The sequence below is a fragment of the Kordiimonas aestuarii genome (assembly GCF_025574465.1).
GTDB classification, from domain to species: Bacteria; Pseudomonadota; Alphaproteobacteria; order Sphingomonadales; family Kordiimonadaceae; genus Kordiimonas; species Kordiimonas aestuarii.
Map to the genome: position 1 here is coordinate 916,503 of NZ_JAOBPP010000021.1, position 57,671 is coordinate 974,173.

Annotated in this window: 46 protein-coding genes (1 of these 46 only partly in view); 30 read left to right on the top strand and 16 right to left on the bottom strand. The window is 57.0% G+C overall.

Features of this window, described 5'->3' with window-relative positions:
* The first annotated feature begins 13 nt into the window (after window positions 1-13).
* The 5 genes from kduI to OEU85_RS16825 are packed head-to-tail and all read left to right on the top strand — an operon-like array spanning window position 14 to window position 5,283.
* Window positions 14-856 carry a 5-dehydro-4-deoxy-D-glucuronate isomerase gene (gene kduI / locus OEU85_RS16805; protein ID WP_262692686.1) on the top strand — a complete coding sequence of 281 codons (843 nt, stop codon included), beginning with the start codon at window positions 14-16 and terminating at the stop codon, window positions 854-856.
* An 11-nt stretch (window positions 857-867) separates the two neighbouring features.
* Window positions 868-1,626, top strand: coding sequence for a 2-dehydro-3-deoxy-D-gluconate 5-dehydrogenase KduD (gene kduD, locus OEU85_RS16810; protein WP_262692687.1), 759 nt, complete (start codon window positions 868-870; stop codon window positions 1,624-1,626).
* A gap of 11 nt (window positions 1,627-1,637) precedes the next feature.
* On the top strand, window positions 1,638-2,648 hold the full coding sequence (locus OEU85_RS16815) for a sugar kinase (protein WP_262692688.1): 1,011 nt from the start codon (window positions 1,638-1,640) through the stop codon (window positions 2,646-2,648).
* A 44-nt stretch (window positions 2,649-2,692) separates the two neighbouring features.
* Window positions 2,693-4,258 (top strand): carboxylesterase/lipase family protein, encoded by a 1,566-nt coding sequence (locus OEU85_RS16820; RefSeq protein WP_262692689.1) that lies wholly within the window; start codon window positions 2,693-2,695, stop codon window positions 4,256-4,258.
* A gap of 11 nt (window positions 4,259-4,269) precedes the next feature.
* On the top strand, window positions 4,270-5,283 hold the full coding sequence (locus OEU85_RS16825) for an alpha/beta hydrolase (protein ID WP_262692690.1): 1,014 nt from the start codon (window positions 4,270-4,272) through the stop codon (window positions 5,281-5,283).
* 1 nt (window position 5,284) lies between these two features.
* On the opposite strand, the gene OEU85_RS16830 is transcribed toward OEU85_RS16825, so the two are convergent.
* The 6 genes from OEU85_RS16830 to OEU85_RS16855 all read right to left on the bottom strand — a co-directional run bounded on the left by OEU85_RS16830 (window position 5,285) and on the right by OEU85_RS16855 (window position 9,726).
* Window positions 5,285-5,797, bottom strand: a complete 513-nt coding sequence (locus tag OEU85_RS16830; protein ID WP_262692691.1) for a hypothetical protein — start codon at window positions 5,795-5,797, stop codon at window positions 5,285-5,287.
* An 11-nt stretch (window positions 5,798-5,808) separates the two neighbouring features.
* Complete coding sequence (locus tag OEU85_RS16835) at window positions 5,809-6,294, bottom strand: hypothetical protein (RefSeq protein WP_262692692.1); 486 nt, start codon at window positions 6,292-6,294, stop codon at window positions 5,809-5,811.
* Window positions 6,295-6,305: 11 nt separating this feature from the next.
* The gene (locus OEU85_RS16840) at window positions 6,306-6,803 is read right to left on the bottom strand and encodes a hypothetical protein (RefSeq protein ID WP_262692693.1); all 498 of its coding nucleotides are present in this window, start codon (window positions 6,801-6,803) and stop codon (window positions 6,306-6,308) included.
* A gap of 48 nt (window positions 6,804-6,851) precedes the next feature.
* Window positions 6,852-7,274 (bottom strand): hypothetical protein, encoded by a 423-nt coding sequence (locus OEU85_RS16845; protein WP_262692694.1) that lies wholly within the window; start codon window positions 7,272-7,274, stop codon window positions 6,852-6,854.
* Window positions 7,275-7,371: 97 nt separating this feature from the next.
* Entirely contained in the window at window positions 7,372-7,758 is a 387-nt protein-coding gene (locus tag OEU85_RS16850; RefSeq protein WP_262692695.1) for a hypothetical protein, read from the bottom strand.
* A 165-nt stretch (window positions 7,759-7,923) separates the two neighbouring features.
* A complete protein-coding gene (locus OEU85_RS16855; protein ID WP_262692696.1) occupies window positions 7,924-9,726 on the bottom strand; it encodes a tetratricopeptide repeat protein in 1,803 nt (600 codons plus the stop codon).
* 287 nt (window positions 9,727-10,013) lie between these two features.
* Here OEU85_RS16855 and OEU85_RS16860 point away from each other — a divergent pair, with 287 nt between their 5' ends.
* The 12 genes from OEU85_RS16860 to OEU85_RS16915 all read left to right on the top strand — a co-directional run bounded on the left by OEU85_RS16860 (window position 10,014) and on the right by OEU85_RS16915 (window position 24,088).
* Window positions 10,014-10,823, top strand: a complete 810-nt coding sequence (locus OEU85_RS16860; RefSeq protein ID WP_262692697.1) for a ferredoxin--NADP reductase — start codon at window positions 10,014-10,016, stop codon at window positions 10,821-10,823.
* Window positions 10,824-11,034: 211 nt separating this feature from the next.
* Window positions 11,035-11,661, top strand: a complete 627-nt coding sequence (locus OEU85_RS16865; RefSeq protein WP_262692698.1) for a TetR/AcrR family transcriptional regulator — start codon at window positions 11,035-11,037, stop codon at window positions 11,659-11,661.
* Between the two features lie 103 nt (window positions 11,662-11,764).
* The gene (locus tag OEU85_RS16870) at window positions 11,765-14,128 is read left to right on the top strand and encodes a TonB-dependent receptor (protein WP_262692699.1); all 2,364 of its coding nucleotides are present in this window, start codon (window positions 11,765-11,767) and stop codon (window positions 14,126-14,128) included.
* A gap of 122 nt (window positions 14,129-14,250) precedes the next feature.
* The gene (locus tag OEU85_RS16875) at window positions 14,251-15,666 is read left to right on the top strand and encodes a tetratricopeptide repeat-containing sulfotransferase family protein (protein ID WP_262692700.1); all 1,416 of its coding nucleotides are present in this window, start codon (window positions 14,251-14,253) and stop codon (window positions 15,664-15,666) included.
* Entirely contained in the window at window positions 15,663-17,348 is a 1,686-nt protein-coding gene (locus tag OEU85_RS16880; protein ID WP_262692701.1) for a serine hydrolase domain-containing protein, read from the top strand. The genes OEU85_RS16875 and OEU85_RS16880 overlap by 4 nt, the downstream gene beginning before the upstream one ends.
* Window positions 17,345-18,598 carry an MFS transporter gene (locus OEU85_RS16885; RefSeq protein ID WP_262692702.1) on the top strand — a complete coding sequence of 418 codons (1,254 nt, stop codon included), beginning with the start codon at window positions 17,345-17,347 and terminating at the stop codon, window positions 18,596-18,598. The genes OEU85_RS16880 and OEU85_RS16885 overlap by 4 nt, the downstream gene beginning before the upstream one ends.
* 14 nt (window positions 18,599-18,612) lie before the next feature.
* Window positions 18,613-19,464, top strand: coding sequence for a carbon-nitrogen hydrolase family protein (locus OEU85_RS16890; RefSeq protein WP_262692703.1), 852 nt, complete (start codon window positions 18,613-18,615; stop codon window positions 19,462-19,464).
* Window positions 19,465-19,498: 34 nt separating this feature from the next.
* Window positions 19,499-20,926, top strand: a complete 1,428-nt coding sequence (locus tag OEU85_RS16895; RefSeq protein WP_262692704.1) for an NAD-dependent succinate-semialdehyde dehydrogenase — start codon at window positions 19,499-19,501, stop codon at window positions 20,924-20,926.
* Window positions 20,926-22,233 carry a 4-aminobutyrate--2-oxoglutarate transaminase gene (gene gabT, locus OEU85_RS16900; protein WP_262692705.1) on the top strand — a complete coding sequence of 436 codons (1,308 nt, stop codon included), beginning with the start codon at window positions 20,926-20,928 and terminating at the stop codon, window positions 22,231-22,233. The genes OEU85_RS16895 and gabT overlap by 1 nt, the downstream gene beginning before the upstream one ends.
* A 194-nt stretch (window positions 22,234-22,427) precedes the next feature.
* On the top strand, window positions 22,428-23,216 hold the full coding sequence (locus OEU85_RS16905; protein ID WP_262692706.1) for a hypothetical protein: 789 nt from the start codon (window positions 22,428-22,430) through the stop codon (window positions 23,214-23,216).
* Window positions 23,217-23,273: 57 nt separating this feature from the next.
* Complete coding sequence (locus OEU85_RS16910) at window positions 23,274-23,879, top strand: hypothetical protein (RefSeq protein WP_262692707.1); 606 nt, start codon at window positions 23,274-23,276, stop codon at window positions 23,877-23,879.
* The gene (locus OEU85_RS16915; protein ID WP_262692708.1) at window positions 23,876-24,088 is read left to right on the top strand and encodes a hypothetical protein; all 213 of its coding nucleotides are present in this window, start codon (window positions 23,876-23,878) and stop codon (window positions 24,086-24,088) included. The genes OEU85_RS16910 and OEU85_RS16915 overlap by 4 nt, the downstream gene beginning before the upstream one ends.
* Before the next feature lie 43 nt (window positions 24,089-24,131).
* Here the strand turns inward: OEU85_RS16915 and OEU85_RS16920 are convergent, their stop codons facing one another.
* The 7 genes from OEU85_RS16920 to OEU85_RS16950 all read right to left on the bottom strand — a co-directional run bounded on the left by OEU85_RS16920 (window position 24,132) and on the right by OEU85_RS16950 (window position 32,527).
* Window positions 24,132-25,031: an RDD family protein gene (locus OEU85_RS16920; protein ID WP_262692709.1), complete on the bottom strand. Its 900-nt coding sequence runs from the start codon at window positions 25,029-25,031 to the stop codon at window positions 24,132-24,134.
* On the bottom strand, window positions 25,028-26,047 hold the full coding sequence (locus OEU85_RS16925; RefSeq protein WP_262692710.1) for a stage II sporulation protein M: 1,020 nt from the start codon (window positions 26,045-26,047) through the stop codon (window positions 25,028-25,030). The genes OEU85_RS16920 and OEU85_RS16925 overlap by 4 nt, the downstream gene beginning before the upstream one ends.
* The gene (locus OEU85_RS16930) at window positions 26,048-27,358 is read right to left on the bottom strand and encodes a DUF58 domain-containing protein (protein WP_262692711.1); all 1,311 of its coding nucleotides are present in this window, start codon (window positions 27,356-27,358) and stop codon (window positions 26,048-26,050) included. It lies immediately after the preceding gene.
* On the bottom strand, window positions 27,358-28,314 hold the full coding sequence (locus OEU85_RS16935; RefSeq protein WP_262692712.1) for an AAA family ATPase: 957 nt from the start codon (window positions 28,312-28,314) through the stop codon (window positions 27,358-27,360). Before OEU85_RS16935 ends, OEU85_RS16930 begins: the two co-directional genes overlap by 1 nt.
* Entirely contained in the window at window positions 28,301-29,554 is a 1,254-nt protein-coding gene (locus OEU85_RS16940) for a hypothetical protein (RefSeq protein ID WP_262692713.1), read from the bottom strand. Before OEU85_RS16940 ends, OEU85_RS16935 begins: the two co-directional genes overlap by 14 nt.
* Window positions 29,554-30,309: a hypothetical protein gene (locus OEU85_RS16945; RefSeq protein WP_262692714.1), complete on the bottom strand. Its 756-nt coding sequence runs from the start codon at window positions 30,307-30,309 to the stop codon at window positions 29,554-29,556. Before OEU85_RS16945 ends, OEU85_RS16940 begins: the two co-directional genes overlap by 1 nt.
* A 145-nt stretch (window positions 30,310-30,454) precedes the next feature.
* A complete protein-coding gene (locus tag OEU85_RS16950) occupies window positions 30,455-32,527 on the bottom strand; it encodes a phytase (protein ID WP_262692715.1) in 2,073 nt (690 codons plus the stop codon).
* A gap of 270 nt (window positions 32,528-32,797) precedes the next feature.
* Between OEU85_RS16950 and OEU85_RS16955 the strand changes: the two genes are divergently transcribed.
* A complete protein-coding gene (locus OEU85_RS16955) occupies window positions 32,798-35,074 on the top strand; it encodes a TonB-dependent receptor plug domain-containing protein (RefSeq protein WP_262692716.1) in 2,277 nt (758 codons plus the stop codon).
* A 158-nt stretch (window positions 35,075-35,232) separates the two neighbouring features.
* Here the strand turns inward: OEU85_RS16955 and iolG are convergent, their stop codons facing one another.
* A complete protein-coding gene (gene iolG, locus OEU85_RS16960; protein ID WP_262692717.1) occupies window positions 35,233-36,225 on the bottom strand; it encodes an inositol 2-dehydrogenase in 993 nt (330 codons plus the stop codon).
* A 149-nt stretch (window positions 36,226-36,374) separates the two neighbouring features.
* Between iolG and OEU85_RS16965 the strand changes: the two genes are divergently transcribed.
* The 4 genes from OEU85_RS16965 to iolE are packed head-to-tail and all read left to right on the top strand — an operon-like array spanning window position 36,375 to window position 41,857.
* Window positions 36,375-37,187, top strand: a complete 813-nt coding sequence (locus OEU85_RS16965) for a 5-deoxy-glucuronate isomerase (RefSeq protein WP_262692718.1) — start codon at window positions 36,375-36,377, stop codon at window positions 37,185-37,187.
* Window positions 37,184-39,127, top strand: a complete 1,944-nt coding sequence (locus tag OEU85_RS16970) for a bifunctional 5-dehydro-2-deoxygluconokinase/5-dehydro-2-deoxyphosphogluconate aldolase (RefSeq protein ID WP_262692719.1) — start codon at window positions 37,184-37,186, stop codon at window positions 39,125-39,127. Before OEU85_RS16965 ends, OEU85_RS16970 begins: the two co-directional genes overlap by 4 nt.
* A complete protein-coding gene (gene iolD / locus OEU85_RS16975) occupies window positions 39,124-40,968 on the top strand; it encodes a 3D-(3,5/4)-trihydroxycyclohexane-1,2-dione acylhydrolase (decyclizing) (protein WP_262692720.1) in 1,845 nt (614 codons plus the stop codon). The genes OEU85_RS16970 and iolD overlap by 4 nt, the downstream gene beginning before the upstream one ends.
* Entirely contained in the window at window positions 40,961-41,857 is an 897-nt protein-coding gene (gene iolE, locus OEU85_RS16980) for a myo-inosose-2 dehydratase (RefSeq protein WP_262692721.1), read from the top strand. Before iolD ends, iolE begins: the two co-directional genes overlap by 8 nt.
* Before the next feature lie 20 nt (window positions 41,858-41,877).
* Here iolE and OEU85_RS16985 read toward each other — a convergent pair whose 3' ends face one another.
* A complete protein-coding gene (locus OEU85_RS16985; RefSeq protein WP_262692722.1) occupies window positions 41,878-43,014 on the bottom strand; it encodes a Gfo/Idh/MocA family protein in 1,137 nt (378 codons plus the stop codon).
* Window positions 43,015-43,176: 162 nt separating this feature from the next.
* Between OEU85_RS16985 and OEU85_RS16990 the strand changes: the two genes are divergently transcribed.
* The 4 genes from OEU85_RS16990 (at window position 43,177) to OEU85_RS17005 (ending at window position 48,991) form a co-directional block, all read left to right on the top strand.
* Complete coding sequence (locus OEU85_RS16990; RefSeq protein ID WP_262692723.1) at window positions 43,177-44,037, top strand: MurR/RpiR family transcriptional regulator; 861 nt, start codon at window positions 43,177-43,179, stop codon at window positions 44,035-44,037.
* A 157-nt stretch (window positions 44,038-44,194) separates the two neighbouring features.
* Entirely contained in the window at window positions 44,195-45,814 is a 1,620-nt protein-coding gene (locus OEU85_RS16995; RefSeq protein WP_262692724.1) for a solute:sodium symporter family transporter, read from the top strand.
* Window positions 45,815-45,831: 17 nt separating this feature from the next.
* Complete coding sequence (locus OEU85_RS17000; protein WP_262692725.1) at window positions 45,832-47,094, top strand: metallophosphoesterase; 1,263 nt, start codon at window positions 45,832-45,834, stop codon at window positions 47,092-47,094.
* 199 nt (window positions 47,095-47,293) lie between these two features.
* On the top strand, window positions 47,294-48,991 hold the full coding sequence (locus OEU85_RS17005; RefSeq protein WP_262692726.1) for an MFS transporter: 1,698 nt from the start codon (window positions 47,294-47,296) through the stop codon (window positions 48,989-48,991).
* Window positions 48,992-49,026: 35 nt separating this feature from the next.
* Here OEU85_RS17005 and OEU85_RS17010 read toward each other — a convergent pair whose 3' ends face one another.
* Complete coding sequence (locus OEU85_RS17010; RefSeq protein ID WP_262692727.1) at window positions 49,027-50,352, bottom strand: PA domain-containing protein; 1,326 nt, start codon at window positions 50,350-50,352, stop codon at window positions 49,027-49,029.
* Window positions 50,353-50,518: 166 nt separating this feature from the next.
* Here OEU85_RS17010 and OEU85_RS17015 point away from each other — a divergent pair, with 166 nt between their 5' ends.
* The 4 genes from OEU85_RS17015 to OEU85_RS17030 all read left to right on the top strand — a co-directional run.
* The gene (locus tag OEU85_RS17015; RefSeq protein ID WP_262692728.1) at window positions 50,519-52,156 is read left to right on the top strand and encodes a carboxylesterase/lipase family protein; all 1,638 of its coding nucleotides are present in this window, start codon (window positions 50,519-50,521) and stop codon (window positions 52,154-52,156) included.
* Between the two features lie 199 nt (window positions 52,157-52,355).
* Complete coding sequence (locus OEU85_RS17020) at window positions 52,356-54,638, top strand: TonB-dependent receptor (protein WP_262692729.1); 2,283 nt, start codon at window positions 52,356-52,358, stop codon at window positions 54,636-54,638.
* 176 nt (window positions 54,639-54,814) lie between these two features.
* Window positions 54,815-56,431 carry a carboxylesterase/lipase family protein gene (locus OEU85_RS17025; protein WP_394805444.1) on the top strand — a complete coding sequence of 539 codons (1,617 nt, stop codon included), beginning with the start codon at window positions 54,815-54,817 and terminating at the stop codon, window positions 56,429-56,431.
* On the top strand, window positions 56,428-57,671 hold the 5' portion of the coding sequence (locus tag OEU85_RS17030; RefSeq protein ID WP_262692731.1) for an AMP-binding protein. Its footprint extends 349 nt past the window's final position; 1,244 of the gene's 1,593 nt are visible here — the first part of the coding sequence; its start codon is at window positions 56,428-56,430; the stop codon falls past the right edge of the window. Before OEU85_RS17025 ends, OEU85_RS17030 begins: the two co-directional genes overlap by 4 nt.

Consider the following 57,671-nt stretch of genomic DNA (forward strand, 5'->3'; position numbering starts at 1 on the left):
AAAGGAGAAGAGCATGTTTGAAAAGACGTATCAGGCGACCCATCCGGTGATGATGGACGGCGCCAGCAATGATGAACTCAGGGAACGCTACCTTGTGACCGGCATGTTCAAGGCGGATGAGGTCAGCCTCAATTATTCGCACAATGAGCGATTTGTCATCGGTGGTGCGGCACCTGTTTCGAAAGCAGTGAAGCTGCCTGAGCAAACCGAGCCGGTTGCGGGCAAGCCCTTCCTTGAGCGCCGTGAACTGGGCGCTGTCAATGTGGGCGGCGGCGCGGGCCGCATCACCGTTGACGGTAAAGCCTATGACATGGCGCCGCGTGACGGGCTTTATATTCCGATGGGGTCGAAGGATGTAGTGTTTGAAAGCACCGACAAAAGCAACCCGGCAAAATTCTATCTCGCATCCACCCCTGCGCACACCCGTTTTGATATCGTGAAAATCTCTATCGACAAGGCGGTCCCGCTTGAGCGTGGCTCCCTGGAGACGTCGAACGAGCGCACGATCTACCAGTATATCGTGCCAGACACCTGCAAATCCTGCCAGTTGCTTCTTGGTCTCACCATCCTCAATACCGGCAGTGTGTGGAACACCATGCCGCCGCACCTGCATGACCGCCGGTCGGAGATTTATTTTTACTTCGATCTTTCGGGCGAGGACCGTGTATTCCACTTTATGGGCGAGCCTGACAAGGCACGTCATATCGTGGTGGAGAATGAGGAAGCTGTTATCTCCCCGCCTTGGTCGATCCATATGGGGTCGGGCACGCAGAACTATGCTTTTATCTGGGCGATGGGCGGTGAAAACCTCGATTACACCGACATGCATGTACTTGACATCTGCCAGCTGAAATAGGGGCGATGACCATGAGCACATTGTTTGATCTGACGGGTAAGGTGGCGCTGGTAACCGGCGCCAACACCGGCCTTGGACAGGCGCTCGCGGTGGGGCTTGCGCAGGCCGGTGCTGACATTGCCGCCGTGGGTCGTAGCACGCCGGATGACACCAAAGCCGACGTTGAAGCGCTGGGCCGCAAGTTCCATTTCATCAAGGCTGACCTAGGGAACGCCGGTGTCTCTGGCGATGTGGTGGACGCCGCCGTCAAGGAATTCGGCACCGTCGATATCCTGGTGAACAACGCGGGCACCATCATGCGTAATGACGCGCTTGACTTCACGGAAGCTGAGTGGGACACGGTGATGAACGTCAACCTCAAAACCGCGTTTTTCCTCTCCCAGGCCTTCGCGCGCCACGTAACCGGCGTGGGCAAGGGCGGCAGCATCATCAATATCGCCTCCATGCTCTCCTTCCAGGGCGGAATACGTGTGGCGTCCTACACCGCATCCAAAAGCGGTGTCGCGGGGCTGACGAAACTGCTGGCGAACGAATGGGCGGCGAAGGGCATCAATGTGAACGCCATCGCACCCGGTTATTTTGCCACCAATAACACCAAAGCCCTGCGGGCGGACGAAAAACGCAACGCGGAAATCCTTGGCCGCATCCCGGCGGGCCGCTGGGGCAAGCCATCTGATCTGGCGGGCGCTGCGGTGTTCCTGTCGTCTGAAGCCGGTGCCTATGTGCACGGCGCTGTCATCCCGGTTGATGGCGGATGGCTTGCACGCTAGGAGCATTAGCCATGGCCGGTCGTATCGCATTTTTTGGTGAACTGCTCATGCGCCTCTCCACGCCGGGGCGGCAGCTTCTGCTGCAGTCCCCGTCCCTGGACGCTTTCGTGGGCGGCGCGGAAGCCAATGTCGCGATCGGTCTTGCGCATCTTGGGCACAAAACCCGCATGATCAGCGCGGTGCCGGGCAGTTCGCTCGGCCGCGCCGTGGTTGGTGAGGTCCAGAAACACGGCACTGACTGTTCGACCGTGCTCGGCCTGCCTGGCCGTATGGGCCTCTACTTTCTTACCCCCGGGGCGGGCCTGCGCGCTTCTGAGGTCATTTACGACCGCGCAGGCTCAAGCTTCGCGGCCGCGGCGCCCGAGAGCTGGGATTGGCCCGCACTTCTTGACGGTTGCAGCCATTTGCACCTCTCCGGCATCACACCGGCCCTCGGATCCGGTGCCGCCAAGGCCGCGATTGCAGCCGCGGAATATGCGCGCGCAAACGGCATCAAGATTTCCTTTGACGGCAACTACCGCGCCCGGCTTTGGGAAGCGTGGGACAGTAACCCGCGCGAAGTGCTGAATGTGCTGGTGGGATTGACCGATATTTTCATCGGTAATCACCGCGATATGTCATTGCTGCTGGACCGCGAATTCTCCGGCGAAGGCCCGGCGCTCCGCCGCGCGGCGGCGGAAGCCGCTTTTGACGCTTTCCCGAACCTGAGCTTGATGGCATCAACCGCACGCCATATTGACGATGCCGACCATCACCGTATCGCCGCCCGCGTTGACCTGCCTGATCATTTTGCCCAGACGGATGAGGTCGTCGTCTCCGGCATTGTGGACCGTATCGGCACCGGCGACGCTTTTGCCGCCGGCGTGCTGCACGGTGTGCTGATAGGCGCGTCACTTGAAGATACGGCAGAGATGGGCCTCGCGCTTGCCTGCCTCAAACACAGCCTGCCGGGGGACGCGGGCATGTTCACCACCGGTGACATTGAAGCATTCAAGGAAGGTATCTCTGACGTTCGCCGCTAGAGCGTCACAGTTTTGAATTCACCGCATTTTGGGAGGGATGCACCATGATCAACCGCCGCACCATGCTGGCTGGCACCGCCGCTACACTCGCACTGGCCGCCGCACCCGTGAGTGCCAAAAGCGACCCCATTGTTGCGACCACTGAAGGTCGTCTGCGGGGTACGCTCGAGGGCGGTCTATCCGTTTTTCGGGGCATTCGCTACGGCGAGGATACGCAGAGCACGCGCTTTCAGGCCCCTATGCCTGCAAAGGCATGGCCTGGGGTGCGTGACGCGCTCTCATTCGGTTCTGTATGCCCGCAGCGTGGGGATCGTTACGCAGCTGAAACAGAAGATTGCCTGTTCCTCAATGTCTGGACACCGGGCTTGGACGCCAAGGCCAAGCGCCCGGTCATGGTCTATTTCCATGGCGGGGCTTATTCCACCGGTAGTGTAACCGACCCTTTGAATGACGGTCGCCATCTTGCCGCCCGTGGCGACGTGGTGGTCGTGACCGTCAATCACCGCCTCAATGCTTTTGGCTATCTATATCTTGCGGGTCTGGATGCACGTTTTGCTGACAGCGGCAATGTGGGGCAGCTTGATCTTATCCTCGCGCTTCAGTGGATCAAACGCAACATCGCAGCCTTTGGTGGCGACGCTTCGCGCGTGATGGTGTTCGGCCAGTCGGGTGGTGGTGCCAAGATTGCGACGCTTATGGGCATGCCCGCCGCCAAAGGGCTGTTCCACTCTGCCGCGACCATGAGCGGCCAGCAGGTCACGGCCCAGGGTGCCATGAACGGCACCACCCGCACCCGCGCTTATATGGCCGCGCTGGGCCTTGGTGATGGCGATGTGGAAAAGCTCCTGACCTTGCCGACCGATGCGCTCGTTGAAGCCCTGCACGCCACTGACCCGATCCTCGGCAAGAGTGTATATTTTGGCCCGACCCTCGACATGAAATGGCTCGTGCGCCACCCCTTTTGGCCGGACGCAAACCCGCAATCGACCGCTATTCCCATGATCCTTGGCAACACGCACGATGAAACCCGCGCCTTCATCAGGCCGGACGGCGACAAGGTGCGTGGCCTCAACTGGGATAATATCGCCGCGCGGTTAGGGCCTGAACTGAAGATCGACCTGCCGCCTGACTGGGTGGTGGCGCAGTATCGCGACCATTTCCCGGGCTATAGCGCCGAGCAGGTTTTTTATGCTGCGACAACAGCAGGTCGCAGTTGGCCGGGGCAGGTGATTGAAGCAGACGCCCGTGCGGCAGCGGGTGCCAAAGATACATGGGTTTACCAGCTTGATTTCCCATCACCCCTTGAGCCGCGCCGGGGTGCCTTCCACACCCATGATATCCCGCTTGTGTTCGGCACACTTGGGGCCGAAGGGTCGCGGACCGGCACGGGCGCAGATGCGCGCGCGGTGAGCGAGAAGATGATGGACGCCTTCATTGCGCTCGCGCGTGACGGCAACCCCAATCATGCGGGCATGACCGAGTGGCCCAGCTATAGGCTGCCCGCCCGCGCCACCATGGTGTTTGATGCCCACACCCGCGCGGTCAATGACCCGCGCAAGTGGCAGCGCGAGCTGTTTGCCCGCGCGCCCTATATCCAGCCCGGCAGTTAGGAGCCTTAGTCATGAACGCCGATCGCAGATCAATCCTGATGGGCAGCCTTGCAGTCGTTCTCGCTCCCCTTGCCGCCGCACATGCCCAAACCCTGCCGCCCCATGTGAAGGACGGCGACCTGCCACCGGGCCTGCCGCAACCCGACGAGACGATTGACCTGTGGCCAAATGGCCTGCCGGGGGGCGAAAGCCCGGGCATCACCGAAACAGTGATCGAGCGCAGCAAGGACCGGCTGGTGACCGATCGTGCGGTCTACGGCATCACCCGCCCCCGAATGGCGGTATTCCGGCCACGTAAGCCCAACGGTGCCGCAGTGATGATCACCCCGGGTGGCGGTTACAAATGGGTGGTGGTTGACAAGGAGGGCTATGAGGTTGGGCGGCGCCTGAGCGCGCAGGGCTATACGGTTTTTGTGCTCTTCTACCGTCTGCCCCACGAAGGCTGGAAAGACGGTGCCAACACACCGCTCGTCGACGCGCAGCGCGCCATGCGGCTCATTCGCGCGCGTGCGCAGGACTACGGCATTGACCCCGAGCGCGTGGCGGCCATGGGCTTCTCGGCTGGCGGTCATCTGTGCGCGGACCTTGGTACACGCTATGACTCCAAGGTCTATGACCCCATGGATGCGGCGGATGAGCTTTCGGCCCGGCCTTTCCTAGCTGCACCCATCTATCCGGTGATTTCTATGTCAGCGCCCAACGCGCACCCTGGTTCGCGTGAGAAGCTGGTCGGCGCGGATGCCGATGCTGCGTTTGAGGCCGCGCACTCACCACACATGAATGTGCCGGTCGGGGCGCCGCCTTTCTTCATTCTGCACGCGGAAGATGACGATGTGGTACCCGCGGAGAACGCGGTCCTCCTGCGCGCGGCGCTCAAGGCCAAAGGCACGCTCGTGGAAACCCACCTGTTCGCCCACGGTGGGCACGGATTTGGCCTGAGGAAAGCGGTGGGCAAGCCGGTTGAAGGCTGGCTCGACCTGTTTCTCAACTTCGCGCAGGCGGTGCGGTTCGCGAACCGCTACTAGCTCAGTTCGCGAACGGGTCTTTTTCCTTGCCGCCAAGCAATCCCTGCAGATGTTTGAAGGCACGGAATACCTTCTCGCCGTCACGGCAGTAGAAGCTGTCACCGTCTAACGGACTAACGGTATGTGTGTTCTGGCCTTCGCGCCAGCTTTCGTTCCTTACACACAAATCCGCACAGTGAAGCTTGATAAAGGGCGTGGTATCTGGGTGCGCGACCCAACGGATATCAACTTTTCTGAGATCATACTGGCCGACATGATTATATTTTGATGTGTCGCGGGAACCCATCAACGTGAATGTTTTCGTATGGGTCAGTGTGGTGCCTGAAAGGCTTATAGCCATGGTTTTATTGACGAAGTCACTGTCGGCAGGGACGCGCCATTCAGCCCCCGTGCACCGGGCAGTGATATAAGCCATCGTTTCAGCCGCGTCCGGTTCGTCTGCCGCATATGCCGGCAGGAGAGGCAGCAGGAGGGCAAAGCCTGCTGCTACGCGCAGGCTGTTAGGCAAGATCATTCCATATCTCCTCAGTTCGCGAACGGGTCGTCGTCGGTGATGAACGATTGCAGGTGCTGAACCGCGTTCAAGACACGCTCCGGGTTGCGGCAGTGCATGGTCGTGAAAGGATAAACATTGGTGCCGGGTTTGTTGCCCCAGGCGGGCTTGGTTTTCCGACCGTCTGAGCCAAGATAAAAGCCTTCCACGCTCACGCAGTCGTAGCTGCACGCAAATTGCACCGGGATGCTGTCCTCCTTGAGGGTGGCGTCCTTGAGGTCGAGCGAACGCTGCTCCTGCCAGAAGGCGACGTCGCCTTTGGCCGAGGCATCGACCGGCACGCCTTCGGTGAAAGTGAGCACGGTACCTTTAACACGCACGTTGCTCGTGACCGCTCCGGACCCTGTGGGCGTGCCATTACACTGTTTCTGTATGTACGCGACGGTCTCCTCCCGGCTGGGGGCGGCAGTTGCGCCGAGGGAAATACCCATGACGGCGATAAGGAGTGTTTTACGCATGGATTTTCTCCTCAGTTCGCGAAGGGGTCTTTTTCCTGCCCACCAAGCAGGTCCTGCAGGTGCTTGAAGGCACGGAAGGCCTTCTCGCCATCACGGCAGTAAAAACTGTCGTTGACCATACCCTTGGGCGCATCATCATTCCATTCCCACCTGACACAAAGGTCGGCGCAATTCATTCCGATATAGGGCTGAGTATCAGGATATGCGACCCAACCGATAGTTACTTTTCGCAAGTCATATCGGCTGACAATACGGTCTTTGGAGCCTTTGGAAGATCCGGTATACATTTGAGTTTTCTCATGCGTAAGCGTGGGGCCAGCAAGGCTGATGGAGACAGTTTTATTCACAAATGGGCTGTCCGGGGGGACGCGCCAGGTTTGCTGCGTACAGTGAGCCTGGATATAAGCCAGGGTTTCCTCCCGGCTTGGCCCATCAGCGGCTCCGGCGGCAAGCGCGGGCAGAACAAGTGTGCAGAGGATTATTGTCTTCAGGCGAGGTGACAGGCTCATTTTATATTTCCTGTTTGGCAGGCTGCGTCATCCTACAGCGGGCAGGGTTCAGGTGTTCGGCATGCGCACGGAAACAAACCGCACCTTGCCGCGCCAGAAACGCTTCTGGTCTGCCAGATATTCCCGCAAATCGTCCTCAGCGTCCTGACGAGAGCGGTGGCAGCTGGACTCACGCCCATTGATTGTCAGGTTAAGCTGCAACTGCGCCTCATCGAAGAAAACCGACGTTGGATAGCGCCTGTTGTTACCTGTGTCATGGAGCACATTGCTCGTGATTATAACGGTTTGTGGGTCGCGGGTGCCTTCTTTCACCTGACAGACATTCTCCGGCCGACCAGAAACCTCCTCCTGTACGCAGGATTGCCAGATATAGAGATAGCCGCCCTCTGTGCCACAGTCTGCTTGGGCGGGTGTGGCCATGGCGGTGATGGCGCTGGCGACGGCCAGGGCATATAGTGGTTTCTTCCTCATGTTCATCCTCATTATAAACCAAAACGGTTGTGTTGCCGGTTACGGTGTAAAGAGGTCTTCTCCTGCCGGTTCCCCACGGAGTAGACGATGTCTAGCTTCAGTAATAGCCGGGGTGCGGGCGTATGGGGCGGGGCAGGCATGGCCGACCGTTCATCGTGGAATCCCATGTGCCAAACAATGCGGCCGGACGCCCATCGCTGAAAAAAGTTGCGTTATAACCGTTGCCACCATTAGCCCAGCGCGGGCAAAAATAGGCGGGGGAGAAACGGCGTGTACCCTCGCCATAGAAACGCAGCGCGGCGCGCCGCTCCGCGAGGCATACGCTGTCGAACCCGACAAATTCGCCCCGCCGGTCAAAAACCTTGCATATCTCATAGTCACCGTCGGACAGGTCCTGTGCCTGAAGCGGCGGCGGTGCACTTGCCGCAACGATAAAGGCAATGACCAGCTTGCAGGCAGAGGTATGGATTGGATCCCTAGTCACGAAAGTTCCCCCATCAGGTCCGCGGAAAACAACATAGACTATGTTATGACAGGGTGGCTGGTCAGGTCTTTGCCCGGGCGCTGATTATATGTGGTGTGCCCCGGGGAAGTTATGAAAAATTATGACAAACAGCGCTTGGACGTCAAATCCCCGTGGCCACGTCGGTCAATCTACGGCTGCGCCTGCGGGCGGAAGGCCGGCGAACAGATCCTGTGCCTCCCGCATTGCCGGGTGGTCCGCCGGCAGCGTTTGCGCCAGCGTATCAAGGCATTCCTGTGCGTTATGATGGCCGGTGACGATGTCGCCCATATGGGCGGCGACCCGCGCCCGGAGGCATTTTGCCCGGCCAGCCCATGGGTGCATTGCAGGCAGGGCCGCAGCGATTTTTATATTGGCGTCCTCAATGTCCGTCGATGCCTGGGACCAGTTGCCCAGAGCCAGTTCGGTGCGGGCCCACCTGAGGTGAAAATAGATACTTTTGGCTGCGCGCCCGTAAAGCAGCCGTTCGCTGGTTTTTCGTGCCTCCGCCAGATATTGTCTGGCACCACTGAGGTTGCCGCATTTGGCCTCAGTCAGGGCAAGTTCCGTGAGCGTATATAGCGTCCACATGTGGTCAGAGCCGACGGTGGCCCGCCACCCGGCCAGACGCGGCAATAAAAGAGCGCGCGCCTCTGTCCATTCACCGCGCCACTCATGCATCAGGGCAAGGCTGTACCCGGGGGACAATGCTTCCGGGTGGTTGGCGCCAAGGGATGTATTAAATATGGACTGCGCCTTGGCCAGCGCTTGCTCTGCTTCGGCGAAATCGCCTGTTTCGACAAGAAAATCTCCGTAGTCGGCATAGGCCCATGCTGTCAGCGGGTGCCGGTCGCCGTAGGTTTCCATTTGCAGGTCGATAAGGCTGAGGAAAGCGGTGCGGGCATCCGCGAAGGCCGCTAGCTTGCGCTGGCTCAGGGCGAGAAACCATAGGGCATCTCCACGTGTCTTGGCCGAGTTTTCCTTAGCAGGCGCTTGCGCGACGGGTCGCAAAATTTCTGCGGCTTTTTCATATTGGCCGTCTTCGAAAAGCGCTTTGGCATAAGTAACGCGCGCTGGCGAAAGTGGCATGCCTGCGTCGGTGGCGGAGTGCAATGAAGCAGAGCAGGCGTTCAGCGCGGCGCGAATGTCGCCCGCCAGCCTGAGTTGTTGACAAAGATGCAAGTCCAGCGACGCGATTTCCGGCAATGGCGGGGTGCCGACCTGAAGACGCAGGTCGCGAGCCCGCCACAGATGTTCGGCCGCGCGGGAATATTCTCCCCAGCCGCTGTAGGCCAGCGCAATCGCTTTATGCAGCCGGGCTGCTGCCACGGGGGTTTCGCCGAAGCGTGCTTCGGCCGATTGTGCCATTTGTTCAACCAGTTTGCGTTCGTCAAACTGGGCGGGTCCCGCTTGGTATGGGTCAATCCTGGCAAGCACGTCATCAACAATCAGGGAAAGGGCAGCTGCCGCTTCGGCCTCCGCCAGATGCGCCCTTTGTCTGGACACATGCGTTTGCCAAAGCGCGGCCATTGCTACAATCAACAGGACGGCGACAGCATAGACGGGCCACCGAAGCAGGCCTGCGCGAAGGTCTGTTTGTGCAGGCGGGGGTGTGTCGAGCTCATCAAGTGGCAAAAAGGTAACGTCCGCCTGCAGGCGATATCCGAAGCCATGGACAACGCGGATAGCGTCCCTGTCATCGCCGATATTTTGCCGCAGGCGGCTGACAGCCTTTGCCAATGTATTTTCCGAAACTACCCGCCCGGGCCAGACATCAGCAAGCAGGACATCCTTGGAAACCGTTTCTCCGGCGTGGCGCACAAGAAGTTGCAGGATGAGCACACTTGCACGGTCTATATCCTGCTGCTTGCCAGATACGGTAACCGTGCCGGTTCGTTCATTCAGCTCGGTGTGGCCAAAACACCATACCCCGGTTGGTTCGGTTTTCATCGGTAGTCTGCTTTCTATCCGGCTTACGGCTCGCTTTGCCGAAGGGGAAACCACGAACGCCCTACATAACCATAGGGTAGGATTGGCAACTTGTCCCCGCCTGTCAAGCGGTAGCCGCCATCTTCCCGCCCATACGCACAATCGGTGCGGTCGATGACAAAACCAGAACATATTTGTGCAATTATGTATTGCGAATAATTATTAATTGCAATATCAAGACGGCGCATAGCCGCAACCGGGCGCTTTCGTGCCCATTCGTCACCCATCAGTGTGTAAAGGAGCAGCAGATGAACCTGAACGTAAACTTGCAGGCACGCCCGACGTCCTCGTCAGGGCCTACTCAGGAGAAGGTCCTGTCCGTCACTCACTGGACAGATTTTCTCTTTTCGTTCCGGATAACACGACCTGCAGGCTTTCGCTTCCGGTCTGGCGAGTTTGTCATGATTGGGCTGGAGGTTGAGGGGAAACCGCTGTTGCGCGCCTATTCTATCGCCAGTCCGAGTTGGGGTGATGAACTGGAGTTCTTTTCGATCAAGGTGCCGGATGGCCCGTTAACCTCCCGGCTGCAACAGATCGAGGCAGGCGACACGGTGCTGCTGGGCCGCAAGCCGGTGGGCACCCTGGTGGTGGATGCATTGACGCCGGGAGAAAATCTTTATCTGCTGTCTACCGGTACGGGTTTTGCGCCGTTCGCCAGTGTGATCAGGGACCCGGAAACATATGAGAAATTCAAGCGTGTTATTGTCACGCACACCACGCGGGAGGCTGCGGAGCTGGACTACAGCAAAGCAACCCTGGGTGCGTTGATGGAGCATGAATTTCTGGGCGAACTTGCTGCTGGAAAGCTGTATTATTTCGATAGCGTGACGCGGGAACCGTATTTCCGTAACGGGCGCATCACCACGTTTATCGAAAGTGGCGAGCTGTTCCTGGCAACCGATTTGCCGCCTTTTGATCTGGTGCGCGACCGTGCGATGATCTGTGGCTCGATGGGGATGATTCAGGACACAAAAACATTGCTTGAAAAAGCCGGCCTGACGGAAGGTTCCAACGCTTCTCCGGCCGAGTTTGTTGTTGAAAAGGCCTTCGTCGGCTGACGGACACAGGCCACGGGGCGATTACTTTATCCGTGGCCGCGCCCCTGCGTTTCACACCGCGCCCAGCTTCAGGGCCGCATTCTTCGCCAGTTTCTTTCCGCCAGCCCCAACGCTCAAGGTGCCCTTCGTACTTTCCGTGTTGAAAAATAATTTACTCCACTATAAAAATAGTCATGGGTTAAAAAATTAAAAATCTGATCGGAGGGCACAGATGACGGGTTTGAGGGAACGGCAGAAAGCGCAGCGTCGTGTGTTGATCGAAAAGGCGGCGAGCGAACTGTTTGTCGAAAAGGGCTTTGCCGACACCACCATCGAAGAGATTGCCGCACGCGCGGTGGTGTCTGCGCCGACGGTCTATAATTATTACGGCACCAAGGGTGACCTGCTGCTGGCGCTTGTCGCCCGCGGTGAAGAGGGCATTGAAGAAGCGCTGAGCGACTTCAGCAAACAGGCTGCCGATCACGACCCCATCGACCTTGTGGTCAAGGTTATCCGCTCCAACGTCAATGATACGCTGTCTGCCCTCTCCCGCGAGTTGTGGGGACATGTGGTGGCATTTGTCGCTACATCCTCTGACCCGGCAGTAGCGCCCAGGTATCTGGATACCATCGCGGGTGGTTTGGGTGCCGCCATCGAGTCTGTTCTTAATGCCTATCAGCGGTTGGGCTCCGTCAGCACCGCGCTTGACGCGCGGGAGCTGGCCTACCTTCTGACCCGGATGGAGCGTATTCATTTTCTCAACTTCGTATATCTCAGGGCGATGACGGTTGCGGATCTTCACGATGCCATTGCGCGGGACGTCACCATCATCATGAGTCCCTATGTGCGGGAGGTATGAACACGGTTTTTCTTTAACATTAGTCACTAATATTATTTTAGTTGACTATAAAAAAATAGCCTGCCATATTTTTTCAAATTACATAAATATGGGAGGAGTAGCCATGTCGGCTATCGGCAAACTGTCAACTTTGACACTCATGTCCTCAACGGCGCTTTCGGGGCTTTTGGCCCTGCCGGCGCTCGCACAGGACAGCGAGACGGGCGATATCGCGCTTGAGGAAATTGTCGTCACGGCCAGCCGCCGCGCGGAACGCATTCAGGATATTCCCTATAATATTTCGGCGGTCTCCGGTGCTCGCATCGAAGACGCCAAAATGCTGGACGCGGCCGAGCTTCTGCGCTCCGTCTCCGGTGTTGCAATTGTAGACCGGGGCCCCAGGAACGCCGGTGCGGTGAACAGCATCCGTATCCGTGGCCTGAACGTGGACAGCTCTGCGCTCGGTGATTATGCCACCAGTGCTGCGGCGACGGTTTCCACCTATATCAATGACACGCCGATGTTCGCCAACCTGTTGATCAAAGACCTTGAGCGCGTTGAGGTGCTGCGCGGGCCGCAGGGCACGCTTTATGGCTCCGGCGCGCTGGGTGGTACCGTGCGCTACATCACCCAGAAGCCGCAGTTTGACGCGTTTTCCGGCAAGGTTACGGGCTCGCTCAGCAGCGTGAAAGGCTCTGAAAGCACGGGCTGGGCCGGTGATATCGTGCTGAATGTGCCGCTGGGTGACACGCTCGCCTTCCGCTTTGCCGGCACCCGCATGGACTACCCCGGCCTCACGGATTATGTGAATGTGTATGAGCTTGACGGCGACGGCATTCCCGTTGCGCCCAATGGTGTGCTTGACCCGGCAGCATCCTATAAAAGTGTGGAAGACGCTGACACCTATGATGTGTGGTTTGGCCGCGCGAGCCTGCGCTGGCAACCCAGCGACAAGTTTGATGTGACCGCAACCTACACCCGTCAGTCTGACGACATGGGCGGCAGGCGAGCCCAAACCGTAGGCCGTGACGGCTTCGGTAATGAGTATGAAAAGTATGAAGTAGGCGCCATCCAGCTTGAGCCTGCTGAAAGCGACGTGGAAATGGCGTCGCTTGAAGCCACGGTGGACCTTGGTTTCGCCACACTGACCTCCAGCACATCCTATTATGACCACGAAGGCGCCAGCATCAGCGAAAACACCGGCTTTTACGCGCAGAACGGCTGGCTTTCCTGGTATTACAACTACCCGCGCCCGATGGCGACGGCGTCGCGCACCTATGAAGACAAAGCCTTCATTGAGGAGCTGCGGCTGGTCTCCAACGCCGAAGGGCCGCTGCAATATGTGGTTGGCCTGTATTATCAGGATCAGGACCGTCAATCGACGCAGGAAAGTTTCCTTTATGGTGCCAATGCTTATGTGGACGAATTGTTCGGCTTTGACGTGCCGTGGATCGCGGGCGACCAGGACTTCCACTATGTGCTGGATGAAACCTTCAAGCAAAAAGCTGTCTATGGTGAGCTGACTTATGCGCTTTCGGACAAGCTCGATGTCACGGTGGGCGGGCGTTATTTCAAGAACACCAGCAAATCCGACACCTTCATGGCGCTGCCTTTCTGGACCGACCTGTTCCCTGAGTTGACCTCCACTTTCGAAAATGAGGAAGACAAATTCCTGTTCAAGGGCAACCTGACCTATCACCTGGATGACGATAACCTGCTCTATGGTACATGGTCGCAAGGCTATCGCCGGGGCGGTGCCAACGGTGTGCCCACCGAAGGCTATTATGCTGAAGATCCCGCATGGCTGACCTATGAAGCGGACCGCGTGGACAACTTCGAGCTCGGCATCAAGGGCAGCAAAGGCAGCACACGGTATACCGTAAGCCTGTTTTATGTTGACTGGTCTGACCCGCAGCTCAACACCTCCACCCCGACATGGGGCTTCTTCACCGTGCAGAATGGCTCCAAGGCGACCACCAAGGGGATTGAGGTTGAGCTCGACGGTTATCTGAGCCAAAGCTTGCACTATACGGTGGGGTATGCTTTCGCCGACGCGGAGCTGAGCGAGGATTTCTATTCGCCGCTTGGTACGCTGATCGCGGCTGACGGCGCGCGCTTGCCGGGTGCACCGCGCCATATGTTCAATGTGGCGCTTGATCACCGCTATGAGATCAGCGACAGCCTGACGTTGACATCCCGCATTGACGGTTATGTGCAGTCTTCCACGCGCAATTCCATCGGCACATCGGCGAAATTTGACCGCACTCTGCCGGCCTATAGCATCTGGAACGGATCGATGACGCTTTCACGCGGCAATGTCGACCTCACGCTCTGGGTGAAAAACATCTTCAATGCCGAGGGTGTCAGCGCCGTGTTCAAGCACGCCTATATGGGCACACGGCCAAGCGAAGGCTATTATGGCAATGGCTCGAAGGAGCAGATCGCCCTGCCGCGTACCATTGGCTTGTCGGCAACCTATCGCTTCTAGCGTAAAAACTTGGCACAGTAGCCAAGATGACGGACTGGGCTAAAAGATAACCGACCGGGGTGGTGCGCCGCCCCGGTTCCCCGTTTCATGCCAATTGTTTTACGCCAGCTTGAGAAGGTGTCATGCCGCAACATTTGCCAGATATAGACCGCGCTATCGCAGAGGGGCACACAGCCTCCGCGCGCGCGCTGTTGGCAACGGCGGCAGGCGCGGCGCGTGATGTGGTCTCGCTCCAGCAAGTTGCGGAGCGCTACGTCCAGCTTGGTCTGTTTGGCCCGGCCGACACGCTCTACCGCAAGGCGCTTGCTCTTGCGCCCGGTGATGCGGGCCTCCTCTATAACGCGGCCACGGCGGCCATTGCCCTTGGCAATATGACAGATGCAGAAGCCTGGCTTGAGAAGGTGATCGCACGCGAGCCGGGTGACTATGACGCCTATTATAACCGCGCCACGCTCAGGCGCTGGACGGCAGATGATAATCACATTCATGCCATGGAAGCGCTGCTGAAGGCGGGCATCCCGGACCGTAAGGGCGCGGTGCAGCTTTTTTATGCACTGGCGAAGGAATATGAGGATATCGGTGAAACCGAACAATCATTCGGTCATCTTGTGCGCGGCGCCAACCTGCGGGCCTCGATGATGCGCTATGACGTGGGCCAGGACGTCGAAACCATGGCAAAAATCGCCAAGGTTTTTGACGCTGATTGCATTGCACAGCCGCTGCCCACATCAAGCACAAAAAGTGTCGAATCCCTGCACAAGTCCTGCACAGATTCTGGCCAGAATTGCACACATCGGCCGGTGTTTATTGTCGGCCTGCCGCGCACGGGCACCACACTTGTGGACCGTATCCTCAGCTCGCATACTTCCGTCGCCAGCCTGGGCGAAATCAGCGACCTTGCTACCAGTATAGTCCGCTTGGTGGGGCCGGTCCAGAACCGGATGGAACTGATTGATAAATCAGCTGGAATTGATTTTATTTCGTTGTCGAAACAATATGAGGGCAGCACGCGTGGGCGCGGCTTTGACGCCCCTGTGCTGATCGATAAAACCCCTGCCAATTTTCTCTATCTCGGCCTCATTGCCCGCGCCATGCCGGGCGCGCGCATCATCCATTTGAGGCGCCACCCGCTGGATGTCTGTTTTGCCATTTATAAAACCCTGTTCCGCATGGGCTACCCCTATAGTTACCGGCTTGACCAGCTTGCGGATTATTACATCGCCTATGACCGCCTGATGGCGCACTGGCACGCCGTGATGCCGGGGCAAATCCTTGATCTGCAATATGAAAAACTGGTCACTGACCTTGAGGGCGAAAGCCGCCGTCTGCTGAACCACTGCGGGCTTGACTGGCAGGCCGGGGTGCTTGCGTTCCATGAAAATGCCAGCCCCAGCGCCACAGCGTCCGCCGCGCAGGTCCGCCGTCCGGTGTATACGTCTTCCGTTGGCCGCTGGCGTGATCATGCCCAGGGTCTTGCGCCGCTTGTCGGTCGTCTGCAAGCGGCGGGCGTTGATCTGGAAGAGGAAAGATTTTCATGATCAGGCTATTGATTTTACTGACTTTTCTAACGCTGCCGGCACAGGCTGACACGGCCTCGCGGGACGCGCTATTGGCGGGCGATAAAGCCTTTGCCCTCGCGCTGCCATTTGATGATTTTACCGCTCCTGAAGGTGCCACGCCGGGCGCACCGCTCGAAGGTCGCCTGCGCCTTGACATGACCGCGCTTGGTGGTGGCTTCCAGCTTGTACGCGACCCCGGCGACATTGCGGCAAACCCCAATCATGCCGTGCGCTCCCTGCCTGTGATCGACCTTGATCTGGTGCAGGAAGGTGACGATATTATCCCGAAAAACCAGGGGATTATTGAAACAGCACACCCTTATTTTGACCTCATCTTCACTCCCGGAAAAAGCTGGGGCGAGGCGGATGGCCGACGCTTCATCTCGCTGCCTTTCGCCATGATGGAGAAAGGTGCCAACTGTATCCACAATGGTGCCCTTCTGCTGGCGATTGATGCTTTGGGCAAAGCGTCGGTGGCGCTCGCGCAAATCGGCAGCGAAACCTGCGCCTATTTCCAGTTCAATTTCTGGGCGGCCTATAAGGCCGAATGGTCTGCGGGGCCGGTGGCAGACGCTCCGGCCATCCGCGAGCGGCATCATGCGGTGCGGGCCGCACGGCTGCCGGTTCGCGCCATGGCGGATTTACCGCAAGGCCTTGAAGAGAAAAGCTTTTCGCAAGCTGACCAAATTCCGCCCGCCTTCATGAGCGTTTATGGTCTTGTGCTCGACGGCGTGCATTACCGCGGCGGTTGTGCCACGCGGCTCGGGCCTTACCCGCACTGCGACAGTCTTGTGCTGCCGTCCTATTCGCTGGCAAAGTCACTGGCGGGCGGGTTGGGGCTGATGCGGCTTGAAGCGCTTTATGGTGATGCCTTCACCGCCAAAGTGGCGGACCTTATACCAGACTGCGCCGACTGGGGTGATGTCACGCTGGGTGACCTGCTCAATATGAGCACAGGGCGCTACGCCAGCCGGGTGCCCCATGCGGATGAAGCCTCCGAGGCTTATATGCCCTTTTTCGCAACCTTGGCCGGGCAGGAAAAAACCGCTTTCGCCTGCACTCATTTCGGGTTCAAAACAAAGCCTGGTAAGCGCTGGGTCTACCACACATCGGACACCTATCTTCTGGGGGTGGCGATGAATGCCTTCCTTGCCAAACGCGGCGCTGAAGGCGCGGACTATTACCGCGACCAGCTTGTTCCCATCTGGCAGTCCATGACGCTGAGCCCCTTGATGGCGGTTATGCGCCAGACCGGCGGGCCGGAGGCGGCGCCCTTCACCGGCTACGGCATGGTGTTGACAACCGACGATATCGCCCGCGTCTCATCCGCTTTGGCTGCCGGGGATACCCGGCTGGCCAGCCATTTCGCGGCCCGCCCGCTGGCCGCTGCACTACAGCGCGAGCCAAGGGATCGCGGTCTTGAAGCTGGGGCGAAAAGCTTGCGCTATAAAAACGGTTTCTGGGCCTGGAATGCGCGGGAAAGCCTTGGCTGCAAGGCAGATACCTGGCTGCCGTTTTTGTCAGGCTACGGCGGTATCACAGTTGTACTGCTGCCCGGCGGTAACATTTATTATTATTTCTCCGACAGCGGCCTCCACGTCTTCGCTGACGCGGTCAAGGCGCTCTCGGCCATCACACCCATCTGCGGAGAGACTTCATGAGCAATAGCGGTAAAGTCACATCTCCCGCGACGGGCGGCGGGCTGAGAAAAGCGGACCCCAGCGGGCATATAGCCCCTGTTTTGCTGGCGTTTCTGACTACGGCGGGCCTGTTTTATGTCAACATCATGCCAGCGCTGGTGAGCGGTCTTGTCGAAGGGCTCGGCTTTTCCAAGGCGACAGCGGGCTATGTGGCGTCGGCCAATGTTTATGGGGCCTCGCTCGGCGCGTTGGTTACCGTATTTTTAATCAAATATCTCAACTGGAAGAAAGCCGCAGCGGTTGCGCTTGTCGGGCTTATTGTCATGGACATCGCGTCCACCGTACAGACAGACGGTACCGTGCTGATCGCCATGCGGTTTGCGCACGGCGCCATTGGCGGTTTTCTGGTCGGTATCGGCTTTTCGGTAATTGCCCGTACGCCAGCGCCCGACCGCACCTTTGGCATGCTGCTGGTGGTGCAATACGGCCTTGGCGGTGTGGGGTTGATGACCCTGCCGAAGCTGGTGCCCTTATACGGTACGTCGGTGCTTTTTATTGCACTGATGGCGTTCAGCGCCATCACCCTTGTGATGCTGCCCTTCCTCGCGCCGTATCCGGCCAAGGAAAAAACCGTTATGGAAGCGCAAAAAGATGGCACCGGGCCCTATTTCAAGCCGCTTGTTCTTGCGCTTCTGGCGGTCTTCTGTTTTCAGGCAGCCAATATGGGGCTTGCGGCTTATGTCATTGAGCTTGGCAAAGGTGAAGGCCTGACCACGAACAGTATCAGCACCACACTTGGTATTGCCAACTGGATCTCGGTCGCGGGTGCGGTTTTTGTGTATGTTATCGGGCTCAGGAACGGAAGGTTGAAGCCGCTCCTGCTGGGGCTTTCGGTTACCCTTGTTGGCATGTTCCTGTTCCGCTTTTCAGGGAACGCCAGCCTGTTTTTTGCCGCCAACGTCATCACTGGCATCACCTGGGCGTTCCTCATCCCTTATCTTTTGGGCATGTGTGCGGCGTTTGACGGCAAGGGGCAGATGGCGGCGCTCTCGGGCTTTTTCTCCAAAATGGGTTTGGCGTCCGGCCCCTTTGTCGCGGCATTGGTGATCGGTGAGGGCAATTATACTTTGCTGATAAACCTGGCGCTTATGGGCATCGTGCTGTGCATCGCGGCGGCCTTCATGCCGGCGCGCCTTCTGGACAGCAAAGCAGACGCCGGGCCTCGCGCCGCGCCGATACCGCCACAAGCGGCGGCTGAAGTAATCGAGTAGGGAAGGAATAGTTTATGAAACCGTTTGCCATCGCAGGCTTGCAACTTGCACTTCCGCACAGCGGCAACCTTGATCTGGTGATCAAAAAAATCAGGCAGACCACACTGCGTTACCCCTGGGTGCAGATGATTGTGCTGTCGGAGCTGGCCATTTGTGGCGCCATCACGCGCTCAGTGGAAAGCCTGCCATCGGGGACCGAGGATACGCTGGCCAAATTGGCCGCTGACCTTGGTGTCTGGATCGTCAGCGGGTCGCTTTATGAGAAGCACAAAGGCGCGGTTTATAACACTACATCGGTGATCTCGGACGCGGGCAAAGTGGTTGCCCGTTACCGCAAAATGTACCCTTTCCTCCCCTATGAGCAAGGCGTTGCCGCAGGCGACGAGGTTTGCATCTTTGATGTGCCGGATGTCGGGCGCTTTGGGGTGTCCATCTGTTATGACATGTGGTTCCCCGAAACCAGCCGTGCGCTGGCGACCCTGGGGGCGGAGGTGATACTTCACCCGACATTGACCAACTCGATCGACCGGGACGTGGAGTGCGCCATGGTGCGGGCCACGGCCGCACAGCAGCAGTGTTATGTGATTGATATCAATGGTGCGGGTGAGCAGGCCAACGGACGGTCTGTGATTGCCGGGCCTGACGGGGAAGTCTTGCATCAGGCGGGCGAAGTGGAAGAGATCATCCCGGTAGAAATAGATCTAGAGCGCGTGCGGCGCAGCCGGGAGCGGGGTCTCATGGGCCTTGGGCAACCGCTTAAAAGCTTCCGCGACGCTGGCCACAGTTTCCCGCAGGAGAACCGCTCAAGCCAGAGCACCTACCTGAATAGTCTTGGCGTGCTTGAGATTCCAAAACGCGGCAGCTGATCACCACCGAATTCAAACAAAGAAGAGAGTTCCGATGACCCAACATTTCCCGTTGGTAGCAGATTTTGCGGCCAAAACAGGCGGGCTTGAGGTTTTTGACCCGGCCTCGGGCGCGTCCCTTATGACCGTGGCCGACATGACAAGCGCTGAGGTGGAAGGCCACATTGAAGTGGCTGCACAGGCATTCCGTGACTGGTCACAGCGCACCGCGAAGGAACGCGCCAGCCTGATGATGGCGTGGCACCGTATGATTGTGGCCCACGCGGACGAACTGGCTGAAATTATCACTGCGGAGTGTGGCAAGCCGCTGGCGGAAGCGCGCGGCGAAGTGCTGTATGGTGCCAGTTTCATCGAATGGTTCGCTGAAGAAGGCAAGCGTGTCTACGGTGACGTGATTCCGAGTTTCGCACAGGGTAAACGCATCATGGTGCTCAAGCAGCCCATCGGTGTGGTCGCAGCGATAACACCGTGGAACTTCCCGCTGGCGATGATCACCCGCAAGGTGGCGCCCGCACTGGCCGCTGGCTGCAGCGCGGTTGTCAAGCCGGCTGAGGCAACCCCGCTGACCGCACTCGCGCTGGAGAAACTGGCACTTGACGCTGGCCTGCCAAAGGGGCTTGTCAAGGTGATGACAACCACCAACCCGGCGGAAATCGGCAAAGTGCTGACCACTCACCCGACCGTGCGCAAGTTTTCGTTCACCGGTTCAACCGCTGTGGGGCGCGTTCTGATGGCGCAGTGTGCGTCCACAATCAAGAAAGTCAGCCTTGAGCTGGGCGGCAATGCGCCCTTCATCGTGTTCGAGGATGCAGATATCGATGCGGCCGTTGTGGGGGCTATGGCGTCCAAATACCGCAATGCGGGGCAAACCTGCGTGTGTGCCAACCGCTTTTTTGTCCATGAAGCAGTGCACGATACTTTTGTTGCAAAGCTGAAAGATGCTGTTGCTGCCCTGCGTGTCGGGCACGGCGCAGATGTGGGTATTACCGTGGGGCCACTCATTAACAAGGCCGGTTGCGACAAGGTGGCCGAGCTCGTTGACGATGCCGTCGCCCGTGGCGCTGAGGCGGTCATCGGCGGCAGCCGCCATAGTGCGGGTGCGGGCTTTTATGCCCCTACCATTTTGACCGGCGTTACACCGCAGATGACCATCGCACAGGCGGAGGTTTTTGGCCCCGTTGCGCCCATCTTCAAATTCAGCGATGAGGCGGAGGTTATCCGCCTTGCCAATGATACGCCCTATGGCCTTGCCGCCTATTTTTACGCGCGTGATCTGGGCCGTGTGTTCCGTGTGGCAGAGGCGCTTGAATATGGTATGATCGGCATCAACGAAGGCATCATTTCAACCGAAGTGGCCCCGTTTGGCGGGGTCAAGCAATCGGGCCTCGGCCGTGAAGGTTCAAAATACGGTATCGACGATTATCTAGAAACCAAATATTGCCTCCTGGGAGGGCTGGATTGATGCTGAAGAATGTGAAGCCGGTGAATAGTGAAACGCAGAAAAACAAGGACCTGTGGGACCGCCGTGAAAAGGCCGTGCCGCGCGGTGTGGGCAGCATGCACCAGCGCTTTTCGGCGTATGCCAGGAACGCCGAAGTGTGGGATGTGGAAGGCAAGCGCTACGTGGATTTTGCCACCGGCATTGCGGTCACCAACACCGGCCATGGTGACCCGCGCATTACCGAAGCCGTCAAAGCGCAGATCGACAATTTCTCCCACACCTGTTTTCAGGTCACGCCCTACGAGAGTTATGTTGCGCTTGCGGAGCAGCTTAATGAGCTTGCGCCGGGGGACACACCGAAAAAAACCATCTTCCTGACCACGGGCGCGGAGGCGGTTGAAAACGCGGTCAAGATAGCACGCGCTGCCACCGGGCGGCCCGGCGTGATTGCCTTTAAGGGCGGCTTCCATGGCCGCACCATGATGGGCATGGCGCTCACGGGCAAGGTGGCACCCTACAAGGTAGGCTTTGGCCCGTTCCCGCAGGGTATTTATCATGTACCTTACCCCGTGCCGTATCACGGTATCACGGAAGAGATGGCGCTGGACGCGGTGGCGGATCTGTTCAAGGCTGATATCGCGTCTGAAGACGTTGCGGCCATCATCCTTGAACCGGTGCAGGGTGAGGGTGGTTTTTATGCCGCCTCGCCCAAGTTCATGCAGGCGTTGCGCGCACTGTGTGACCAGCATGGCATGCTGTTGATCTGTGACGAGATCCAGACCGGTTTTGCCCGCACGGGCCGCGTGTTTGCGACCGAACATGCCGGGATTGAGCCTGACCTGATGACCGTGGCCAAGGCCATGGCAGGCGGTTTCCCGATTTCCGGCGTGATCGGCAAGGCAGACGTAATGGACGCGGCAGCACCCGGCGGCCTTGGCGGCACCTATGGCGGTTCGCCCCTTGGCTGTGTCGCGGGGCTGAAGGTCCTTGATATCATCAGGGAAGATCGCCTTTGCGAACGCGCGGACGAGATCGGTACCTTCTTCACCAAACGCCTCACCGCGATGCAGGCTAGTGGCCTCAAGGAGATCGGTGATATCCGCGCGCTTGGCGCCATGATCGCGATCGAGATTGTCAAGGACGGCAAGGCGGACCAGCCGGACCCGGCGCGCACGGCGGAAATTGTGAAAGCCGCGGCGGAGGCCGGACTTATCCTGCTTTCGTGCGGTATCAGGGGCAATGTGATCCGCTTCCTGCCCGCGCTGACAGCACCGGATGAGATCCTTGGGGAGGGTCTTGATATCCTAGAGGCAGTGATGCGACGCTAAGCGCAAAGGGGCGGGGCTGTATGAGCCCCGTCTTTTCCGCAGAAGCGCTTACACGGTGCTGTGCTGCGTTAGGTGCCCCAAAACACGATCTGTTTTGTTGCAATCGCCAGAAGCATAAATTAATTTGTTCTCGGGGGTTGGGACGTGCCGAAAAATCTGTTGTAGCCCCGGTATTCTGATTGGGGGATGTATATATGACAGACCATTTCGCGGCGGTAGGCCTGCTGCCGGAATTTCGTGTTGGCGATGTACTGACAAACACATTTCGTACCTTTTTCGCGAACTTTTTCAGGTTTCTGGCTTTTGGCGGCGTTGTCTACGGGGTGCTGCTCGCCAGTTCTGCCGCCATCAACGCCCTCTTGTTTGCTCCCATTGCCGAAGAAAGTATGTCGGCGACCCGGTCTTTGTCTGCCCCGCCATCCCCTCTGCTGATGCTTTTGCCACTCCTGATCATGTTCCTGATGATGACGGTGGTGCAGAGCGCAATCGTCTTTGGAGCGATCGAATATCAGGCAGGGCGCAAGGCATCTATTGCCAGTATGCTCAAGGTCGGCCTTCGTGCTTTTGTGCCAGCGTTGTGCGCGGCAATCCTTATCTGGGTTCTGGTATCAATTGGCATGCTGCTACTGATCATACCCGGGATCATCATAGCGTTGATGGTTTCGGTCACCATTCCGGCGATTGTTGCCGAAGGACTGGGGCCAATTGCGGCGTTGCGACGTAGCCGTTTACTGACAGCGGGGTATCGTTGGCCGATATTAGGCGCAATTGTTGTTGTCATAGTGGTGGCGACGCTGGCGCAGCTTATTCTGAGCGTTCCGGCGATGTTTCTGGCCCTGCCGATTGTTGGCGGCCTCATAGCCCTGCTGTTCACGTCGGCGATGATTGGGGTCTATGGTAGCATGACAGCATCTGTCTACACGGGCTTGCGTGCGGCCAAAGAGGGGGTGCTCGCGGACGATGTCGCATCGGTATTTTCCTGATGCGGCGAGGCTGGTTGGCCGCTGCCATTTCTTTTGTCAATTGATAGAGAAAGCTTCATGAAACAGGTTAAAATTGAAGATCGTCTGAGCGTGCCTGAGGCAGGCCGCCCCGCACCACCGAGCCCCTCGGACGGGCTTGGCGTGGGTGCTATTCTGTCACTCTCCTTCCAAGCGCTTTTTGCCAATTTTTTCAGCTTTGCAGCGCTTAGCTTTCTTGCCGTGTCACCTTTGGTGCTTTATTCGCTCTCGTTATCGGGGGACCTGTCTTTCATGTATGGTGGAACGGCAGGGTTGGGGTGGCAGGCGACATTTGCAGCCATATTTGGATTGATGCTGTTTACGCAGATTGCCTATCCCGCCATCGCGGCGGGAACCCTGCAATATGTTACTGGGCGAAAGATCGATTTTTTTGCAATGCTGAGGGCGGGATTGCGATTTTTTTTGCCCGCGTTGGTGATTGCTATCCTGACATCTTTGGGTACCAGTATCGGCATGCTTTTGTTTGTGGTCCCGGGGCTTATATTATCTGTCATGTGGATGGTGGCGCTGCCGGCAGCGGTGGCCGAGCGCCTTGGCCCCCTGCAGGCGATAGAGCGTAGCGGTGATCTGACAAGCGGCTATCGCTGGCCCATATTTGGTATCTTTTTGATAGAGGGGGGGTGAGCCAGGCTCTGGGTTGGGCGTCTGAAACGCTTGGGAACGCGCTGGTGTCGGCGAGTGGCGCCCCTATCCTTGGCGGTTTTGTCATGCTCTTTCTGCAGACATTGTTGTCAACGTCGTTGACTGCCGCAATTGCTGCCGTGTTGTTCCTGCGGCTGAAGGAATTGAAGGAAGGCATGCCAACGGATGAGATCGCGGAGATTTTCGCCTGACGAGTAGTGGACGAGCTGTTGACGCATGGGGTGCGCGTGGGTTTCAGTTCTTGCGTCCGCCTACATCTTTGTCGAACTTGTTCTCCTTGCGCGTACCCATTAACAGCTTGCCTTCCAGGTGCTTCCTGAGCGCATTGTAGTAGGCCTGCAGAAAGGCATCCATCCGGCCGTGGGTTACACGGTCAGGCCAGTCGATCTTGCGGATGATGGTCTGCCCGGCTGTCTGTCGTTTGGCGGCCGCCTCCAAAGACTGGTTGCGCAGGAGATCCTCCAGCATTTGCAGTTCGTAAATGCCGTAAAGCTCCAGCTGGCCCACGGTAAAGCTGTAGGCCGACTTTTCTTCATCTTCAGCACCAGACAGCATATCCGCCGCTAGTTTAACGCGCGGCTCGCGCACGACAAGTGTGCCCGCTACAAGGTCCCCTGCGCGTAGGTGATCCCGGTTCATGGTTGGCAGAAACACCAAAACCAAGGCCCAGATCAGGGCGAATAGCTGCATGATACCGCTCACTCCCGTCGCGCTGCCGGAGAAGATAATCCCCATGGGTAAAAATATCTCGATCTCCCGCATCATGTTGCGGGCGAAGATGGCTTCTGACGACAGAGGGCGGCCAAACCGGTCGATCACCTTCAGGCCTAGCCGTCTTTTGCCTGGCGTTTGCCCTTGCCATTTCAGTTCAAAGAACATGAAGTAGAAATTGCGAAAGAGGAACAACAGCAGCAGGATCAGGATAATACCGAAACGACCCAGCCCCGCGAAGCCGGTCGTCAGCCCAATGCCAAGCGCGCCCAGTATCATGCCGACAAACAGAAGCAGAAGGTCAATCAGCACTGCCCCGGCCCGGTCACCGGTCTGGGCCAGTTCCACCTTGAGCGTGACGCCTTCTGGCGTCAGGATTTCGCGCATCTGTCGTTCGGTGGACGCCAGCTTCTTTATGCTCATCGCGCGCCCTCCGTACCGTCCTCGTCCGGTGCCGGCCATCTGCTGGCGAAATACAGCCCCCACATGGCCAGAAATGCGAGGCCGATGATATAGCGTGCCAGATCGCTGGTGATGAGCTGGCGGCCAAAGCCCTCAAGAAGCCCGGCGACCAGAAACATGGTGATACACCCGAAGGCGACCAAGGCGGCCTGCTTGCCGTGATGCGCAAGCGCTTCCATTCGGCTGAGCCTACCCGGAAAAACATAATGTCGAGCGATGGCCAGGCCTGCTGCTCCACATAAAAGAATGGCCAGAATTTCGGTGGTCCCGTGAATGATGAGCCAACCGCCCAGCTCCATCCCAAGGCTTTTGTCGTGATACAGCGCAAACATTGCACCAAGTGTCGCGCCGTTACTGAACAGTAACCAAAGCGTCGGCACACCAAGGGCAAAGCCAAGGGCAAACGCCAAAAGGCCGACCCGCGCATTATGGGTGAAGAGGAATGTGGCAAAGATGTCGAGGCCATCGGCGGTGCCATCGCGTTGATAGAGCACGTTGGCAAGCTGTTCGGCGGTGGCACCAGGCTGGCGCCCGTTTGCCATCTCAGGGCTGACGAAGGTAAAAAACCAGTCTGGACTGCCAAGTACCAGAAAGAAGGCTACCAGCACGCCCGCCAGAAACACCGCTGTTGAGACCGTCAGTTCAAGCCGGATCGCCCGTACAGCGTTTGGCACGGAATACCGCATCAGGTGTATGAAAGCTTGCCCGGCGGGGCGCTGGTGTCCGTAAAATAACAGATAGGCCCGGGTTGTCAGGTTCTCGAGATAGTCAACAAGGTTTCTGTCGAGCGAAATGGCACGCGCGACGCTGAGGCCGGACAGGGCGCTGCGGTAGAGGTGCGGCATCTCAAAGGCGTCTTTAGCACTGAGCGAACGGATACCGGATTTTTCCGCAGCCAGCACGAGCGCCTCCAGCCGCTGCCAGCCACCCTCACGATCTTTGCGGAACTGATAGCTTTTTGAGTGGTGCGTCGCCATTTAGACCAGCTCCCGGTTAATGATCGTGCGATATTGATGGATCATGGCGCTGACCAGATGAGCTTCATCGGGTTCGAGGCATATCACCCCTTGCCGCCGCAGGTTGGAGAACAGGAGCCGCCGTTCCTTGATCAACGCGGTGGCGGTAGCGGCACGCGAGATGTCACGCGTGGTTGTCATCGCCTTGTCAGCTGTGCGTTTGAGGTAAGGGTCCTTGAGGGCGACGAAAACCACCAGATGATGCACCGCGAGGCGGCTGAGGTTTTCGCGCATCAGTTCCGTTGTCGTTGTGTCCACAAAATCAGTGAATAGAATGATAAGAGTGCGGCGGTTGAGCACTTCGGCCAGCCGTGTTGTTGCAAGGGTATAGTTGCTCTCGGTTTTACTGCATGTCAGCCGGGCCAGATAATGCTGCAAATGGCTGAAGGAGCTGACGCCCCGAAGCGGTTTTACGTAAAAGTGCACTTCACTGTCGAAGCTGAACAGGCCAACACGATCACCACTTTTGAGTCCAGCGTGTGCAAGCACAAGTCCCGCATTGACCATATGGTCAAGCCGAGACAGGGAACCAAGCCGTTCGGCCATCAAATGGCCTGTGTCGAACGCAAGAATAACCTGATGATTGCGCTCGGCCTCATATTGTTTCGTGAGCAGCCCGCGATACCGTGCGGACCGTTTCCAGTCGATGGTGCGGGGGTCCATGCCCGTCATATAGTCGCGCAGGGATGAAAACTCCGAGCCTTCACCATGGCGCGGGAAGGCTCGGGGCCCAAATTCATCGGCGGCGGCGCCCATCAGGTCCGATGCCGCTTTTGCAGCGCGCTGGAAATTAGGCAGCACCGGAACCGTGAGGTCAGGGGATTGCACACTCTGGCGTTCCATCAAACCAAGGGGGCCGGTCCAGCGAAACCAGACAGTGGGCAGCTCTGCCATGCCGCGTTGCCGCGGCGTGAGGGTCAGCACAGCCTCGCCGGTCTGTGAAGGGATAATCACCGGCGTTTGGGCTGCCTGTTCCAGTACATCATTGACGGCGACGGCTGCCAGCACAGGCGGTGCCGGCGTGCCGTTTGAACGCTGAACGGCAAGCGTCAGCTCGGCAGTTTCTCCCAGGAAAATTTGTGCCGGTTCAATGATTTCAAATCGCAGGTTTGCCTCTTTCGGGCAGTTCCAGCCATCAAGCAGTAGCAGGCAGCCCATCAGCGCCAGATAATAGCCGACAAGGCTCACAACGGAGGGTGCCACAAGCAGCAGGAGCAGTGCTAGCGGGACCGCACAGAGTATCGCCCAGAATGTACGCAGTGTCGGGCGCATTAGCGGGGGGCCTTCACCTGCTCAAGCAATTGCTGAATCACATCACCAGCTTTGATGCCTTCGATTTCCGCGGCAGGGCTGAGGACCAGGCGGTGCCGAAGCGCGGGCAGCGCGAGGCGCTTGATGTCGTCGGGGATAACGTAGTCCCGCCCGTCAAGGGCGGCCGATGCCCGTGCCGCCCGCGCGATCATGGTGCCACAGCGCGGTGAAGCCCCGACCCGGACAGACGCATGTTCACGGGTGCCACGCACCAGATCGACGATATAGTCCAGCAGTTCGTCTGCCATAGGCAGTTTTGCAATGCAGGCCCGCATGGCATCAAGGCCAGCCATGTCCAGCACGGGCTTTACGCCCATGTCCGCCACTGACGGCATTGTGGCGCGGTGACCATGCAGGCCAAGGATACGCCGTTCTTCCTCGCGGCTTGGATATTCCAGAATATGCTGGAACAGGAAGCGATCAAGCTGTGCTTCCGGCAAGGGGTAGGTGCCTTGCTGTTCGATCGGGTTTTGTGTTGCGATCACCATGAAGCCGCTACCCAGACTATAGGCCTTGCCGTCAATCGTGACTTCTCGTTCGTGCATGGCCTGCAACAGAGCAGCTTGTGTTTTGGGTGGTGTGCGGTTCACTTCGTCGGCCAGCAACAGATCGGTGAAAATCGGCCCCTTCGTCAGGGCAAATTCGTTGGTTTCAAACCGGTAAATATTGGTGCCGAGCACATCGCCGGGCATCAGGTCCGGCGTGAATTGTATGCGACCAAAACGCAGATCAAGGCTTGCTGAAAAAGCCTGGGCCAGCAGGGTCTTGGCAACTCCCGGCACCCCTTCGAACAGGATGTGCCCTTCCGATAACAATGATATCAGCAGCAAATCCACCGCGTCATCCTGGCCAACAATCATGGTCCCGATATTAGCGCGCAGCGTCTCGCTGGCCTGTTGGATATCACTTGGGGTCATTAAGCATCTCCTGTCTCCAGGTATAAAATTGGTTGGCATGAATAAGTAATCGGTGTTGCCGACTGTCGTCGTCTTCGCGGATGCGCTGCACCCTGCGGCGGATGGTAGAGAAAGTTACTGAAATTCCGCGTTTTTGGCCTTGATCATCAAGCCAGGCTTCAAGCCGGTTTCGCTCAAGTTCAGATGGCGCCCTGAGTTTCCGGGCTACCTCAAGTGCCTGATCGTCCATCAGCCGCAGGAGTGCTTCCTGCTCTTTTTCCGCCAGATGCAGGATGCGTGCGGCATTCTCCACAAAAACCGTCTTGGAGTCCGCGACCTCGACGTTGGCGCGCCATGGGGCGCCAAAACGCCGGGTCTGCGCCAGCAGGAAGACCATCAGCGCCAGCAATCCGGCTATGGTCAGGTAGACAAAGGGGTGCTCAAACATCGCCTTGCCGAGGCTGGGTGTCGCCGTGAAACCGTGCACAACCTCGTCAATGATGATGGTGTCGGTTCCTTCCGCGACCGTCTGTGCGACGGTCTGTGCGATGGCGGCGTTCCAGCCCCGGGCAAGGCCATGCGTTGCAATTAGGTCAGGGTCGGACAAGACCCACACAGGCTGCGCCCCGGCGAGCTTGAGTTTGCCAAAAAGAATGCCGTCACCCGTCGCAATGATCGGTGCCAAAAGGTCTGACTTGATCAATTGCAGATCATCGATATCGGGCACCGCGGTGGCGCTGAAGTCGTGCTGCCAGTTTTTGGGTGTGGCGTCGGGCCGTATCACCTCGGCATCTTCGAGCAGGTTTTGCGCGATGGTTTGGGGCGTGCGAGCGGGCAACAGATGCTGGCTGCCGATCCACCCTGCCTTGAAGGGGTGCGGGCCCGTGCGGCGCTTTGGCAGCACAACCAGCATGGGGGAAAAGTCGATCAGGTCATTGATGCGCTTTCGCCCGGGTGGTCCAACCGGCTCAAGCAGAAAAAGGGCGGCTTTCTCGTTGAGCTTGTCGAATGTATTATGTTGGCTTTGCAGCATCCGCCAGCCATCTGACTTGAGTAGTTCCACCCAGGCGGCGTGGCCGACTGCGGATTTGGAAAAACTGTTGGTGCCGGCGGATGTCTCGTAACGGCCATCCCCTTGGAATACGGACGTTACGGCGACCCCAAGGGTCGCGAGAATGCCCAGAAGGATAATCCAGAACAGGGTTTTGTTGGAAAAGGGCGCATCGTTTGCCGGTGCGCTGGTTTTTGGGGGCTGGTACATCAGGGCTGCCCCGCATTTTTTTCTGTCAGGCTACGATACCCGCCAAGGCAGCTGCTGAATACGGATTCGGTGATGTCGCGACCGGCAAAGGCATATGTTTCGACGGCAAGCACCATAAAGCGCAGGGCAGCGAGATGCTTGCTATCAAGGCTCGCGCTGTCGACGATTTCCCGACCAGTCATATGGGGGCGTACCAGCACGCGGCGCTGTTCCGCGAGGGCGAGCAGGCTAAGGGCCAACAATATCCGGATGGCTTCGCCAAAATTGCCATTTTCTGCCGCCCTTTCGGCATCGTCAAATGTGGCGTGCTGGATGAAGGCATGTTCGGCACGGTGTTGCTTGGGATTGGGGCTGCGCCGGGTGGTGGCATGCTTTTTTCTGGGTGCTTTAGGCGGGTTGCCGGTGACAAGAACCCAGACAAAAACGGCAATGGCAAAAAGCCCCAAGCCCATCAATGAATACAAAATTGCCTTACCCAGCCACGCTGGCATGCCACCGGTTTGCTGTCTGGCCCGCGGTTTTGGGCTCTCCGGCAGATCGCGCTGGAATTCGCCGTGTTCCAGCAAGGTAGTGACAGCGCGACCGATTTCTGTATCAGGCAAGGCAGCTTTTGTGAGTATTTCGGCCGGTTCGGCAGTCGCGGGTTTATCCTCACCGATGTTATAACTATTCCAGCCGTAAGCCAATCCAAACAGAATAACAGCAACCGCCGCCCACAGTAGTGAGCGGCGTCCATTCTCTTTCAGTCTGTCCAACAATCCCCCAAGCATAGCGCCACTTTATGGAGGCTCTATTGGGCGGTAAAGGTGTTTTTTACAAAATCTCACGCAGCCATTGGTTCCAGCGTTTCACAAAGCTGAATTTCGGGCACTTGAAACTTTACTGTTGGGTGATCACGGCCTATTTGCGCGGGTCTCGACCAGTGTATTTTTCCAGCGATAGCTTATCGGCAATATGCTCCCACGGCACCAGTTTGAAATTCTGGCGCTCTGCTGGCGAAATATTGCGCCCATCCTGCGCAACGAACACGCCATACGGAAAATCAGGCCCCAGCGGGGTACTGATAATGTCCAGCCCATCGGTTTCCGAGGAGCCATCGATCCCTGCATCGCTGTTGGCAATCACCCGGAAGGAACCAACATAAGCATGTGGTGCTTCTCGGTCGAACAAGGCATAGCTGTTGTTGCCCTGACTGGAGAGCACAATATAACCGCTGGTGCCCGCGCCGTAATAGATGGACACTCCTTCAAGGTCATCTTTCAGGCCGTGGTTCATCTGAGGGTCGGTGATTTTTTCCCGCGCGGTGCCGTCACCCGGTTCCGCGCCATATTTCCAAAGCGCAATGTCTTCCTCGGCGACGAACAGGGCGCCGGTGTCATCGTCTGCGACGCAGCCTTCAGCGGTGGAACCTACTTCAAACTCGCGCACAGCAGTTGCCTTCACCTTGCCGGGATTGCCTTCGCCAAGTTGCCACTGACGCACAAGGCCGCCTTTCTCATTCATGAAGACATAGGTGCTGCCATCCTTGGGGCTCTGGTAGAGGCATAAACCATAGGGGTCAGGCATATCCGTCTTCTGGATGCCGTCGGCGATGTCCTGCAGCTTGCCGGTTTGCTCATCCAGTTCATATATCGAGATACTTTCCTCGGTGCGGTTACTGGCAACCACAAGCGTCGCTGCGCGGTCCCCAACCTTGACATTGTACCGGAGGTCCACATTGTTCATGCGGCCATCGGGCACATATTGGTGAACGCTGCCATCAAGGTTGTAAACGTATATGCCGCCCTGTTTGTTGGTGCCAATTATCAGGCTTTGCCCCGGGTCGGTGGGATGTACCCAGATGGCCGGGTCATCAGCGGCGTCACCACCGTCGGCAACCGGTGCGGTTTCTGCGCTTGGCTTTACCAGGGCAAATGCGCCGCTTGGGTCTTCATCGGTCCGCTCGGTCAGCTGATCAAAATTGAAAGCTGATGCAATGTCGCTGATTTTGGCGAGTTTGAAATTTGTCGCCTCTTCGCCGTTATCTTCGTCCGCGAGCACCAGATAACCACTGCCAGCGAAAAGGCTGCCTGCATTCTCCACGGCGTCAATTGAGCCCGCGCCGGAAAATTTTGCGCTGCCGACATAGCGGTGATCGTCCGTTACGTCATACAAGTTGATCTGGCTTGTCTCTACATCTGAGGCGAAAAGTACTGTCTGGCCCTTTTCGGTATGATGAAGGGCAAGGCCTCCAACCTCACCAGTAAAGTGACCAAATTTTTTCACATCGATGAGTTCAGGTACGGTTTCCGCCTCGACATCGGCGTCGAAGCGCCAGACGCCGACGGCTTCTTCGGTAACATAGACACTATTGCTGCGGCTGTCCGCGACACAGAATTTGGGCTCAGTACCGAGCTGAAGTGTGCGCACCAGCTTGGCGCTGACCGTACCGTCAGCTTTGGTGAATATGTTCCACTGTTCGATCTGTCCGCCGCTGCCGAGAAGGAAGGCATATGCTTCGCCGTCGAGCGGGCTTTTATGCGCGCACATACCTTCAAGCAGTACTTCTGACTGTATAATATCCGCTTGAACAGGCGTTAACGTGCCGTTGTTCATTGTAAAAGCACTTACAGTGCTATTGGACGTATCAAGCGAAAAAAGCACGGGGCCACTGTTGGCACCAAATCCGTGGATCAGATCAAAGGACTCGATTTCGCCGCCGTCAGTCTTTGAAAGGGTAAGGCCAGCGGCATCATACACCTCGATACCATCCTCGACAGCGCCAAGGATATATGTGGCACCGCCGCTTTCGCCAGGCCAGACAAGTGCGGCAGAGGCACTATCGGAACTGCTTGGTGCGGTCTCTAGCGAAACCGTAACATTGGTGACCGATGGTGCTTCGGCGCCGGTGGTGGGCGTGTCCGCGTTTTCTTTCGGCGAGCAGGCGGCGAGTCCGATGACTGCCACAGTCGCTAAATGCCGGTTGATTCTCATGGGGTTCCCTCCCTGTCTGGCTTCCCTTGATCCCAAATATGCTATGTTTTGCTGTGGTTTCAAGAGAAAAAAGAAGAAAATTTTCATTTCGGTTGAAAAAAAGAATATAAATTCTATAATGATCTGTGACAGCAAGCGCAATTCCCGTTTTTGGGGATGGATGATGTCCGAGGGAAGGCGATCCGATGCTCGAGTTTTTGGTCCTGTTATGAGCGCGGGTGGAAGACAGTTATTAAAGAAAACCAAAACTGGGAACCTGGGGAGGTTAACATGAGACATGCTTTACTAAAGCGGCAGCTTCTGAGTTCGTGTGTGCTTCTGGCGCTGGCGCCACAAGCCATGGCACAGGACGAAGCGGCGACTGAACAGCCGACAACAGACATGAGCCTTGAAGAGATAGTAGTTACCGGCAAGATCGTAACGCGGAACCGTACCGCGTCAGTATCACCAGAACTGACATACGATACTGAGTTTTTCCAGAAATTTGAGCCAATTTCGGCGGGCGATATGCTCAAGCGTGTGCCGGGTGTCGCCTTCACCAGCGATATCGGCGAATATGACGCACCTCAGATGCGGGGTATGGCTGACGGTTTTACCCAAGTGCTCGTGAACGGTCGCCCCGTGCCCGGGGCAGGCAACGACCGTACAGTCCTGGTGGACCGCATTCCGGCCGAGATCATCGAGAAAATTGAAGTGATCCGCAGCCCGGGTGCAGACATTGACAGCCAGGGCGTTGGCGGCACGATCAATATTATCCTGAAGGAAGGGGCAACGCTGCCGGTCGGGGGCTCCATACGGGGCAGTGCGCTTTATTCCGCGAAGGACAAGGAGCTGCGTGGTGCCGGGGCGATATCCTATGCGGGCCGTAGCGACAACGAACGCATCTTCTATTCGGTGACAGCGAATATTCAGCAGCGTTTCAACGCCAAGAAATTTGTCGAGGAAACGATTGTCGCGGGGGATTTTCCGGAGTCAACCGACGGCCGCGACCTTTTCGCGCCTGACGATTTTAATGCGTCGGTTGCTGATGGTCGGGCGGTGCAGCTCGACAGTCGCGAAAACCTCGATACATCCTTGAATGCCGACGTGACCTTCAAGGTAGGTGATTCCGGTGAACTGCGTTTCGACGGTTTCTATATCGACACAAACCGTGACGAGCGAGAAGACACCACAGAGTGGGAGCGGGACGACGGGGAACTGGTGGGTGACAAGGTTGGGTCACAGGACACCGAAATCCGCCAGGAAAACTTCGGCTTCAGCGCGCTTTATGAAGACAGATTCTCTGACACCACATCATTCGATACCATGGTGCGTTACAGCCAGTTCAAGAACACGGAAGATCAATACGACCGCGAATTTGACTTTGATGACGGCAGCGAAAGCCTTGATGACCGGGAACGCGAACTGATAGACAGCACCGACAAGGAATTCGCTGCTGACTTCGGGATAAAGCATGAGCTTGACGCGATGCTGCTGAAGTTTGGTGCGTCGACCAAGTTCAAGGATCGAGACTATGGCTTGACGTTGATGGAAGCTGACGATTTTGGCGAGCTTGAGGTCGAGAGCGAAAGCCAGTTCGGGGTGAAGGAAAAACGCTATGACGCCTATCTGGTTGGGGAATGGCAACTGGGCAGCGCCATGACGATTGAGGCCGGCGCCAGGCTTGAGCACACCAACACCAAGGTCAGCGCACCGAGGGCGGCTGAGACATCAAACAGCGTGACGCTTTTGAACCCTTCGCTTCATATCCAGCGCGATGTCAGCGACAACGGGCAGCTGCGTCTTAGCCTTGCGCGCACAGTAAGGCGGCCAACCTTCGATCAACTGGTTCCGGCCGAGCTTCAGGATGAGCCGGATGATGACGATGTCACCGTTGGTAACCCTGACCTTGCGATGGAGAAATCATGGGGGTTGGACCTCGGATACGAACATAGCTTGCCGGGCAATGGTATTCTGGGGGTAAATTTCTTCTACCGGAAAGTATCGGACCTGTCGCAACTGGTACGTATCGGCGATACCGAAGATGGCGGGCTTTATAGCTACGACAATGTGGGCAACGGCAAAACTTATGGCATTGAATTTGATGTAAGTACACCGCTGGTGTTTCTTGGCCTGGACGAGACCGGCTTTTTTGCCAACTATACCCGTATCTGGTCCAGTCGGTATGACGAGTTTCTGCAGGAAGATGTACGGTTTAACCACCAGCCCAAATATGTCTATAACGTCGGCCTGACGCAGAACTTCCCGAGCATCGAGGCAACAACCGGCTTCAGTTACCAGAAGCAGGGGCTTGCAACGAGCGTCTTTTACGCGGAGATCGAGGACCAGTATTATGGCGGCAACCTCGAATTCTTCATTGAAAAACGCTTCGAGAATGGTTTTGTTCTGCGGTTCACTGCCAATAATTTGCTGAACGCAGAAAGCAATCAGGCCGAACGCAACTTCGACGGCCTTGATGATATGCGGGCGGGTATCGTTGATGAGTTTGAAGTGGAACGCGAGACGTCTACCCGCGTCTTTCTCCTCACCGCCCGGTATCACTTCTGACACTCCCTTCCAATGTGCTTTGGGGCACAAGTGGAGCCTTGGGGCCGGTTTTCCGGCCCCTTTTTTATAGGGCGACAGTTGGTAAAGGTGTCTTACAAAAAGAAGGCCGGCACGGGAGCGCCAGCCTGTTAAAGTTCAGATAAGTGCAAGTTGCCGGATCATCCGACGGCGATGGTGGTGCCCTCCTTGTACGAGCGGGCGGCAGCTTCTGCCAGCACCAGCGCCCGGTGTCCATCCGCGCCGGAGGTCAGTGGCGACGTGCCCCCGTCAAGAATATCCCGGAAGTGCAATATTTCGTGCCGGTACGCGGCGGCGTAGCGTTCAAGGAAGAAATGTTGGATTTTGTCATCTGTCTCGCCGGCCCCGGTGTTGATGCGTACGCTGCTTTCAAGCCGGTTTCCCGCGCTGACCAGCCCGCCGCTGCCATGCACTTCAATACGTTGGTCATAGCCATACACCGCGCGGCGGCTGTTGGATATCTGGCACAACTTTCCCGATGACGTTCGCAAGGTGACCAGAGCACTGTCAATGTCGCCCGCCTTGGCAATCTCCGGATCGACGAGACAACTGGCTTGTGCAGATACGAACGCGGGTTCTTCGCCCAAAAGCCAGCGCGCCATATCCAGGTCATGAATCATCATGTCCTTGAACAGGCCGCCACTGGTTTTGATGTAGGAAACCGGCGGTGGGGACGGGTCGCGGCTGGTGATCTGTACCAACTCCACATTTCCGATGGTACCGTCATCGATGCGGCGTTTAAGGGCTGAGAAATCCGGGTCGTAACGACGGTTAAAGCCCAGAAGCAGTGGAACGTCAGCGGCATCCGCCCCGGCGATTGCCATTTCAGTGCGCGCCACGTCAAGTGCGACGGGCTTTTCGCAGAAAATGGCCTTGCCCGCTTTCGCAGCCTGTTCGATGAGGTCTGCGTGGGTGCTGGTCGCGCTGGCGATGACGATACCGGCAACAGATTTATCCTTCAGTGCGGTCTCAAGATCAGTAATCCTGCCACCGCACTGGCCTGCCAGTCTCGCCGCGGCTTCTGCAACCGGGTCGACGATATAAGTCAGCTCAAGGCCATCGGTCGCTGCAATATTTGCGGCATGTATGCATCCGATGCGGCCCGCGCCGATCAGGCAAATCCCGTGGGTCATATTGGTTTCCCTCCAAAAAAATAACAAAACAGAATTAAAATTCTTGACCTATTATTAAAATAGAATAAATATTTCTTTTCGTAAATGGTAATTATCTACAAAGGTCATCGTGCATCCTAGCACGTGTGTCAGTTTACCGGGGAGGGCTCATGTTTGAGCATATCACGAACCACAGAAGCGGTTTCGGGATGGGGTATACAACCATCACCGACCATAAAGATGTCAATGAACCAACGGGCATTGGCGTTGCTGTCTGGCGACTCAAGGCCGGGGAAAACCTGACTGTGCGGTTTGAGAACGAAAGCGCATGGCTTTTGATGGAGGGCACTGTAACGCTTCGTGTGGGCGGCAGGGAGCTGACATGGTCACGGGGTTCCGTGTTTGATGAGCATCCCTCGTGCCTGCACGGTGCCAAGGGCGTGGAGTTTGACGTAACCGCAGCGACGGGCGCTGAATTTACCATCTACCAGTGTGATAATGACGCGGCGTTCCCGACCGAAGTATATGAACCCGACAAAGGGGTGGACGAACCTCGTGGCAAAGGCCAGGTGGGCGGGACGTGCCTGCGATTTGTGCGGACCATTTTTGATGACACCAATTCCTCGCCCGATGCGCAACTGGTGCTGGGGGAAGTTATCACCATGCCCGGCAAGTGGTCATCCTATCCGCCGCATCATCATGCTCAGCCTGAAATTTACCACTACCGCTTCACCGATCCGCGCGGATGGGGGCATGGCGAGCTGGACGAAGATGTCCTCAAGATCCGCCCGTACGACAGTGTGCGCATCATGGATGAGAAAACCCACGCACAGGTCGCTGCACCCGGTTACGGCATGTATTATGCCTGGGTTATCCGGCACCTGCCAGACAGCCGCTACGGCATCCCCGAGTTTGTCGAAGAACATGCCTGGACCATGGATAAGGACGCCGAATTCTGGCAGCCTAAAGGGATCACCTTATGACAACCGCGAAAAGCCTCGACGTCATTTGCATGGGGCGTGCAGGTGTTGACCTCTACGGTGAGCAGATTGGTGGTATGCTTGAGGACATGGGCAGTTTCGCCAAATATATTGGCGGCTGCCCGGCCAATATCGCTGTTGGTACAGCGCGGATGGGGCTTAAAAGCTCGCTTTTGAGCCGGGTGGGTGACGAGCATATGGGCCGTTTCATTCGCCAGACCCTGATAGCCGAAGGTGTGGACGTAAGCCATTTGCAGACCGACAGGGATCGTCTCACGGCGCTGGTGTTTCTTGGTATCCGCGACCGCGAGACATTCCCGCTGATCTTCTACCGCGAGAATTGCGCCGATATGGCACTCAATGTGGAAGATTTTGATGCTGCCTTCATTGCGTCAGCCAAGGCGTTGGTGGTGACGGGCACGCATCTGTCAAAGCCTGGTGTGCGGGAGGCGAGTTTCAGGGCGGCCGAATACGCCAAAGCCGCGGGCACCAAGGTGGTATTCGATATTGATTACCGCCCGGTTTTGTGGGGATTGACCGACATAGGCCTGGGCGAAGAACGGTTTGTTGCGGATGAGAAGGTCAGCGCCAGTGTCGCAGGGATACTGCCGCTTTGTGACCTGATCGTCGGCACGGAAGAAGAGTTTCATATTGCAGGTGGTTCGACCGATACCATCACAGCGCTAAAGCGCATCCGTGAACAAACGGATGCTCACCTTGTGCTCAAGCTTGGCGCAGATGGCTGCACGGTTTTTAATGGTGCTGTTCCGGGCAAACTTACGGATAACAAGGTTCATCAAGGCTTTCAGGTTGAAGTCTTTAATGTGCTGGGGGCGGGCGATGCTTTTATGTCGGGCCTGCTTCGCGGGTATATTGATGGCCTTGGCTGGGATGAAAGCTGTCGCCTTGCCAACGCATCAGGGGCACTGGTCGTGTCTCGCCACGGGTGCGCGCCCGCGATCCCGAGCTATGAGGAAGTTCGCTACTTTCTGGCCCATGGCAGCGCATACCGCAGCCTCAGGCATGACCGTGCGCTGGAACAAATGCATTGGGCAATGACGCGTGAGCGCAAGTTTTCCGAGGTCCTTGCTTTTGCTTTTGATCACCGGAAACAGCTTGAAGATATGGCTTGTGAGGTAGGCAAGGGTACGGACGCCATAGAAGAATTTAAACGCCTGTGTTTCCACGCTTTCGCGATTGTTAAAGAACAATATCAGAATCGTGGCCTTGGCCTTTTGTGTGATGGGCGGCTCGGGCAGGCGGCGCTTGATGAGGCCAGCGGCCGCGGCATCTGGATTGGCCGCCCGATCGAATATCCGGGCTCAAGGCCACTGAAATTTGAAGGCGGCGCCAGTCTTATGCAAACTTTGCGGGAATGGCCGCAGGAACACTGCGTGAAATGTCTGGTGTTTTATCACCCTGATGATGATGCGGAGATGTGCGCCGCGCAGGAGTCTGCACTTTTGCGTCTTGCAGCCGCGACTCGGGCCACCCGACATGAGTTGCTTGTGGAAGTTATTCCGCCCGCCACGCTGCCGCGCGACGACAAGACTGTTACTGATGTGATTGAGCGTCTGTACGATATTGGTATCTACCCGGACTGGTGGAAATTGCCGACCCCACTTTCTGAGGTGGAATGGCAGGCGCTATCGGCAACGGTTGAGGGCCGTGACCAGTATTGCCGGGGCATCGTGCTTCTGGGCCTTGACGCGCCGGAGGCCGATGTGATGGCGGCCATCGAAAATGCCGCGCATCATAAGGTTTGCAAAGGTTTTGCCGTCGGGCGCACAATCTTCGGCGAAGTTGCACGCGCCTGGTTCGCAGGCGATATGGATGATAACGCCGCACAAACCGAAATGGCCCAGCGCTACAGCAGGCTCATCAACTGCTGGATCGCCGTGCGTGAGGCGGCGGACATGAATACAGAAAAGGTGAGGGCATGAAAACGGTACGCCTTACCATGGGGCAGGCTCTTGCGCGGTATCTCGCGGCGCAGGCCGTTGAGGTGGATGGCAATACCTTGCCACTGTTCGCAGGGATCTTCGCTATTTTTGGCCATGGCAATGTGGCAGGCTTTGGTGAAGCACTTGCCGGAATGCAGGATAGCCTGCCCACGTTCCGGGCCCATAACGAGCAAGCCATGGCGCATACCGCCATCGGTTTTGCAAAAGCCACCCGTCGCCGCCAGATGATGGCCTGCACCAGCTCGGTAGGACCCGGGGCCACCAATATGGTGACGGCGGCTGCGCTGGCGCGCGTCAACCGTTTGCCGGTTTTGTTCCTGCCCGGTGATACCTTTGCCAACAGGCGGCCGGACCCGGTGTTGCAACAGGTGGAAAACCTGACGAGTCCGCTTGACGTCGCCAATGAGTGTTTCCGCCCTGTCAGCCGGTATTTTGACCGTATCACCCGCCCGGAACAGCTGATCACCAGCCTACCGCAGGCGATGCGGGTGTTGACCTGCCCGGCAGACTGCGGCCCGGTGACAATATGTTTGCCGCAGGATGTGCAAGCCGAGGCTTATGATTATCCCAAAGCAATGTTCGAAGCGCAAGTACACCGCTTGCGGCGGCAGGGACCCGATGCGTTTGAGCTTGACCGTGCGGTGGCAATGCTATCTTCGGCTAAAGCACCGCTCATTATTGCGGGTGGCGGTGTGCGATACAGTTGTGCGGAAGATGCCCTGGCCGCTTTTGCCGAGCATCGTGGTATCCCGGTTGCGGAGACACAGGCGGGTAAAGGCAGTTTGTCGTGGAACCATCATCTGAACGTCGGCGGTATCGGCGTGACCGGCAGCAAAGGTGCGAACGAGCTGGCGGCAGAGGCGGACGTTATCCTTGCGGTTGGTACGCGCCTCGCGGATTTTACCACCGGCTCCCGTGCATTGTTCGCCAACCCTGACGCTCGTATTATCAATCTTAATGTGGCGGCATTTGACGCGGTGAAGCACCGCAGCGTGCCAATGGTGGCAGATGCAACGCTGGGCCTGGCCCTGCTTCAACAGAAATTACCACTGGCGGAAGGCAGACGTTCGGTTGTTGCAGAAAAACGCCTGGAATGGAATGAGGTCACGGCAGGCGTGACCGCACCGGATACCCGTCCGTTGCCATCCGACGCGCAGATTTTGGGCGCACTGAACCGTGCGGCGGATGCGCGCGACGTGATTGTCGCCGCAGCGGGCGGGTTACCGGGAGAACTGCACAAGCTGTGGCAGGTAAAGGCGCCCGGCACCTACCATCTGGAATATGGCTATAGCTGCATGGGGTATGAGATAGCGGGTGGCCTTGGCGTCAAGATGGGCACCCATGGCTGTGATGTGTTTGTGATGGTAGGGGACGGTTCCTACCTGATGATGAACTCCGAGCTGTCAACATCCATCCTGATGGGGCAGAAGTTGATTGTCATACTGGTCGACAATGGTGGTTACGGCTGTATCAACCGGCTGCAGGGCGGCACGACAGCCAAGTCGTTCAATAATCTGTTTGAGGGCGGCACCCGCATCGATGGGGAACGGCCATATATTGACTTTGTCGCCCATGCCCGGTCCCTGGGTGCGCTATCTGAGAAAGTGACTGGCGTGACGGAGCTGGCGGCAGCTGTGCGCCGCGCCAAAGCAGCCGACAAAACAAGTGTGATTGTCATTGAGGCGGATCCCGCCATCAGCACCGATAAAGGTGGTCACTGGTGGGATGTGCCGGTTGTTGAACAGTCGGATAGCGTGGGGGCGAGTGAACGCCTCGCCGGCTATCAGGAAATGAAGCGAAAGCAAAAAATAGATGGCTGATAAAGTTCGGATCGGCACCAACCCGATTGCCTGGTCTAACGACGATTTGCGTGAACTGGGTGGCGAGACGCCGCTTGAGGTGTGCCTCAGCGAGGCGCGGGAAGCCGGTTATGAAGGTATTGAACTGGGACACAAATTCCCCCGCGAGCCAAGTGCATTGCGGCGCGTAGTTGACGCGCATGGGTTAACGCTCATTTCTGGCTGGTATTCATCCGCGCTGCTGTCGCGCACAGTCGACGAGGAAATCAAGGCGTTAGAACCGCACCTGTCTTTGCTCACAGCCATGGGCTGTGATGTCGTCGTTTGGGCTGAGACAACGGGCTGTGTGCATGGCATGCAGGGAGCGAGGCTTTCTTCGCGGCCCGAGATGACAGACGATGAATGGCCGGTCTTCACACGGCGACTGTCCGAGATTGCGGCGCATGTGAAGGGCCGTGGCCTCAAGCTGGCATATCACCATCATATGGGGACCGTGGTGGAGACAGAGGCGGAGATTGACCGCATGATGATGGAAACCAGCGATGATGTTGGCCTGCTTCTGGACACGGGCCACCTGACATTTGCAGGTGGCAACCCGCTTGCGGTGGCCGAGCGGCATGCAGACCGCATTGTCCATATACACTGCAAGGATGTGCGCGTACGCGTGCTTGGCCGCGCGAAAGAGGCGGATACCAGCTTCCTCGACGCTGTGATTGACGGTGTTTTCACCGTACCGGGTGACGGCGATGTGGATTTTGTGCCCATCCTTAAGGTAATGGCTGGTGTGCATTACAAAGGCTGGCTGGTGGTGGAAGCAGAGCAGGATCCGGCCAAGGCTAACCCGTTTGACTATGCCAGCAAGGGTCATGCGGCGCTCGCGCGCTATGCCGCCGACGTCGGTCTTAAATAGCGCCTGCCGATGTGGGAGCTTTACGCGCCCCCCACATCCTGCCACGCTCGCTGCGCCGCCGAGGCAATCCATGTGTCGATAACCAGTTCAATATCCCGCGCGGCATAAAGATCCACTGGCACTGGGGCATCTTCTACAATGGCTTTCATAAGGCGGTTCACTTCGATGATCTTGAGGTCATTATAACCGAGACCGTGACCAGGGGCTGGGCAAAATGCGCTAAAATCCGGACAGTGGGTGTCCACAAGGATGGTTTTGAAACCGCTGCGTCCATCTGGAGCGCCGCCCTCATAAAGGCGCAATTCGTTCATGCGCTCTTGATCAAATTCAATGCTGGCTTTGGTGCCGACAATCTCAAAGGCCAGGCCCTGCTTTTTCCCAAGGGCGACACGGCTGGTTTCAAGAAAGCCCATCATGCCACTTGCAAAACGCACGATTGCCTGCGCCTGGTCTTCATTCTCGACGCCCCTCATGGCACCGGTCTGATCCTTTCTGCTGGGGATAACGATATCGGTGTCGCCGCACAAGGACACGATGGGTCCTGCAAGATGCATGGCCATGCTGATAATGTGCGATCCCATATCGCCAAGGGTCCCGGTGCCGGCAGCAGCCTTTGAACAACGCCAGCTGAAAGGCACTTCGGGGCTGGCCATGTAATCCTCGTTATGGCGACCGCGAAAATGCACCAGTTCGCCCAGCTCACCGCTGTCGAGCATGGTTTTTACCGTACTGATTATGGGATTGCACAAATAGTTGTAGCCCAGCATATGCACAAGGCGACTTGCGCCATTTTGGGCTTCATGGACCGCGATAATTTCATCCGCCTCGGGTGCATCAAGTGCGAGGGGCTTTTCAATATAGACGTGTTTGCCGGCCTTTATGGCTGCAATGGCCATTTCCTTGTGTAAGGCGTTGGGCGTGGCGATGGCAATGACATCAATGTCGTCAGCGATAAGCAGGTCCTGCCAGTTGCCGGTACCGCGTTCGAAACCCAGGGCCCGCGCTTCTCTGTCAGCCTTGGCTTGGTCTATTTCTGCCAGCGCGCGGCAGGCCGGCCGGGCGGGACCGCCAAAAACCGCGTTATGCGCGTTGTAGGCGATAGCATGTGTCTTGCCAATGTAACCGCTGCCGATCAACCCAATACCGATATCCCGCATCTGCTTCCTCCCCGAAGTTGGGTGCGTGGTTTTAGTTGGGCGCCTGAGGAATATATATTCCGACGTGGAAATTTGCATTCCTTTTTTTTTGCGGGAGCGCTATAATTGACAGCGAACACTGACGACATGGGCACGATTGCGGGACAGGGGAGCCGAACGCGTATGGCAAAGAATGAAAACCGCGCTGATTACAGCTTTGATGAATTCAATATTGTGCTCGCCGGCCGTTTCGACAGCCTCAGCAAACAGCTCAAAAAAATCGCACGGTTCATTCTTGATAATCCTGTGGACACTGCTCTTGATACGGCGGCGGAGATTGCAAGCCGGCTCGAGGTGCAACCGTCCAGCTTGATCCGTTTTGCGCAGGCGCTTGATTTCGAGGGGTTTTCCGAAATCCAGAAGATCTTCCGCAGCAACCTTGTCCAGCAATTGCCGGGATATTCCGCAAACTATTCCGATCGAATCCAGAAGCTGAAGGAAGGCGCGTCGGATGGCGGTGATGGTGTTCATCCCATTCTCAATGTGTTTCTGGAGGCCAACCGGGACGCACTCACCAGCCTGCAAAGCGAGGTGTCGGTCGCGCGGCTTGATGAAGCGATCGCGATGATCAAGGGTGCGAACAACATCTATATCCTGGGTCAGCGCCGGTCCTACCCTGTTGCCAGCTATCTGTATTACATGATGCGCAATCTTGATCTCCGGGCATTTCTGCTTGATGGCGTCGGCGGTAACCTTAGCGAGCAGGCACGGCTGATCGGTGACGGCGACGTTCTGGTCGTTACAACCTTCCCCAACTATGCAGATGAGGTTATCGGAGTGGCACAGCAAGCCCGCGACAGCGGTGCCAAGGTGATCGCCATGACTGACAAGCTCGTCAGCCCGGTCGTCAAACTGAGCGATACCTATTTCCTCACAGATAAAGTGACTGTCAGCGGCTTCCGTACCATTACGGGTACCATGTGTCTCGCTCAGGCGCTTGCGATTGGCCTTGGCCTTGATAGCAAGCAGATCGCAGCGGACTGACGACGCCCGGCCTGTCAAACCATCTTGCCGCATTTGATTGCCGTCATTCGGAATTGAAATATTGACATTGATCAGAAAAAGAATAAATATTCTAAAAATAAGATCGAATAAAATAAATATTCTTTAATGGGCGCTAAGCTCTCTGGGGAGGGGGATTATGTTGGCTCTGGTCACTTTTATCGCTTTCACCGCGTTTGTCGCGGCGGTGGCGTACTGGAAAACCAAAGACGATCAAATGGACAGCTCGGATGCCTATTTTTTAGGTGGGCGGTCGCTGACGGCCTGGGTTATCGCGGGCTCGCTCATGCTTACGAACCTGTCGACAGAGCATCTGGTTGGTTTGAACGCGGATGCGTTTAACCACACCATTGCGGTGATGGCATGGGAGACAACGGCGGCGCTGGCCATGGTGGTTACAGCGCTTTATTTCCTGCCGAAGTATCTTAAAAGCGGGCTGACAACCATTCCCGAGTTTCTGGCCAACCGCTTTGACGAGCAGACACGCATCATCGCCTCGCTGCTGTTTCTTTTTTCCTATGTGGTGGCAATTTTGCCGGTGGTGCTGCTGTTTGGCGCGACCGGGTTGGAAAGCCTGTTTGACGTATCGGCCAATTTTGGCATCAGCCAGCGCGCTGCGACATGGATGATGGTCTGGGGCGTGGGTACGCTTGGCTCACTTTATGCAATTTTTGGCGGACTCAAGGCGGTGGCGATTTCCGACACCGTGAATGGGATAGGGTTCCTTGTAGCCGGGCTCCTGGTCCCCGTGCTTGCGCTTATGGTTGTTGGTGATGGCGACATGTGGACTGGTCTTCAGCAGGTCTACAGCGAGGAGCAGCCCAAGTTTGACATCACGGGCGACGAGCCGGGCTCCTTCCTGCCGTTTGGTGTGCTATTCACCGGCATGATCGTAAACCAGATATTCTTCTGGTGTACCAACCAGTCGATCGTGCAGCGTGCGCTTGGCGCGAGGGACCTTGCTGAAGGACAAAAGGGCGTATTGATTGCGGCCTGCTTCAAACTTGTCGGGCCGTTCATCATCGTGCTGCCCGGTGTGATCGCGTTTCATATGTTCAAGAACGAACTCGCACCGGAGGACTATCTGTTGGCTTACCCCATGCTGGTGAAGACAGTCCTTCCTGAGGCGCTGGTTGGCTTTTTTGCCGCCGTGATGGTGGGTGCGGTGCTAAGTACATTCAATAGTGTGCTCAATAGTTCTGCCACGCTTTTCAGCCAGGGAATCTATCGTGGTATTCTCAATCCATCCGCCGATGGCCCGGCAATGGTCCGCAGCGGGCGCTACTGTAGCGTCGCGCTTGCGCTCGCTGCCATGGCCTTTGCCCCGCTGATTGATACAAGCGGCAGCCTGTTCAACTATCTGCAAAAGATTAACGCAACCTTCTTTGGCCCTATGCTGGCAGTCATTCTGCTTGGCATGACGACACGGTATGTGTCGGCGCGGGCGGCCAAGGTCGGCATGATACTGGGGCCGATAATTTTTTACCTGCTGGTGTTCGCTTTTGGCGACAGTGTGCAGGCCTTCTTCCAGCACCTGCTGGGAACGACAGACGAGATTCACTTCCTGCATTTCCTTGCGCTGGTATTTGTGGTCACGACGCTCCTGATGGTCGTCATCAGCAAGCTGTATCCGGCAACCCGGCATTATGAGGAAGTGTATACGCGGGACGTGGATATAACGCCGTGGCCGCACGCCCGCAAGGCGGGTGCTGCGATCTCGATTGTCACAATTCTCTTTTATGTGCTGCTCGCACAGTAAAAATACGGGAGATGAGCATGTTCAAGTTTAAATCCATGATGGCAACCGCAGGTGTAGCCCTGCTCGCGGGTGCCGCTTGCGCACAAACCGCGCCTGAGCCAGCCGATGAGAAGACCATCTCCTTCCTCGCCTTTGGTGACAGTGGTTACCACTATGGCTACCAGAAGGAAAAATTGTGGGAAAAGCCTTTCCGTACGCTGGAGGCGATTGAGGCCGACGAACGCGCAGACTGGATGGGAGATAATAAAAACCCATCCGAGTTTCAGATGCCGTCGCTCTATTTTCACCCCGAAATGGGCGGCTATATCATGCGCAGTGGCCAGCAGCCTGTCGCAGACGCGATGAAAGCCTATTGCGAGGTAAAATCGTGCGAATTTGGTGTGATGCTTGGTGACAATATCTATCCGGATGGCGCTACCCTTGGCGCGGACGGTATTGATGACGACAAGCGGTTTGAGGACATTTTTACCATTCCATACAAAGGCCTTGGCGCGGGCGAGGGTGACTTCCGCATATACACGGCGCTTGGGAACCATGACTGGCATACCTCCCGCGAGGGAGCCATGGCACAGGTTGACTATATGGAAAAGTCCGACCAGTTTTATATGGACGGCATTTTCTATAGCGTAAAGCCACCATCAGCCGGTGGGGAGGTTGAGATTTTTGTTATCGACACCGAGGTCATCCTTTCCGGTGTTGGATATCCTGAAGCCAAGCTCAACCCCGATGGCAGCGAGATGAAAGGCACCGGCCCGGATGATATCGACCCATGGGCGGAGCCTGCCAACGAGGCTGAGCGTAACATGGTGCCGTGGCTTGAGAATGCGCTTAAAAACTCAACCGCGAAATGGAAGTTTGTTGTGGCACACCATCCATTGTGGTCCACCGGGGGCTCCAAGTTTGAGCAGGCGCGCGCGCTCAGGCAACTCCTGTTACCCATGTTGTGTGACTATGCTGATGCGTATTTCGCTGGGCATGAACACTCGCTTGAGATTCATACGGATACATGTGAAACCACCCCAAAAGGCAAGCGGGAAAAGCCGCTGTTGCATGTGCTCTCCGGTGCTGCGTCGAAAGAACGCTCCACCCATCACCGGTTTGCTGACTATCAGGCCAAAGCTTACCCACAGCAAACCGCCCATTTTGTCCGCGGCATGATCTGGGGTTTTACTCACATCGAACTCAAGGGCGACAAAGGTGTCGTGCGGGTAATCTCCACCCCGACCGATAGCTCTGGTGCGCCCTATGAAGAGTTTGAGTATTGGTTTGAGAACCGCTGATTGGCGGCAGACTTTCTGTGAAGATATCCTCGTTGGGCTGATGGCTGGCGGCCTCATTCGCATGTGCTTGACACATTTGCCATGCGTAAAGGCCAAGGTAAAACGCCCATAATCCGCCACTCAGTATATTAACACGCTTGTGAGTGAATGTACTATCTGCTAAGTCCTCGGGGGAGTTATTCAGGGAGAGGAGGGAAGGATGTCGCTTCAAGGGAAGAGTAGCGAAGATCCAACTGCTGTTGAAGCAAGCCTGTCCAAGCGTCATAAAGCAACACAAAACGAAAAGCTCGTTATTGTTGCCTCGTCGCTTGGTACGATGTTTGAGTGGTACGATTTTTATCTATACGGCCTGCTGGCCACCTATATTTCCAGCCAGTTTTTTTCCGGGGTGAATGATACCACCGCGTTTATTCTGGCACTCGCGGCGTTTGCCGCGGGGTTTGCGGTACGGCCGTTTGGGTCGCTGGTCTTTGGCCGTATTGGCGACATTGTTGGACGAAAATACACCTTTCTTGTCACCATGAGCCTCATGGGCTTGTCGACCTTCGCGGTGGGATTGCTGCCGAGCTATGAGACTATCGGGGTTGCGGCGCCCATCATTCTTGTTGGTCTCAGGCTGCTTCAGGGTCTTGCGGTTGGGGGTGAATATGGTGGTGCTGCCACATATGTGGCCGAGCACGCCCCCCATGGCAAACGTGGGCTATATACCAGCTTTATTCAAACGACGGCAACGCTTGGCCTTATTGTATCGCTGATGTTGGTGATCGGGCTGCGCTATGCCATTGGGGAAGAAGCCTTTTCCGACTGGGGCTGGCGTATTCCATTCCTTGTGTCGGTGCTTTTGCTGGCTGTGTCGCTGTGGATTCGTCTGAAGCTGGCAGAAAGCCCGGTATTCAAACGCATGAAAGAAGAGGGAAAAACCTCCAAGGCACCCATTCGTGAAGCGTTTGGCCAGTGGCGGCATGCCAAATTTGCCTTGATCGCTCTTTTTGGTGCGGTCGCCGGGCAAGCGGTTATGGGGTATACAGGGCAATTTTATACTCTGTTTTATCTCGTGAAAATCCTCAAGGTAGATCCAGGTACCGCCAATGTGATGATTGCGATTGCGCTTGTGCTAGGGACACCATTCTTCGTGATATTCGCTTGGCTGAGCGACAGGATCGGCCGTAAGCCGATTATTGTGACAGCCTGTCTGATCGCCACCGTCGCCTATTTTCCAGCCTTCAGGGCGCTGACCTATGCGGCCAACCCGGCACTGGCGGCAGCTGTGGCAAGCTCCCCGGTAACCGTCATTGCGGACAGTGATGATTGTTCCGTCCAGTTTGATCCGGTTGGCAGCAATACATTCGACGAAACAAGCTGTGACATTGCCAAGGCCTATCTGGCAACAAGCGGCATCAACTATAGCAATGTGGATGCCGCCTCAGGCTCCATCGCGCTAGTCAAAATTGGTAACCTTGTCATTGGTGCGCCGGACCCTGCGGGGTTGTCGCCAGAGGCAAAACAACAGGCAATCAGTGAGTTCCGCTCAAAAGTGGCTGCCGGGCTGGACGCAGCGAATTATCCGCACCAGGCTGACCCGGCCCAAGTGAACAAACCTCTCGTGGTGCTTATCCTGTTTGGCTTGATGTTACTGGTGACAGCACCTTATGCGCCGCTGGCGGCCATGCTGGTGGAACTATTTCCCGCGCGCATCCGCTATACGGCAATGTCCCTTCCCTACCATATTGGGAACGGCTGGTTTGGTGGCTTTTTGCCAAGCGCTGCATTTGCCATGGTGGCGGCCACGGGGGATATCTACTTCGGCCTTTGGTATCCGGTGATCATCGCCGGCATGACCTTTGTGGTCGGCGCGCTGTTCCTGCCGGAGACTTTCCGCCGGAACATAGACGACTAAACGAGCAGGGCCGGGATAGCCCGGCCCTGCTCGTCTCACGCCAGCTTCAGGACATGCTCAAGCAATCTCCTGAAGCCGTTCGCTGCTTCTGCAATCTTGTCGGTCGGTACACAGCGCTCATCATCATCGATCACATGATGGTAGCGATGAAGTCCAAACACTCCTGCCACAGAGGGGTAGCCCGTCTTGATAACATTTGTAAGTTCCCCGGCGGAAAGAACCTCGCTTGAATAGGGCGCCTCAAGTCCGACCTGCCCTTTGAATAGCTCTCTAGCGACGGGCAGCAGCGCCGGGCTTGTAACCAGATATCGTTGCGGGTCGGCGCTGGGTAGCGGTGCCGGGTTGCCGGTAATTTCGTGCCAGTCGCGTGCCGCTATATTGGCGCCCAGATGCAACCAGAAGGCCGTCTTTTGTGGTTTGGGGGCAATGGCATGCAGGGCTTCTTCCGCTCCCAGATACTGATATTCATGTCCGCTGTTGCAAATAAAGGCGAGGTTATAGTCCCGCACAGTGCGGCTGGCCCAGCGCGCCAGGTGGAGCCACGCGGCAATACCCGGACCGCGCTCGCCTGCGCAGCCAAACCAGCCGGAACGAGGGGTCGAGACCACAAGCCAGCGGTCCTGGTCATTATCGATTCTGCTTATGAAGTTGAACGCGGGCCGGTGTCCGCTGTCTCCTGTCATGAAAAGCGTGGCCTCATGGTTCTGCGTCGCTGCAGCAAAATAAGGTTGGGCATCGTTCGGGGCCATCAGGGCCACAGGACCGGCGAACACGGGTTTCCGGCCATCGGTATTCAGTGCAATAACCTTGCCTGTCGGGCCGTTGGTGACAATGATCGCGGCCATCGCTCCTTGCGCGAACGCGGCCTCAACCGGTGTTTTGACCCCTTTCCAGAAAACGGAGGACCAACGGGCGAACGGTAGGTCCACCAGCGCAATCGCCCCGGAAAGTGCTTTGTCCGCAAGCCCCTGCGCGTTTACCCGGACAAGCGGTCCGGTGATCCCGCTCGCCTCTGTTGCCATTACAATAGGCTGTGGCCACACGTCGGCCTGCAGCGCGCCACACACCAGCTCACAGCGGTCAGGTGTGAAATAAGGAGCAGACATGGTTTGCTTCTCGGTTGTGAAGCCCAGCTTTTCAAGCTCTGAGGCCATCCAGTCGCCACAAGCGTTATCGCCTGTACCACCAGCCTGTTTCATGCCAAAGCCGATATATCTGGCGAGGTCTGCCTGTATTTGCGTATGGTCACTGGTGGCTTTGACCGGTTGCGGGGTAGCCTGAAGTGCCGCGCTGGTGGCACCAGTCGCGAGCGGCAATAACGTGGCGCCAGCTATGAAATGGCGCCGTGTGGTGTTTGGCATGTTTGAAATCTCCTCCCCCGAGACATTGTGTCCACCCCGCAGAATAACTTTGCATGCGTTCGAAAGGCTATCTGCATCATTGATATTAACTCGCGTGTGAGTTTATATATTGGATGCCGATCTGACAAGCGTCACGGGGAAACAGGCCGGGCGGGAGGGAAACAAGATGATAACAAGACAATATGTGCTCGCCTCTTTTGTTGCGATGCTTTGCGGTTTCATGACGATTAAAACAGCGGCTGCGGAAGAGCGTGTAGTGACGATTTCGCAAGGGGCTTTGGCCGGGGAGGCTGAAGATGGCGTCAACGTCTTCAAGGGTATCCCTTATGCACAACCGCCGGTCGGCGCGCGGCGCTGGAAAGCGCCGGTGGCGGCAGAAAGCTGGGATAAGGTCCGCACAGCCGCCGACTTCGGTCCAAGCTGTACGCAACCCCCCCTGCCGCCCAGCAGCATTTATGCAGACGAACCGGAGGAGATGAGCGAGGACTGCCTGAGCCTGAATGTCTGGGCTCCAGCGGGCGTGTCGGATGCCCCTGTGATTGTCTGGATACATGGCGGCGCCCTGCAGCGCGGCAGCAGCGCATCGCCCATGTATGACGGTAGTAATTTTGCCCGGCGCGGCGTGGTTTTTGTATCCCTCAACTACCGTCTTGGTGTTTTTGGCTGGTTGGCACACCCGGAATTGAGTGCGGCCTCGCCTCATCAGGTATCGGGAAATTATGGCCTGCTGGATCAAATCGAAGCCCTCAAATGGGTGCGGGAAAATATCGCTGCTTTTGGTGGTAATCCCGATAACGTAACCATCATGGGCGAATCAGCGGGTGCCTTGAGCGTCAGCTACCTGTTGGCAAGCCCCCAGGCGCATGGCCTTTTTGCCAAGGCAATCGCGGAAAGCGCCAACATCCGGGCCGTACCTGAGCTTAAAACGCCGGCCCATGGACTGTTGTCCGCCGAAGCATTTGGCGCCCTTCTGGCCAGCAAGGTTGGCGCTGATAGCCTGGAGGCCTTGCGGGCGATGGACGCCAATACATTGGCGCTTGCGGCCATGAAGGCCAGGTTCTGGGCGCAGGGCACCGTTGATGGCCTAGTGTTGCCAAAACAGGTGGTAGATACCTTTGACGCGGGCGAGCAGGCGCAGGTGCCGCTTCTCGCGGGTTTCAACAGTGGGGAAGTCCGGTCGCAGGCAATGTTTCTGCCACCAATTCCAGCAACCCCGGACGCTTATGTAGCCGAAATTACCAAACGGTACCACGATCTTGCCCCCGCTTTTCTGGCGATATATCCGCCAGCCGATATGCGGGAAAGCATGCTCGCGACACTCCGGGATGCGATTTACGGCTGGGCAGGCGAGCGGATGGTGAAGCAACAGGCGGAAGCAGGTTTTCGCTCATACCTTTATATTTTTGACCACTGTGACGCCGCGTCCGCCGCGCGAGACCTGTGCGCTTTTCACGCCAGCGAACTACCCTATGTTTTTGGCCAGATAGGCGTGGGTGCCGACCTTCCTGTCAACTGGCCGAAGCCGAGCGGCGACGCGGATGAAGCCCTGTCACAGGCAATGATGAATTATTGGGTCAGCTTCGCACGCACGGGCAGTCCCTCAAGTGCCGGACAGGCGAAATGGCAGCCGTATGGCGAGGCTGAAGCGTACATGCGGTTTGCCCACCAGCCTATTGCCAGCAATGACCCGGTCGCCGGTATGTTTGAAATGCAGGAGGAACTGGTGCGCCGTCGGCGTGCTACAGGCCAGCAGTGGTTTATCAATGTTGGCTTGACAGCAACAGACGTGCCGAAGGCCCGGTAATCAGCTTTGTCTAAGAATTTCGGCTAGGCACTCCTGGGGCGACCGAGGGTTATCGGCAATTCTCATGCCTTTATCTGCCGTAATAGCAATTAACATATATTTATTCACACGCGTGTGAGTGAATATTGACGAATGTCACCAGACGTGCCATGATCCCACCGTGCCGACATTTCCGATCGGCACGGGAAGGGGAGGAAATATGAAAGGTTTTCTACGCGCTGCGGCATGTTTGGCCGCGGTGACCGCAGGCTCCACCATTGCCTACGGTCAAGCTGCTGATCTGGAAGGAGATGAGCAGGAAGAAGCAAAACGCAATTCGTCTGAGGTAGAGCTGCAGGAAATTATCGTGACCGCCACGCGGCGGAATGCACGTCTGCAGGATGTACCGCTTAGTGTTACTGCATTTACGCAGGATAAGCTATCGGACGAAGGTGTGGTCGGCTACGAGGGTGTCGCTCATTTGACGCCAGGTGTTGTGGTTAACCGGCCTACTCAGAACTTTAACAACTTTACCGCACGCGGTATCGCAACAAACGGCTATGGTGCCAACCTGCAAAGCACGGTAGCAATCTATATCGATGAACTGCCGATCTCTGCGAACGGCAACTCCACAATTCTTGACCCGAACCTCTATGATGTGGAGCGGGTTGAATTTCTTCGCGGCCCCCAGGGTACGCTGTTTGGCTCCGGCTCTCTTGCTGGTGCCATGCGTATTATCACTAACAAACCGGATCTGGATGAATTCCAGATGTCCGCGCTTGTGGATTATGGCCTGACAGGGTCGGATTCGTTCCGTCAACGGTATAATGCGATGGTCAATGTGCCGATTGTGGATGACAAGCTCGCACTTCGGGTTGTTGGTTTTTACCGCGATGAAGAAGGGTATCTCGATAACGTTGGCACGGGTGTGCACAATTCCAACTCGCTCAAGGACTGGGGCGGGCGTGCCGTGCTCCTTTGGGAACCGACAGATCGTCTGTCTGTAAAGCTGCTTGCAAGCCACGAGGACAGCTATCCTGAGGATTCATCGCTCACCGATCCAACTCTTGGAGAGGAAACCCGCTATTCGGAGCGTCCGGACCTCTTTACAGGTATTCTCACCAGCTACAACGCTACGGTTGAATACCAATTCGACGGTGCACGGTTCACAAGTTCGACCACCTATTCGGACTTTGACCAGCAGTTCTTTGTAGACCTCGCGAATACGTTTGCTTTCACCATTCCGTTCCGGCTCGATGCTGCTGCATATGACAAGATCTTTGTTGAGGAAGCTCGGCTGGTTTCCGACAATACCAGCAATTGGGAATGGGTCATTGGCGGCTTCTATTTCTCTAAACGCCGTGATGTGGACTTCGCCTATCGCGCATCTGACGATTTCCTCGATGCTCGCGGCCTAACCGGTCTTCCGAACGACACCTATTCGCTGCTATTTAACCACACCAACATCCATGAACTGGCGGGCTTTGGCGAGCTGACATATCGCTTCTCGGATAGTTTCTGGATCACAGGGGGTCTTCGGTATGGCAGTATCGACGTACAGACCATCACCGAAGGAGGCGGGTATCAGAGCAACTATCTGACTGCCGCCCTGACGGGGTACAGTGGCCCGTTGACGATTGCGCCGGTGTTGGCGGCTGAAGGGGAAAAAGCGTCCGCCAGCAAGTTTGCATACAAGGGGAGTGTCTCTTACAAACCGTCGGACAACATCACGACTTATGCGACGGTTTCGACTGGTTTCCGCTCGCCGGTGGTGAATGCCCGGGCGGGTGTGCCAAGCCTCAATGACCCGAATGACATCATCATTCCCGATGGTGCGGACTCTGACAAACTCATCAACTATGAAGTTGGCCTCAAGGGCTCATGGTTTGATGGCAAGTTCACCGCCAACCTCGCTGCCTATCTCATTGACTGGAAAAACATCCAGGTGCAGGCAAATCGGGTGTCTGACTCCGTTCAGTTTGCCACCAATATCGGTGCTGCACGCAGTAAGGGTATCGAGTTTGAACTGTTGATGAACCCGACCAAAGGGCTGACGATCAACCTCAATGGCTCGTTCAACGATGCGAAGGTGACAGAACTTACGGCTGAAGAAGCAGGGTTCTCCGGCGCCGTGGAAGGAGCGAGGCTTGCGTCACCGCACTTCCAGGGGTCTGCGCTGGTTAAGTATGCGTTTGATATCGGTGACGACGCACGGGGATATGTGTCCACGACCATTACCCATGTCGGATCGTTCCCGGGACTGTTCCAGTATGTGGCCGGTCAGCCGGGTGTTGAGCAACCAACCTATGACTACACCGACAGCTTCGAGAATGTGAATGCACATCTCGGCTACGAAAAGGACAACTGGTCGCTCATCGCCTATGTCGAAAACCTGTTTGACGACCATTCGATCACTTACGTGCATCCTGAAGCCTTCATCGCTAGTCGCTACGGTACCTTGCGGCCGCGTACCGTCGGCCTGAGGTTCAGCATCGAATATTGATCAATGATCTCAAACAAGCTTCCAGCCCGGGTTTGTGCGCATGCAAACCCCTCCGGCACCGGCTCCGTGACACTGTTCGCGGAGCCGGGTCACCGTTGCCCATGTTGCACGCAAAAAAACGGGGGTCAAAATTGATGTCTGCGGTTTCTTTTTTCCAATCATCTATTCATCGGGTCATGGTGATAATTGCGTCGGCAGTGGTGATATCTACCTGCGTGGTCGCAAAGGACCCGGTCGTGGAAGCGCCAGCCGGTACCATTGAAGGCAAGTCGCGTGGCGATATCAAGATTTTCAAGGGCATTCCTTATGCCGCGCCGCCGGTTGGCGATGCGCGCTGGAAGCCGCCAATGCCAGCCACTGCGTGGGACGGTGTGCGTGAAGCCAAGAATTTTGGTCCCGCATGTATGCAGCCAGTGCGCCATACCGGCAGCATCTACGCCGAAGATATCGGCGAGATGAGCGAGGACTGTCTGAGCCTCAATATCTGGGCACCTGCCAACGCGAGGAAAGCCGGCGTTTTTGTCTGGATTCATGGCGGTGCGCTCAGGAGTGGGGCATCAAAACAGAAAATGTATGATGGCACGCGGCTGGCAGAAACCGGTGTGGTTGTCGTCTCCATCAATTACCGCCTTGGGGCGCTGGGCTATCTTGCACATCCGGAACTAAGTGCAGAGTCCGGTGACAATGTTTCGGGTAATTATGGCCTGCTTGATCAGATTGCAGCCTTGAAATGGGTCCAGCAGAACATTGCTGCCTTTGGCGGAGACCCGGAAAATGTCACCGTCGCGGGTGAATCCGCCGGTGCACTCAGCGTTATGTATCTTATGGCGTCGCCACCCGCGCGCGGGCTTTTTGACAAAGCCATCGCCCAAAGCGCCTATATGATCACTACGCCGCCGCTGCGTGGGAATGAACACGGCCAGATCCCGCAGGAGGCCGTTGGCACATGGCTTACGGAGAAACTCGGCGCCAAAAACCTTGCTGACTTGCGGGCAATGGACGCGGCGGCGGTCGCGAACGAGGCGCTTGAAGTCGGGTTTCAGCCCTTTGGTGCCATTGATGGAAAGGTGTTACCACGCCAGTTGGTAGAGGTGTTCGACCGGGGTGAGCAGGCGCCGGTACCCGTGCTGACGGGGTTCAACAGCGGGGAGATTCGTTCGCTTCGTTTCCTCCTGCCGCCAAAGCCTGAAAGTGCGGAAGCATATGTGGCGGCGATCCGTCAGGGGTATGGCGAGCTGGCGGATGCTTTTCTTGAGCGCTATCCACCTGAAAATCTGGATGAAAGCATGCTGGCAACCACACGTGACGCCATGTATGGCTGGACGTCCGAACGACTGGTGGCCAAGCAAGCCGCGCTCGGTATCCCGTCTTATCTCTATATCTTCGATCATGGCTATCCGGCTGCGCAAAAGTGGGGTTTGCACGCCTTCCATGCGAGCGAACTGCCCTATGTCTTCGGCACCTGGAAAAAAACACCGGACCTCTGGCCACGGGTTGAGGGCAATACGGCAGACCTCAAAACAGTTGATGCCATGATGGGCTATTGGTCGTCTTTCGTGAAAAGCGGAGCCCCACGGGCGGAAGACTATCCCGTGTGGCGGTCTTATGCGGATAAAGAGGCCTATATGTATTTTGCGGATGTCCCGCGCGCAGCACGTGACCTGCTGCCTGGAACCTATGAGCTTCATGAGGAAGTTGTATGCCGCCGTGTCAAGGACGGCGGCATCTCATGGAACTGGAACGTAGGGATCATTTCGCCCCCGTTGCCACCTGAAAGTTCGGAGTGTCCATGACTGACGGCGCCATGCAGCCATTTGCGCTGACCCTTGATAAATTTCTTGATCATGCCGCCAAATGGCATCCGACTACCGAAGTCGTTACCGCCCGCGAGGGCGGTCCGGCCGGCCGTGTCGGATATCGTGTGTTGCGGCAACGCGCCTGTCATATATCTGCGGTGCTTGACGGGCTCGGCATCTCGCAGGGCGACCATGTTGCCACTCTGGCATGGAACACACAGGCTCACGTGGAGGCTTGGTACGCTGTCATGGGCATGGGGGCGGTATGCCATACACTGAACCCGCGCCTGACAGCTGTTCAGCTTGCAGAGATGCTGGCTCAGTCTCAAGCGGCTGTATTGATCATGAGCGCTGATCTTTCCGGTTTGGCGGCAGAAATCTGTGCCCTGTGTCCAACGATTCGGCATGCTATGCTGATCGACGGCGACGTAGGTGCCTGGAAAAATACAAACAGCGGTCCAGTCGTCCATGTGCTGGAGACTGCAATGGAAGAAGCGAAAGACACGATTAGCTGGGGAATGTTTGACGAGACAGCGCCCTCTGGCCTTTGTTTTACGTCTGGTACAACAGGCGCACCAAAGGGCGTGACCTATACCCATCGCTCCAGCTATCTGCATACGCTTCGGCTACTTCAGGCCGACGTTATCGGCCTCACCTCCAGAGATGTTGTTTTGCCGGTTGTACCCATGTTTCACGCTAACGCATGGGGGCTGCCTTTTGCTGCGCCGGCCGCAGGCGCCAAACTGGTGCTGCCCGGGCGTAACGCTGACGGCGCCAGCTTGGCCCATCTGATCGCTGCTGAAGGGGTCACGATCGCTGTCGGCGTCCCTACTGTCTGGGTCGGTCTGGCAGATTATCTTGACGCAACCGGCAAGGAGTTACCGTCGCTCAAGCGGATCATTGTGGGTGGGGCTGCCATGCCACCCGCGCTGATGGCGCGTATTGAAAAACGGTTGGGGGTCACCGTGCAAACCAGTTGGGGCATGACCGAGCTTTCGCCGTCCGGTACCTTCGCACCGCCGAATGACTCGACAAGAAAACCCTCGTTGTCCGGCCGGCCCGCTGTGGGGGTCGACTTGCTGCTGAAGGACTCTGAGGGAAGCCCGCTACCTGAACAGCGCAACACTGAGGGTCGGCTTCACGTAAAGGGCGCCGCAGTTATTGAACGATATTTTGGCGCTGATGAAGCGGCAACAGATGCGGACGGCTGGTTCGACAGCGGTGACCTTGCACGCAT

Coding starts and splice junctions, on each gene's coding strand:
- OEU85_RS16820 (WP_262692689.1), top strand. CDS start 2,693: ATGATCAACCGCCGCACCATGCTGGCTGGCACCGCCGCTACACTCGCA.
- OEU85_RS16905 (WP_262692706.1), top strand. CDS start 22,428: ATGACAGACCATTTCGCGGCGGTAGGCCTGCTGCCGGAATTTCGTGTT.
- gabT (WP_262692705.1), top strand. CDS start 20,926: ATGCTGAAGAATGTGAAGCCGGTGAATAGTGAAACGCAGAAAAACAAG.
- iolG (WP_262692717.1), bottom strand. CDS start 36,225: ATGACCCACGGGATTTGCCTGATCGGCGCGGGCCGCATCGGATGCATA.
- OEU85_RS16845 (WP_262692694.1), bottom strand. CDS start 7,274: ATGAGGAAGAAACCACTATATGCCCTGGCCGTCGCCAGCGCCATCACC.
- OEU85_RS16935 (WP_262692712.1), bottom strand. CDS start 28,314: ATGACCCCAAGTGATATCCAACAGGCCAGCGAGACGCTGCGCGCTAAT.
- OEU85_RS16985 (WP_262692722.1), bottom strand. CDS start 43,014: ATGCGGGATATCGGTATTGGGTTGATCGGCAGCGGTTACATTGGCAAG.
- OEU85_RS17000 (WP_262692725.1), top strand. CDS start 45,832: ATGTTCAAGTTTAAATCCATGATGGCAACCGCAGGTGTAGCCCTGCTC.
- OEU85_RS16860 (WP_262692697.1), top strand. CDS start 10,014: ATGAACCTGAACGTAAACTTGCAGGCACGCCCGACGTCCTCGTCAGGG.
- OEU85_RS17010 (WP_262692727.1), bottom strand. CDS start 50,352: ATGCCAAACACCACACGGCGCCATTTCATAGCTGGCGCCACGTTATTG.
- iolE (WP_262692721.1), top strand. CDS start 40,961: ATGGCTGATAAAGTTCGGATCGGCACCAACCCGATTGCCTGGTCTAAC.
- OEU85_RS16880 (WP_262692701.1), top strand. CDS start 15,663: ATGATCAGGCTATTGATTTTACTGACTTTTCTAACGCTGCCGGCACAG.
- OEU85_RS16890 (WP_262692703.1), top strand. CDS start 18,613: ATGAAACCGTTTGCCATCGCAGGCTTGCAACTTGCACTTCCGCACAGC.
- OEU85_RS16875 (WP_262692700.1), top strand. CDS start 14,251: ATGCCGCAACATTTGCCAGATATAGACCGCGCTATCGCAGAGGGGCAC.
- OEU85_RS17015 (WP_262692728.1), top strand. CDS start 50,519: ATGATAACAAGACAATATGTGCTCGCCTCTTTTGTTGCGATGCTTTGC.
- OEU85_RS16835 (WP_262692692.1), bottom strand. CDS start 6,294: ATGCGTAAAACACTCCTTATCGCCGTCATGGGTATTTCCCTCGGCGCA.
- OEU85_RS16970 (WP_262692719.1), top strand. CDS start 37,184: ATGACAACCGCGAAAAGCCTCGACGTCATTTGCATGGGGCGTGCAGGT.
- kduD (WP_262692687.1), top strand. CDS start 868: ATGAGCACATTGTTTGATCTGACGGGTAAGGTGGCGCTGGTAACCGGC.
- OEU85_RS17005 (WP_262692726.1), top strand. CDS start 47,294: ATGTCGCTTCAAGGGAAGAGTAGCGAAGATCCAACTGCTGTTGAAGCA.
- OEU85_RS16930 (WP_262692711.1), bottom strand. CDS start 27,358: ATGCGCCCGACACTGCGTACATTCTGGGCGATACTCTGTGCGGTCCCG.
- OEU85_RS16830 (WP_262692691.1), bottom strand. CDS start 5,797: ATGATCTTGCCTAACAGCCTGCGCGTAGCAGCAGGCTTTGCCCTCCTG.
- OEU85_RS16885 (WP_262692702.1), top strand. CDS start 17,345: ATGAGCAATAGCGGTAAAGTCACATCTCCCGCGACGGGCGGCGGGCTG.
- OEU85_RS16825 (WP_262692690.1), top strand. CDS start 4,270: ATGAACGCCGATCGCAGATCAATCCTGATGGGCAGCCTTGCAGTCGTT.
- OEU85_RS16855 (WP_262692696.1), bottom strand. CDS start 9,726: ATGAAAACCGAACCAACCGGGGTATGGTGTTTTGGCCACACCGAGCTG.
- OEU85_RS16815 (WP_262692688.1), top strand. CDS start 1,638: ATGGCCGGTCGTATCGCATTTTTTGGTGAACTGCTCATGCGCCTCTCC.
- OEU85_RS17025 (WP_394805444.1), top strand. CDS start 54,815: ATGGTGATAATTGCGTCGGCAGTGGTGATATCTACCTGCGTGGTCGCA.
- OEU85_RS16950 (WP_262692715.1), bottom strand. CDS start 32,527: ATGAGAATCAACCGGCATTTAGCGACTGTGGCAGTCATCGGACTCGCC.
- OEU85_RS16910 (WP_262692707.1), top strand. CDS start 23,274: ATGAAACAGGTTAAAATTGAAGATCGTCTGAGCGTGCCTGAGGCAGGC.
- OEU85_RS16870 (WP_262692699.1), top strand. CDS start 11,765: ATGTCGGCTATCGGCAAACTGTCAACTTTGACACTCATGTCCTCAACG.
- kduI (WP_262692686.1), top strand. CDS start 14: ATGTTTGAAAAGACGTATCAGGCGACCCATCCGGTGATGATGGACGGC.
- OEU85_RS16995 (WP_262692724.1), top strand. CDS start 44,195: ATGTTGGCTCTGGTCACTTTTATCGCTTTCACCGCGTTTGTCGCGGCG.
- OEU85_RS16925 (WP_262692710.1), bottom strand. CDS start 26,047: ATGGCGACGCACCACTCAAAAAGCTATCAGTTCCGCAAAGATCGTGAG.
- OEU85_RS16840 (WP_262692693.1), bottom strand. CDS start 6,803: ATGAGCCTGTCACCTCGCCTGAAGACAATAATCCTCTGCACACTTGTT.
- OEU85_RS17020 (WP_262692729.1), top strand. CDS start 52,356: ATGAAAGGTTTTCTACGCGCTGCGGCATGTTTGGCCGCGGTGACCGCA.
- OEU85_RS16865 (WP_262692698.1), top strand. CDS start 11,035: ATGACGGGTTTGAGGGAACGGCAGAAAGCGCAGCGTCGTGTGTTGATC.
- OEU85_RS16920 (WP_262692709.1), bottom strand. CDS start 25,031: ATGAGCATAAAGAAGCTGGCGTCCACCGAACGACAGATGCGCGAAATC.
- OEU85_RS16990 (WP_262692723.1), top strand. CDS start 43,177: ATGGCAAAGAATGAAAACCGCGCTGATTACAGCTTTGATGAATTCAAT.
- OEU85_RS16955 (WP_262692716.1), top strand. CDS start 32,798: ATGAGACATGCTTTACTAAAGCGGCAGCTTCTGAGTTCGTGTGTGCTT.
- iolD (WP_262692720.1), top strand. CDS start 39,124: ATGAAAACGGTACGCCTTACCATGGGGCAGGCTCTTGCGCGGTATCTC.
- OEU85_RS16940 (WP_262692713.1), bottom strand. CDS start 29,554: ATGTACCAGCCCCCAAAAACCAGCGCACCGGCAAACGATGCGCCCTTT.
- OEU85_RS16895 (WP_262692704.1), top strand. CDS start 19,499: ATGACCCAACATTTCCCGTTGGTAGCAGATTTTGCGGCCAAAACAGGC.
- OEU85_RS16965 (WP_262692718.1), top strand. CDS start 36,375: ATGTTTGAGCATATCACGAACCACAGAAGCGGTTTCGGGATGGGGTAT.